The organism is Glycomyces sp. NPDC048151 (genome assembly GCF_043202775.1).
Taxonomy (GTDB): domain Bacteria; phylum Actinomycetota; class Actinomycetes; order Mycobacteriales; family Micromonosporaceae; genus Glycomyces.
On sequence record NZ_JBIDBB010000002.1, the window covers coordinates 525,847 to 581,570 of the forward strand.

A 55,724-nucleotide genomic window follows, 5' to 3' on the forward strand; every position below is an offset into this window, starting at 1 on the left:
GGTGGTCATTGGCGTTGCTCTTCTCCCCCGCTGGCCGTCTCAAGGGTCATGAGACGCATCAGCTCTTCCTGTGTGGCATTGGCCCGGTCGACCTGACCGGTGATGTGCCCGGCGCTCATCGCGTAGATGCGGTCGCACATGCCGAGCAGCTCGGGCAGTTCGGAGGAGATCATGAGAACTCCCTTGCCCTGGTCGACCAGCTTGTGGATCAGCTCGTAGATCTCGTACTTCGCGCCGACGTCGATGCCTCGCGTCGGCTCGTCGAGGATGAGCAGCTCGGGTTCGGTGAAGACCCACTTCCCGAGCACGACCTTCTGCTGGTTGCCGCCGGAGAGGTTTCCGGCGAGCGAGTAGACCGACGGCGCCTTGACGCCGAACTCGGTGCGCAGGCGCTCCGAGACCGCGTTGACCTTGTCCTGGTCGACGATGCCGCGCTTGGAGAGCCGGTCGAGCCCGGGGAGGGTGAAGTTCTCCCGCAGGTCGTATTCGAGGTGCAGGCCGTAGTGCTTGCGGTCCTCGGTGGCGTACGCCAGACCGGATTCGATGGCCTCGGGGACGTTGCGCAGGTGGAGCCGCTTGCCGTCCATGACGGCCTCGCCGGAGATGTTCGAGCCCCAGGAGCGGCCGAAGACGCTCATCGCGAACTCGGTGCGCCCGGCGCCCATGAGGCCGGCCAGGCCGACGATCTCGCCGCGGGCGACGTTGATGCTCGCGTTGTTGACGATAACCCTGTCGCGCTGCTCCGGGTGGTAGACCGTCCAGTCGTTGATCTCGAAGAAGACCTTGCCGATCTGCGGCTCGTGCGGCGGGTACAGGTGCTCGAGGTCGCGGCCGACCATGGACTTGATGAGCCGGTCCTCGGTGACGTTGTCCTGCTCGGTCCGCAGCGTCTCGATGGACTTGCCGTCGCGCAGCACGGTGATGTTGTCGGCGACCGACAGCACCTCGCCCAGCTTGTGGGAGATGATGATGCTGGTGACGCCTTCCTCGCGGAGCTGGCGGAGCAGCTCCAGGAGGTTCTCGGAGTCCGAGTCGTTGAGCGCGGCGGTCGGCTCGTCCAGGATCAGGAGCTTGACGTCCTTGGACAGGGCCTTGGCGATCTCGACGAGCTGCTGCTTGCCGACGCCGATCTTCTCGACCAGCGTCGCCGGATTGTCGTGGAGGCCGACCTTCTGCATGAGGCGGGCGGCCTCGGTGTTGGTGCGGTCCCACGAGATGATGCCGCCGGACTTGCGCTCGTTGCCGAGGAAGATGTTCTCGGCGATCGAGAGCTCACCGACGAGCGCGAGCTCCTGGTGGATGATCACGACGCCGGCGGATTCGGAGTCTCGGATGTTCTTGAACTGGGCGGGCGTGCCGTCGAACTCGATCTCGCCGTCGAAGTCGCCGTAGGCGTAGACGCCCGACAGGATCTTCATCAGCGTCGACTTGCCGGCGCCGTTCTCGCCGACGAGCGCGTGGATCGTGGCCCGCTTGACCCCCAACTCGACCCCGGACAGTGCGAGCACGCCCGGGAACCGCTTGGTGATCCCCCGCATTCGGAGGATGTCTTCAGACATTGCTTCGTCCTATTTGAAAAGAATGGACAGCTCTGGGGAGAGGTTCAGGGACGCCCATGGCGGGCAGGGCGTCCCTGAGAGAAGAGTCTTGCGGTGGCGGGCTAGGCCAGTTCTTCGGCTTCGATGTAGCCGGAGTCGACGACGACTTCCTGGTAGTTGTTCACGTCGACGCTGACCGGCTCGAGCAGGTAGGCCGGGACGACCTTGTTGCCGTTGTCGTAGGTCTCGGTGTCGTTGACCTCGGGCTCCTTGCCGTCCAGGACGGCGACGACCATGTCAACGGTGGTGGCGGCCAGCTCGCGGGTGTCCTTGTAGACGGTCATCGACTGCAGGCCCTCGATGATGTACTTGACCGACTCGACCTCGGCGTCCTGGCCGGTGATCACGGGCATCGTGGTGTAGCCGGCGCCCTGGAGCGAGGCGACGATGCCGCGGCTGATGCCGTCGTAGGGCGCGAGCACGACGTCGACCTTGGAGCCGTCGTTGTAGAAGTTGGACAGGATGTTGTCCATGCGCTCCTGGGCGACGGCGCCGTCCCAGTTCTCGGTCGCGATCTGCTCGAGCGTGGTCTGGCCGGACTTCACGACGAGCTTGCCCTCGGTGACGTAGGGCTCGAGGACCGCCCAGGCGCCGTCGAAGAAGTACTTGGTGTTGTTATCGGTCAACGCGCCGGCGAAGAGCTCGATGTTGAACGGGCCGGCCGCGTTGGCGAGGTCGAGGGCCTCGACGATGTAGGTGCCCTGCAGGGTACCGACCTTGGTGTTGTCGAACGAGGCGTAGTAGTCCACGTCCGGCGTGTCCAGGATGAGGCGGTCGTAGGCGATGACCGTGATGTCCTGGCCCTTGGCCTGGGCGAGGACGCCGCTGAGCGACTTGTTGTCGATCGCGGCGATGACCAGCACGTTCACGTTCTGGCCGACCATGGTCTCGATGGCGCTGACCTGGTCGGCGGCGACGTCGTTCGAGTACTGGAGGGTGACCTCGTAGCCCGCCTCCTCGAACGATTCCTTCAGGTTGTTGCCGTCCAGGATCCAGCGCTCGGAGGTCTTGGTGGGCATCGCGATGCCGACCTTCTTGCCCGAGCCGTCCCCGCCGCCGTCTTCAGAGGCGCAGGCGGAGGCGACCATGGCGACCGCAGCCGCGCCGATGGTGCCGGTCATCAGGTGTCGTCGATTGACGTTCATCTGCTTAGTACTCCTTCGTACCGGGCGCTTCGGTGCACGACCGACGTCGCCCTGGGGTCAAGACGGATTCGATAGTTCAACGTTTTTCCACAACCGTCAACAGCGGATGCGTCTCGTGTCCGAATCGTTGCTTTCCAACCTCGACGAATTCCGACACTCGACTCCCTCGCGGCACATCGAACCCGCGCCGTCTCAACGAAAATGACTGTACGTATCTATCTCCTCACCCGATCGTGCCACATCCCTACGGCCGACTACCACTCGACCGATCGGATGGGATAGCCTCACATTTAGTGCCAAATCACGACACCGAACAGCTGACCCCCCGGAGGAGGTGAGGATGTCGACCACCCAGACCATCGGACCCGCCGCCGTGCACCGTTTACTGCACCGGGACGCGGTGTGCAGCGTCTTCAGCGGCACCGTCGCTACAGGCCCCACCGATCTGCTGTGCATCACCGTCGCCCATGAGCGCGTCGACGGCTCCCGACGCGAGGTGTTCCTCGAATGGGCCGCGAAGCTCACCGGCCTCCCCGCCCACCCCCACCTGTCCCCCTGCACGGCCGTCGGCCTCACCGAGAACGGACGCCCCTACCTCGCGGTGGGCACCGCCCGCCGCAGCCTCGCCGACCTCCTCGCCGACCAGGGGCCCATGCCCTCCGGGCAGGTGCGCGCCCTCGGCGTGGCCCTGAGCGACGCCGTCGCCGTCTACCACCGCGCCGGGCTCATCCACGGCGCCATCCAGCCCTCCCACATCCTCGTCGGCTCGGGGCACCACCTCCAGCTCACCGCCTACGACGTCACCGCCCCCGTCCTTGCTGCCCCCCTCCCCCCCACCCCCTACACCGCCCCTGAGCACCTCGACGCCGCCGTCGCTGGAGAGGTGGCCGCGAGCCCCTCCGGAGACGTCTACGCCCTCGCCACGGCCCTCTACGCCGCCTTGGGCGGCAGGCTCCCCTGGGTACGGCACGCCCGCGAAGACGCCGCCGACCCGCTGCTGCGCGCCGCCCCCGTGCCGCACATCCCCGGCGTGGACTCAGAACTCACCGACACGATCGGCGCGGCCCTCAGCCCCGACCCCCGCCGCCGGCCCACGGCCGACGCCTTCCGCGAACAGCTCACCCGCCTCCAGCTCACGGGCCCGAAGGCCCAGAGCCCGCGGCCCGACAGCGTCGCCGCCGGGCTCCTCCCCCGGCGCGGTCTGCGCCCTGTCACCGTCGCGGTCTCCACCGAACTCGCGCCCTACCGGCCCGGCCGCGAGCGGGTCGGCCTGCGACCACGCCTGCGTTCGATCGCCACCGCCACCGCGGGAGTGGCCCTCACGGGCGCCCTCCTCGGCGGCGCCGCGCTCGCGACCTACGCGGCCACCAACCCCGAGAGCTCCGGCACCGTCTGCTCCGATCCGGCCGCGCTCGGCGGCCGCATCGACGAGCAGCTGGAAGACGGCCGGATCGTCGACAGCTGGTGTGCCGAGGAAGGCGACTACGTGGCCGCCACTGTGGACTACCCGGGCGGCTCCGGAGGCGACGGCGAAGGCGCGACCGAGCGCAGGGTCTGGCGCATCGAGGGCGAGAACCTCGTCGCCGTCACCGACTGCGCCGACACTGCGATGCCGGACGCCATCGCCGACTTCCTCGAATGCGCCTGAGCCGGGACACCGCCGGGGTCGCGCCTGCGGAACCCGCATGCGCTGCGCCCATTGCGAAAGCGGGCGCCGGAACGCGGTGCTGAGCGACCGATCGTGCCGGCCCCGGAACATGTTGCCGTGGAGCGCCTTGCGATCGCGCGGGTCGGGATACATGGTTCAGTCTGGGCCGCCATCTGCTTCGCCTCCTGGTCTTCGCCGGTCCTTCCGGCGTGGCTCCATGATGGGAGGGCGAAGCTGAAGCCACGCTTAAGCCGCCTGAAGTCCGCTTCAGCAAAGCGGGATCAGGCGGCTGCGGTCGTGGTGGGCGGCGGTTCGGCCGCGTTCGGACTCAGTCGGGTTCCGACCCAGTCGCGTTCGGACCCAGTCGCGTTCGGGCTCAGTCGCGTTCGGGCTTCGGCAGGAAGCCGCCGAAGGCGGCGACGGTCTTGTTCGCGTAGGCGGAGGTGTCGCCGCGCTCCATTGGTCCGTCCCAAGTGATCGGGAGCGGCGCGTGCTCGGGGAGGATGCGGCCCACGATGCGGTCGAGGGCCTCTTCGGCCTTGCCGACCCACAGGTGGCTGCCGTTTGGGATCTCGACGACCTCGGCCTGCGGCACCGCCGCGAAGCGCTGCTTCGCCTCCGGGTACTGGAGGTAGTCGTCCTGCTCGGGGATGAGCGCCAGCAGCGGGCGACCGTCCTCGGCCCAGCGAGCCAAATCGTCCTCTTTGGAGTACCGCAGGGGCGGCGAGAGGAGCACGGCCCCTTCGACTCCCGGCTCCAGGCCGTATTTGAGGGTGAGGTCGGTGCCGAAAGACCAGCCGAGCAGCCACACGCGCGGCAGTTCGGCGAACTCCGCGTACTCGACGGCGGCGGCCACGTCGTAGCGCTCGCCCACGCCGTGGTCGAACGCGCCCTGGCTCGTGCCCTGCTGGGACTCGGTGCCGCGCGTGTTGAACCGCAGCACCGCCATGTTCGCCAGCGCGGGGAGCCGCCAGGCGGCCTTGCGGAAGATGTGCGAGTCCATCATGCCGCCGTGGGTGGGCAGCGGGTGGACGCAGATGAGGGTCGCCTCGGGCTCGCGGTCGGCGGGCAGGGCGAGTTCGCCGACGAGTTCGAGCCCGTCGGCGGTTTCGAGCGTGAGCGCCTCGCGTCTGGCGGGGAGCATGCTCGCGGATCTGATGACAGCCACGCCGGAATTATCCCCGCCGGAGGCCGATCCGCACCACCGCGTGTGGCGCACCTGGCAGCAGCGGGACGGGGACGGCGGGGCCGGGACTCAGCGGGCGGGGGCGCGAGCGCTGTGCCGCGGGCAGCGGGCAGCGGGGAACGGAAGGTGGGCAAGCCGCGGCAGGCCGTTCGGTGGCGGGGTCGGCGGCGGACTCGGGCGTTGCGAGCGGAGTCGCCGAGTCCGCGGCGGGGAGCGACGCCGACGCGGCAGGCGCAAACCGGTGTCGTTGGGGTGTCGGCGCGTTGAGGGGCTGCGTCGCCGAGCGCCCGGCGGGCAGCGACGCCGACGCGGCGGGCGCAAGTCGGCGTCGTCCGCGCGTTGAGGGGCGGTGCCGTTCGGCTCCGCCCCTCAGCGTGTTCGGTTGTCGCTCAGCGCCAGCGGCCCGGCTGGCGGCGGCTCCTGGCGTTCCAGCAGCCGGTGTGCCAGTGGCGGCGGTCGTCGCCGTCGCCGTCGTCTGCCCACGCGACGACGTGCGGCGTGCCCGGCTGGATCTCCAGGTCGCAGCCGGGGCAGCGGTACACCTTCTCGGCGCTGGCGCCGGGGATGCGGCGCACCCGCACGGGTCCGTCCGGGCCGTCGATCAGGCTCGGGTCCTGGGCGCCGGTCGTCGGCCGCCGGGGCTCGTGCTGGCGGCGGTTCTTGCGCGGCACGGTCGGGCCTTAAGCGCGGGCGGGGTCGTCTCGCCCCGCGTCGTGCGCCGCGGCCTCGGCTTCGGCGGCTTCGCGCGCGACCCGCTCGTTGAGCCGCCGGACGTGCTTGTTCATCCCCCGGATGAGGAAGATCGTCACGACGACGAGGAACACGGTCACGAACAGCCCGAGCGGTCCGGCCATGGCCTGGTCGCGCTCCGGCCCGAACTCTTGCTGCGCGAGGATCTCGATCACGGTTCAACCGTATCCCGCGGGGCTCAGGCTTCCTGCAGCGCCGGAAGCCGCCAGTCGACCGGCTCACCGCCCTGCTCGGCGAGGAGGGCGTTGGCGCGGCTGAACGGCTTGGAGCCGAAGAAGCCGCGGCGGGCGCTCAGCGGGGACGGGTGGGCCGATTCGATGGACGGGATGGGCCCGAGGAGGTCTTTGAGCTTGCGCGCGTCGGCGCCCCAGAGGATCGCGACGGATGCGCCGCCGCGCTCGGCGAGGGCGCGGATGGCCTGCTCGGTGACCGATTCCCAGCCTTTGCCGCGGTGGGAGGCGGGCGTGCCGGGGGCGACGCTGAGGGAGCGGTTGAGGAGCAGGACGCCCTGTTCGGCCCAGGGGGTGAGGTCGCCGTTGGCGGGGAGCGGGAAGCCGAGGTCGTCGCGGTACTCGTTGAAGATGTTGACCAGGCTCTTGGGGAGGGGGCGCACGTCGGGGGCGACGGCGAAGGAGAGGCCGATGGCGTGGCCGGGGGTGGGGTAGGGGTCCTGGCCGACGATGATGACCTTGACGTCGTCGAACGGCTGCTGGAAGGCGCGCAGGATGTGCTCGGCGGCGGGCAGGTAGGTGCGTCCGGCGGCGACTTCGGCGCGGAGGAACTCGCCCATCTTGGCGACGTCGTCGGCGACGGGGGCGAGGGCCTTGGCCCAGCCGGGCTCCATCAGTTCATCAAGAGATTTCTGCATGACTCAGATGCTAGGTCCCTCCACCGACACGAAATACCCCGCGTCGCGCAGGGCCGCAACGATTTCGGTCGCGTGTTCGGATCCGCGCGTCTCGATCGAGAGGTCGACGGCGACTTCGCCGACGGACAGGCGCGGGTCGCTGCGCTGGTGGTAGACGTCGACGATGTTGCCGCCGTAGGCGCCGACGAGCTGGAGGATCGAGGCGAGGGCGCCGGGGCGGTCGGCGCAGCGGAGGTTGGCGCGCATGAAGCGGCCGGAGGCGCCGAGGCCGTGTTCGATGAGGCGCATGAGCAGGAGCGGGTCGATGTTGCCGCCGGAGATGACGGCGACCGTGGGGGGCTCGTAGTCGACGGAGTAGTTCAGGAGCGCGGCGTAGGCGGTGGCTCCGGCGGGTTCGACGACGAGCTTGTTGCGTTCGAGGAGGGACAGGAGCGCGCGGCTGATGTCCTCTTCGGTGACGGTGACGATCTCGTCGACGAGGCTGGCGACGTGCGCGAAGGGGACGTCGCCGGGGCGGCCGACCTTGATGCCGTCGGCGATGGTGTTCATCTTGTCGAGGCGCACGGGCCGCCCGGCGGCGAGGGAGTGCGGGTAGGCGGCGGCGCCTTCGGCTTGGACGCCGATGATGCGGATGCCGGGCTTGAGCTGCTTCGCGGCGGCCGCGATGCCGGCGATGAGCCCGCCGCCGCCGACGGAGGTGACGATGGTGCCGGTCTCGGGGAGCTGTTCGAGGATCTCGAGGGCGATGGTGCCCTGTCCGGCGACGATGTCGCGGTGGTCGAAGGGGTGGATGAGGGTGGCGCCGGTGTCGGCGGCGAACTTGTGGGCGCGTTCGAGGGCGTCGTCGACGGTGTGGCCGCCGAGGATGACTTCGGCGCCGTATCCCTTGGTGGCGGCCACTTTCGGAAGGGGCGCGGACTCGGGCATGAAGACGGTGGAGCGGATGCCGAGGGTGGAGGCGGCGAGGGCGACGCCCTGGGCGTGGTTGCCCGCGGAGGCGGCGACGACGCCGAGGGCGCGTTCGGCTTCGGTGAGGCGGGAGACGCGCATGTAGGCGCCGCGGATCTTGAAGGACCCGGCGCGCTGCAGGTTCTCGCATTTGAGGTGGACGCCGTCGAGGACGGGGTCGCGGGAGGGTTCGAGGGGGGTGCGTCGAGCGATCCCGGCGAGTTCTTTCGCCGCGGCGCGGACGTCGTCAAGTGTCACGAGTTGCGTCACGCCTCGATCGTAGTGCCCTGCCCGCCGCGTCCCCGGGAACCCGTTCGCGGGCGGGCGCGCGGGCCCCTATGAATTCCTGAAAGCGGTTACTCTCGACCGATATGCCGTCCTTGAACCGCCCTGGCCGATCGAGGATCGTATTGAAACCGCAGGTCGCACCTAGTGTGAACCGGTGTTCACCTCCCGCAACAGCGGGTGACCGGCGTTACCCCCCGAATAAGGAAGGCTTAAGCTACGAAGCGTCAATCCTTAACCAGGAAGAAGCCTGCGAGTCATGCTTCGCCGACGCCCGCCCGCACGAACGCCTCATCTCCCAGCAATCCATCCCCTTGAGAACCCCTGGAGTCAACGGTGACTGCTGTCACGCTGAAGAACGTCTCGAAGGTGTTCCCCGGCGAAACCCTCGCCGTGGACTCCTTGAGCATGGAGGTCAACCACGGCGAGTTCCTCGTCCTGCTCGGCCCGTCCGGCTGCGGCAAGTCCACAGTGCTCCGCATGGTCGCCGGACTCGAGACCCCCTCCGACGGCGAGATCCTCCTCGACGGCGAGTACGCGAACGACCTGCCGCCGCGCGACCGCAACGCGGCCATGATCTTCCAGACCTTCGCGCTCTACCCGCACATGTCCGTCGCCGACAACATCGGCTTCCCCCTCAAGCTCGGCAAGAACAACGGCGCCCAGTCCGTCCCCGAGGCCGTCGGCGACATGGCCAGCGCCTTGGGCATCTCGGACCTCAAGGACCGCAAGCCGAACCAGCTCTCCGGCGGCCAGCAGCAGCGCGTCGCCATGGGCCGCGCGCTCGTGCGCCGCCCCAAGCTGTTCCTCATGGACGAGCCGCTGTCGAACCTCGACGTCGGCCTGCGCGCCGAGCTGCGCACCGAGATCTCCTCGCTCGTGCGCCGCCACGACGCGACGACGCTGTACGTCACGCACGACCAGACCGAGGCGCTGACGATGGCCGACCGCGTCGCCGTGATGCGCAAGGGCGTCCTGCAGGACGTCGGCACCCCGGACGAGGTCTACGAGCGCCCGGCGACGATGTACGTGGCCGCGTTCCTCGGGACGCCGCGCATGAACCTCCTCGAGGCGCGCGTGAACGTCTACCTCGACCGCTATGTGGCCCTCGACTTCGGCGAGCAGGAGCTGCGGCTGCCGTGGCACGACCTGCGGGGCAGGGCCGTGGCCCGCTACCACGGGGAGACGATCGTGGTCGGGATGCGGGCCGAGGCGCTGGCGCCGGTCGCCGACGGGCACCCGGGCCAGTCGATCCAAGGCCGCGTGCGGTTCTACGAGCACCACGGCCACGAGACGCTCGTGTTCCTCGACATCGGCGCGACGGCGGTGGTGCCGGACGGCATCGGCGACAAGCCGGACCTGGCGCGCGGCGGCTCGAAGCCGCGCCGCCGCCTGGGCGGCCTGTTCTCCGGGTTCGGGCAGCAGCAGGTCGAGCAACGCGAGACCGACACGGGCCCGATCCGCAAGCCCGCGGACCTGGTGTTCCGGCTGCCTCCGCACATCCCGGTCTCGGCCGGGCAGCCGATCACGGTGGCCGTGCACATGGACGCGCTGCACTACTTCGACAAGTACGGCAAGCGGATCGACGTCGGCTGGTCGGCCCGCGCCTAGGACAGGCCCTCGACGAACGCGAACGCCGCGGGTCCCTCGATGAGGGGCCCGCAGCGTCGTCTGCCGTTATCCGGTCTCGGCGATGCTCGCGAGCCGCAAATCAGCCCAAGAACTTCTCGGCGTCGATGATCTTCACCGAGATCTCGGTGTCCTTGGGGGTCTTGTAGGCGACGGTGTCGCCGACCTTGTGCCCGAGGATGGCCGCGCCCAGCGCGGAGTCGGGGCTGTAGACGGTGAGGTCGGTGGTGGCCGCGATCTCGCGGGAGCCGAGGAGGAACTTCTCGGTGTCGTCGGGGTCGCCGTCGAAGGCGATGGTCACGACGGTCCCGATCTGGATCTCGTCGCTGTCCTTCGCCTCGCCGACCTTCGCGTTGCGCAGCAGGTCTTCGAGCTGGCGGATGCGGCCCTCCTGCTTGCCCTGCTCGTCGCGGGCCGCGTGGTAGCCGCCGTTCTCCTTGAGGTCGCCCTCTTCGCGGCGGGCGTTGATCTCGGCGGCCATGGCGGGACGGTTGGCGATGAGCTCGTCCAGCTCGGCCTTGAGGCGGTCGTAGGCCTCTTGCGTGAGCCAAGTGCCCTGGTTAGCGTCGGTAGCCATGTGATCCATATCCTCCGAATAGTGCGATCCGTACTGCGAGGTCCTGCCTCTGGGTGTCCGTGCCGTCCGGGGGAGCGCCCCCGGATAGCGAAAGGCCCGCCGACCGAAACGCGGTGCGACGGGCCGAAAGTCAATAGTCAGTCCGTCTGCCAACACCTCAGGACCTCGCCGGTGTTGGGCACGCCCTCCACCGCGAGCGGGTACGACATCTCGACATGGGTGGCATCGTCCGCCGGGATCTCGACTTCGGCGTACCCGATCTCGGCGCCCGCGAGGTCGCGGGAGCGGACGGCGCAGGTAGCGCCTTCCCCGGCGGGCTTGTAGACCTCGAACTCGACGGTGACCTGTCCGGGGACGGAGTCGTCGAAGCCGAGGAGGCGTTCGGAGACCTCGTTCTGGCCGTAGATCTCCGAGAGGCGCCAGGCGGCGAAGAGGCCCGCGAGGACGACCGCTGTCGTGAGGGCCGCGGTCACCGCGGGGCGGCGGCGCCGAGGTTCGCGGCGGCGACCGTAGCGGCCTTCGGGAAAGGTGACGTCGGCCAAGGTTGCAGCAGGCACGGCCGGCACACGCCCGTCCGTGGTCTGCATCTCAGTCATTGCGTCGCTTTCCTTCGCGATCAGCGGTTTCACCGCTCGAGCCGGGTTCTTCGCAGAACCGGGAAGTAATGATTATCGAGTATCGTTGCACAGAATGCCAGAGCCGACAACTACCGCAGTGCGCGAGTCGGTTCCAGTGCGCCGAGCCTTACCACTAGAAGCACCCGCCAGTGAGGTTGACCGACGTGACGAACCAGAGCAAGCTGCGCCTCATGTGCGTGCACGCCCACCCCGACGACGAGTCGAGCAAGGGCGCCGGCATGATGGCCCGCTACGTGCGCGAGGGCATCGAGGTCCTCGTCGTCACGTGCACGGGCGGCGAGCGCGGCGACGTGCTCAACCCGAAGATGGACCGCCCCGAGGTCCAGGAGAACCTGCCGCGCATCCGCAGCGAGGAGATGGCCCGCGCCCGCGAGATCCTGGGCGTGGAGCAGCACTGGCTGGGCTTCACCGACTCCGGGCTCCCGGACGGCTGGCTGCCCGACTCCGGGACCGAGCTGCCCGAGGACGCGTTCTACCTCGTGCCCACCGAGGAGGCCGCCGCGCCGCTCGTGGAGGTCATGCGCTCCTTCAAGCCGCACGTGGTCACCACGTACGACGAGGAGGGCGGCTACCCGCACCCCGACCACGTCAAGACCCACGAGGTCTCCGTGGCGGCCTTCGCCGCCGCCGGGGACCCCGAGCGGTACCCGGGCCTGGGCGAGCCGTGGCAGCCGCTCAAGCTGTACTACAGCCACTCGTTCGGCAAGGCGCGCATCGAGGCCCTGCACTACGCGATGCTCGACGCCGGGCTGGAGTCGCCGTACAAGGACTGGATGGACGCCGGCGACTGGACCCGCGACAAGAGCGAGCGCGTGACGACCCGCGTCCAGTGCGCCGAGTACTTCGACATCCGCGACGAGGCCCTGAAGGCCCACGCGACCCAGGTCGACCCTGACGGGTTCTGGTTCGCCGTGCCGCGCGAGCTCCAGCAGAAGGCTTGGCCCACCGAGGACTACGAGCTCGTCGAGTCGCGCATCGAGTCGCGCCTGCCCGAGGACGACCTCTTCGCCGGACTCCGCTAGCACCACCGGCACCGCTGAACGCCAACGGCCCCAGGGAACTCCTGGGGCCGTTCTCTCCACTTGCGATGAATCCCGACGCTGTCGTTACCGCCTCGGCGCCGCATCGTCGGGTCCCGTGCACCCTCAGTGAGGAAACAACTGTCGGGCTCCCGACACCACGGTGTATTTCCTCGGAAAGTGCGGGAACCTTGCTGCAAGCGCGCCCCCGCGGGTTACCGTGCCGGGAGGACCGGGCCGAACCCGAGCCCGGGACGGATTCGCGGAGGCGGGCGCAGAACGGAGGTGGACCCATGGTCAGTCGCGAAACAACACCGGCGCGCACCAAGTCGTTCGTCGGCAGTCTCCTCGTCGCCACGCCTACACTGCAGGACCCCAACTTCGACCGCACGGTCGTCATCGGCGTCGGGCACGAGTCCGACGGGGTGCTCGGGGTGGTCCTGAACCGGGCCACCGAGCGGAAGGTCGTCCACTACCTCGACCAGTGGGCCGACCTCGCGGGGCATCCCGCCGTCCTCTTCGAGGGCGGCCCGGTGCAGCCGGACGCGGCGATCGGACTGGGCTGGCGGAAGGCCGACGCGCCCTTCAACGACGCGTTCCGGCCCGTGCTCGGGCGCCTCGGCACGCTCGACCTCGCCCGCGACCCCGACGAGGTCGCGCCGCTCCTGGAGGGCATGCGGGTCTTCACCGGCTACGCCGGATGGGCGCCGGGGCAGCTGGAGGACGAGATCGACGCGGGCGCGTGGATGGTGTTCGACGCACTCCCGGCGGACCCGTTCTCGGCCAACCCCGAGGAGCTGTGGGGCATGGTGTGGAAGCGCCAGGGCGGCCTGCTCTCCGCGGTGGCGCACTTCCCCGCCGACCCCGTCATGAACTAGCCGGACCCCTGCGCGATGCACCGGCTCAGCCTCCGGGCCGCCAGGCCATGAGGATCACGACCACGCCGTAGAAGACGAGGTTGAGCCCCGAGAGCGCCAGCAGCCTGCCGCGGTGCTGTTCGAGCAGCTCGCCGTCCATGGTGCCGTGGGCGTCCTGGAGCTCCTTGCCGATGCGCGCGAGCACCCCGGGGACGACGGCCATGCCGTTGACCACCGCGACGGCGTAGAGCGTCGAGGCGATGATGACCCACGGGTCGGCGAACGAGTACCGCTCGCTCGTCATCATCGTCAGCACTCCGAACAGGGCCGCGACCAGCGTGAGCGCGTTGAACGCCATGCAGCGCCGCCCGGCGCGGTGCACGCGGTCGCCGTCTCGCTCGCGCAGCGCCCGCTCCCCCAGCCACGGCATGAGCATCGCCGGGCCCACGAACACGACCGCCAACAGTACGTGCATGACCGACAACAGAGTGTGCATATTGTGATCTTACGGACAAACCACCCAGGAGTGTCGCCGAACCGTGCCCGGCACGCGGCCGGGCACCCCGACAGTGCGCACGAAGAAGCCGGGCCCGGACGCTCTCGCGTCCGGGCCCGGCCTTATGGCTGTGGAGCTGCAGGGAATCGAACCCTGGTCCTCCGCTGCATCTGTGAGACTTCTCCGGGTGCAGTCCGCTGTGCCTTTTATCGAGCCCCACCGATCACGCGGACGAGACGGTGTGGCGGGCTCTAATCGCCGAAGATCTCGGCCTTCCGTCCCAGCGATCAAGACGTCGGCCCAGCATCCTTAAATGATGCCGCGATCCCAGAGCGGATGCGCCTCTGGAGCGGCAACTTCACGGTCGCTTAGGCAGCGAGAGCGAAGTCAGTGCGTTTTGCGTTGGCACTTATTGGTTTCCAACGTTGGTTTACGAGACAGCGTTGGCTTCCTCGACCCGCTTCCCTCACCTCAACATACGGAGTCGAAACCGATCAGCCCCGTGACTTTGGTGAGTGAGTGTTTCACCCTGTTCAGTTGTGCTGTGGAATTCTAACCCAGTCCAACGGCGGGCGTCGAACCGATATTCCCCGGCTCACTTGCCGCCGCGCTTGGCGGCGCGGCCCATGGCGCGCTCGATCTCGCGGTCGGACTCGCGCTTGGCGATGGCCTGGCGCTTGTCGTAGTTCTTGCGGCCCCGGGCCAGCCCGAGCTCCATCTTGGCGTAGCCGTTGAGGAAGTACACCGAGAGCGGCACCAGCGTCAGGCCGGGCTCGTCGAGCTTGTGCGCGAGCTTCGCGATCTCGCCGCGGTGGAGCAGGAGCTTGCGGATGCGCCGGGGCGGGTGGTTGGTCCACGTCCCGAAGTCGTACTCGGGGATGTGGAGGTTGTGGACGCGCGCCTCGCCGTTGTAGATCTCGGCGTACGCGTCGATGATGTTCGCCTTGCCCTGGCGCAGCGCCTTGACCTCGGTCCCCGACAGGACCATCCCGGCCTCGTAGGTGTCCAGGATCTCGTAGTCGTGCCGGGCCTTGCGGTTGGTGGTCACCACCGAGCGCTCGGGACCCGAGTGCTTGACCTTCTCCTGCTGCTTCTTGGACACGCAGCAAGCTTAACGATCGAACATGTGTCTGTCGAAAGCTATTTCACTGGAAGCGGAGCGCTACCGGCAGAGGCAGCTCGGCAGGTACCCGACCGGGTTGACGCGGTCGCCGTGGACGCGGACCTCGAAGTGCAGGTGCGGGCCCGTGCTGTCGCCCGTGCTGCCGACCGCGCCGATCCCCTCGTCGCGGTCGACGTACTCGCCGTCGTTCACCCAGATCTCCGACTGGTGCGCGTAGCAGGTGGACACGCCCCCGCCGTGACTGATGCACGTCAGCTGCCCGTAGCCGGAGCTCCAGCCCGCGTAGACGACCTTGCCGGAGTCGGCGGCGTGGATGGTCGCGCCGGTGCCCGCCGCGAAGTCGGTGCCGCCGTGGAGGCGGGTGGTGCCGTAGATCGGGTGGCGCCGCCAGCCGAAGTCGGAGGACTTCCAGCCGTCGACCGGGACGACGAACCCGCCGCCGCCACCGCCGCCGGAGGACGAGCCGCCGCCGGAGTCCCGGTCGTCGTCCTCGTCGTCGCGCGCGGCCTGGCGCAGCTGCTCGGCGAGCCGCTCGGACTCGGCCTCGAGGTCGTCGTACTCGGACTGCGCGTCGTCGCGGGCGTCCTCGGCGACCGCGAGCGCCGTCTCGTGCCGGCCGACGAGCTCCTCGACGGCGAGCTGCGCGGCCTGCGCCTCGGAGAAGCGGACCTCGGCGGCCGCGAGCGCCTCGGCGGCGGCCGCCTCGGCGGCCTCGGCCTCGGTCTCGGCCAGGGACGCGGCGTTCTCGGCGTTGGCGGCCTCGCGGCGGGCGAGGGTGACCTCCTCGACCGCGCGGTTCTTGCCGTCCATCATGAACTCGAGGTAGGTGAGGCCGTCGACGGCGGTCTGCGGGTCGCCGGAGGCGAGGATCGCGTCCACGGTGAGCAGTTCGGAGCCGCGCGCGGTGGCGGCGAACAGGGAGGCGCGGGCCTCGCGGGCGGACTCGACGGCGGCGCGCGCCGCCTCGTACTCGGCCGCGGCGGCCTCCAGGGCCTCGCGGGCGGCGTCGGCCTCGCGCTGCGCCTGGGCCGCTTCGGCCTCGGCGGCCGCGACCCGGCCCTGGGCGACGTCCACGGCGTGCTCGGCGACGGGCAGTTCGGCCTCGGTCTCGGCCAGGACCTGGCCCGCGGCGCGCACCTCGTCCGAGGCGTCCTCGAGCTGCGCGGCCATCTCGGCCTTCTCGCGCTCGACCCGGTCCAGGTCGGACTGGGAGACCCCGAAAGCGGGACTGCTCGCGGTCCCTGCCAGGAGCAGGGCCGCGAGCAGCCAACCGATTCGCCTCATAGGGCCCGAATTTAGTCCATCCGCGACGGACATTCAGGCTGTTCGGGGTATAACCCCCGAACCGGGTAGATCAGACCTTGATGTTGAAGCGCAAGGTGATCCATGCGGTGATCGCGCTGATCACCGCGGAGACGCCGATGAGGATCGGGAGCAGGATGAGGATCGCCTGCATCTCGATCGGCGGCATCAGCTTGAACAGGTCCGCGAACTGGCCGTCGATGACCAGGAACTTCGCGGCGATGAGCGTGCCGAAGGCGAAGACCGAGCCGATCACGCCGGCGAAGACCGCCTCGAGGACGAACGGCGCCTGGACGAACCAGTTCGGCGCGCCGACCAGCTTCATGATCGCGACCTCGCGGCGGCGGGAGTACGCGGCGACCTGGATCGTGTTGGCCACCAGCATGAGCGCGGCCACGCCCTGCACGAGGGCGACGATCAGGGTGAGGCGCTGGGCCCCGCCGAGGATGTCGAAGACCTGCTGCAGGATCTCGCGCTGGTTGGTCACCTGGTAGACGCCCTCGCGGCCCTCGAACTGGCCGATGAGCTCCTTGGCGTCGGCGATGTCGACCATCTTGACGCGGAACGCCGACGGCAGGACCTCGGCGTCCACGGACTTCACCAGGTCGGGGGTGTCCTCGAACGTCTCCTGGAAGCGCTTGTACGCGTCCTCCTTGGACTCGTACTGGACCTCGGCGACGAGGTCGCTGTCCTGGAGCTCGGCGCCGATCTGGTCGGTCATCGCCTGGTCGATGTCGCGTTCCAGGTAGACGACCACCTCGAGGTTGGTCTGGTAGTACTCCTCGATCACGTCGACCTGGTTGTACAGGAGCAGGCCCGCGCCGAGCATCGTCAGCGAGACGGCCATGGTGATGATCATGGCGACGGTCATGGAGATGTTGCGCCACAGTCCGAGGAAGACCTCGGACATCACGTACTTCGCGCGCATGTGCTCTGAATCTGCCTTCCGCTTAGCCGTAGACGCCGCGAGCCTGGTCGCGGACGATCTGGCCGTTCTCGATCTCGATGACGCGACGGCGCATCTGGTTCACGATGTTGGAGTCGTGGGTGACCATGAGGATGGTCGTGCCCGTCCGGCTGATCCGGTCGAGGAGCCGCATGATCTCGATCGAGGTGTCGGGGTCGAGGTTACCGGTGGGCTCGTCGGCCAGCAGCAGGAGCGGCCGGTTGACGAAGGCGCGGGCGACCGCGACGCGCTGCTGCTCGCCGCCGGAGAGCTCGTGCGGGTAGCGGTGCTCCTTGCCGCCGAGGCCGACCAGTTCGAGCACCTCGGGGACGACCCGGCGCGCGACCGAGCGCGGCTTGCCGATGACCTCGAGCGCGAACGCCACGTTCTCGGCGGCCGTGCGGTTCGGCAGCAGGCGGAAGTCCTGGAACACGCAGCCGATGCTGCGCCGGTAGGCGGGGACCTTCCACCGGCGGAGCCTCGTCACGTCGGTGTCCCCGACGGTGATCTTGCCCTTGTCCGGAACCTCTTCGCGCAGCAGGAGCTTGATCATCGTGGACTTCCCCGCACCGGTGGGACCGATGAAGAAGACGAACTCTCCCTTGTCGATGAAGACGTTCACGTCCTCGACCGAAGGGCGGTTCGACCGGGGGTAGTGCTTGGTTACACCCTCAAGCTGAATCACGAGGCGGAGTCTAACCGCCGAACCCCGGGGCCGGTCGGGCGGCTCCAGTACAAGCGTGGCATATTCCGCAGTTTCAGCCCCATATGTCACGGCCGTGCAAGGGTTACGACGCGATTTCAGCCGAACGGAGGAAGCCCATATGGTCAGGCGGCCCATGAACGGTCGGCGGAGCGTCACCGGACGGCCACGGACCGGTCCCCTTCGGACCCGGACCGCATTCCTATAGGATCTGCGATCCGGGTGCGGGGAGGCTACTCGGCGGCCTTCTCGCCGCTCTTGCGCCAGCGGATCCCGGCCTCCAGGAAGCCGTCGATGTTGCCGTCGTAGACGCCCTTGACGTCGGCGGTCTCGAAGCCCGTGCGCAGGTCCTTGACCATCTGGTACGGGTGCTCGACGTAGGAGCGCATCTGGTCGCCCCACGAGGCCGTGGCAGAGCCGCGCAGCTCGTCGACCTTCGCCCGCTCCTCGTCGCGCTTGCGCTGGAGGAGCTTGGCCTTGAGGACGCCCATCGCGGTGGCCTTGTTCTGCAGCTGCGAGCGCTCGTTCTGGCAGGACACGACGATGCCGGTCGGAAGGTGGGTCAGGCGCACCGCCGAGTCGGTGGTGTTGACGCCCTGGCCGCCGGGGCCGGAGGAGCGGTAGACGTCCACGCGGATCTCGTCCTCGGGGATGTCCTCGATCTCGTCGGTCTGCTCCAGGGCCGGCACGACCTCGACGGCCGCGAAGCCGGTCTGGCGGCGGCCCTGGTTGTCGTACTTGCTGATGCGCACGACGCGGTGCGTGCCCTGCTCGACCGAGAGGTGGCCGTACGAGTACGGGCCCTTCACTGCGAACGTGGCGGAGCGGATCCCGGCCTCTTCGGCGTAGGAGATGTCGTAGACCTCCGTGCCGAAGCCGTGCGCCTCGGACCACCGCAGGTACATGCGCATGAGCTGCTCGGCGAAGTCGCAGGCGTCGGCCCCGCCCGCGCCGGAGCGCACCGTGACGACCGAGTCGCGCTCGTCGTACTCGCCGGAGAGGAGGGTGCGCACCTCGAGCTCGTCCACGGCCTTGCGGATCGAGTCGAGCTCGGCGGCCGCCTCGGCGGCGGCGCCGGGGTCGGACTCGTCGTCGGCGAGCTCGAACAGGACCTCGACGTCGTCCATGCGCTCGTGGAGCGCGGCGAGCTTCTTGAGCTCGGCCTGGACGTACGACAGGCGGGAGGTGATCTTCTGGGCCTGCGCGGTGTCGTCCCACAGCCCGGGGTCGGCGGCCGCGGCCTCGAGCTCGGCCAGCTCGCGCCGCAGCGCGGGGAGGTCCAGGACGGCCTCGACGCTGGCGAGCGTCGCCTTCAGTTCACGGAGATCGGCGGAAACATCGACACTGGTCACAACAGCTCAGCGTACGCCTGTATTCGGGCTCATACGAAACGGGACGCGAGCCCTGCGATGGGCCGCGTCCCGTTCCGTGCTTGATCGTCGTTCCCCGGGTCAGGCCCGGGGCGTTCTGCTTAGCGCTTCTTCAGCCAGCTGAGGGCCGAGCGGTGGTAGCCGATCGCGAACTCCATCGCGATCGCCGCGTTCGGGTCCTCGTCCGCGTAGTCCTTCGCAGCGGCGCGGGCCTCTGCCAAGGCCTCCTGGTGCTGCTCGGTCGCGTCCGCGAACATCTCCTCGGCGGTGTCCTTGGAGAGGTAGTCGAGGAAGGCCGTGCGCAGCGCGACGGGGTCGCGCAGCTGGCCGATGCGGGCCGGCTCGTTGAGCCAGCGGGTGAACGCCCGCTTGCCGTTGGCGCTGATCGTGTAGGGCACCGAGGCCCTCGGTCCCGGCTTGCCGACGCGGACGAGTCCGCCTTCGGCGAGGGCCGGGAGTTCGCGGTAGACCTGGGAACGCGTCATGGTCCAGTACGGACCGAGGCGACGGGTCGCCTCGGCCATGAGTTGTCCGCCGGTCATCGGTCCTTCGTGCAGCAAGCCCAGCAATGCTGCTGAGGTTGCGTTGAGTTCTTTTCCTGCCATGCCCGACAGGATGCCATGTGGATGCCCTCATGACAAGTGGACAGCTCCAATGTGTCGATAGACCGTTACCGATACTTGATTGGATGGGTTCACGGATTACGCTGCAAGCCTTGCGAAACGGTCTGAGTCCTTCGCTGGATTGCAACGCCTGTTTCGAGAATTCCAATCATGTGATCCCGATCGCCCCCATGGGTTGCGATGACTCGGCGTTGCCCGGTGCTCACGCATCATTATCGACTGTCGTCGCCGCTTTCAGTTGCGGGGCATCGGGGAACCGATGAGATCCGATCCGGGCGAGTCGTCGTCGGAACCGCCCTCTGTGGAATCATCGCCCGCGCCTTCCGATTCGGACATTTCATCCGAATTCTGGTCAGGCGACTCGCTGTCGGCGTCCGGCCCTTGAGGAGTGGCCGACTCCTCACCCGGCGTCGCGCTCGGCTCCGCGCTCGATTCCGTTGGGTCCGCTGGGCTCTCGCTCTCCACGGGCGCGGACTCGCTCACGCTCGCGGACGGATCGGCCACATCGTCCTCATCGGGAAGATCGGGGCGGGTGACCACCAGAAAGGCCCAGACCGCCGCGATCACGACGAAGCATCCGGCGAGGGCGAGACCGACGATCCAGCCGCGTCCCATCTTCTCGTCGTCCTTGCCGTACACCGCGCCGCGCGGCCCGCCGTCCGCGCCGGGGTCGGGGGCCGTCATCATCGCCGCCAGCGCGGCCTGCTCGATCTGGGGCGCGTTCGGGGTCACCGGCTCGTACTTGAAGGTGGCCGTCGCGTCCCGCTCCTTCAGCTCCGGCTCGATCGGCGCGGTCGCCTGGTTCGACAGGCGCGGGGCGAGGCGGCGCAGCTCGGCGGCGACCGCGTCGAGGTCCCCGCGGGCGCGCGGGTCGAGCGCCAGGAGCATCTCGACGACGCGCCACAGGTCGGGGTCGACGGCGGCGGGCTTGACGGGGATGCGCGTGAGGTGGCGTTCGACGACTTCGGTGATGGAGCCGCCGCGGTAGGCGCTGTGCGCGGTCAGGGCCTCGTAGAGGACGAGGCCGAGCGCGTAGTTGTCGACGCCGGGGCTCGCCGAGTCGCCGGAGGCGACCTCGGGGGCGATGTACTCGGGGGTGCCGTGCGACGGCGCGGTCTTGGACGCGGCGGCGCGGGCGATCCCGAAGTCGATGAACTTCAGGCCGTCGGTCCCGGCGAGCATGAGGTTGCCGGGTTTGACGTCGCCGTGGCGGTACCCGGCGCGGTGGATCGCGGCGAGGGTCTCGGCGGCACTGGCGCAGCGGCGGGCGGCCTCGGCGGCCGGGAGGGGCCCGTGGAGGCGCAGGTGCTCGCGCAGGTCCAGTCCGGGCAGGAACTCGAGCACGACCGCGCAGACCTCGATGGTGACGATGAAGTCCTTGACGGCGACGACGCCGGGGTGGTCGATCGTGCGGAGGATGTCGGCCTCGGCGCGGAAGCTCTCGAAGATCTCGGCCTCGTCGCGCAGCTCGGGGCGGAGGACCTTCACCGCCACGTGATCTCCGGTGACCTGGTCCAGGGCCCGCCACACGACGCCGACCGCGCCGCGGGCGATCTCCTGCTCCAGGACGTACCGGTCGGCCAGAACGGTGTGCATGGGTGCTCCTAGGGGGCGGGCGTTGGCGCTCGTTCCACTGTAAATGGGGCGTCGTCGCAGCTCAGCGGCGGAGTCCCAGGGTGGCACGATCCGGGGATACACCGGGGCGGGGGCGGGGGCGCGCGCACCGGGATCAACGGTCGCGTGCTGTGAGTGGCGGGACACTACACTTGCGCCCATGTCCCTCGAACGGCCAAGCTTTGAACAGACAGCCGAATCCCGGTGCGGAAACAGTGGTGATCGCCTGTGACCGAATTGCGTTGGCGCTACGGCGCCGCGACCGACGTGGGCAAAGTCCGCGACCTGAACGAGGACTCCCACCTCGCGTCGCGGCGGCTCCTGGCCGTCGCCGACGGCGTGGGCGGCGCGGCCGCGGGTGAGGTGGCCAGCGGCGTCACCATCGCGGAGGTGACGCGGCTCGCCCGCCGCTCCCCCGTCGAGGCGAGCGCCGAGCTGGGCGCGGTCGTCGAGGCCGCCCGCGACCGGATCCGGGCGGCCGTGGCCGAGAACCCCGAGTCGGAGGGCATGGCGACGACGCTCACCGGGCTCTGGCTGGGCGACAACGCGGTCGACATCGTCCACATCGGAGACTCGCGGGCGTACCAGGTGCGAGGCGAGGACTTCGTCCAGGTCACCGTGGACGACTCGTACGTGCAGCACCTCGTCGACGAAGGCGCGATCACCCCCGCCGAGGCCCAGGACCACCCGTACAAGTCGGTGGTCACCCGCGTCCTCCAGGCGAACCCGGCACCCGCCCACTTCGAGACGCGCCCGGCCCTGATCGGCGACCGGTACATGCTGTGCTCCGACGGGCTGAGCGACGTCGTCGACGACGCCGTCATCGAGAACGTGCTGCGCGACTTCACCGATCCGCAGGCCGCGGCCGACGAGCTCGTGCGGCTCGCCCTCGAGGGCGGCGGGCCCGACAACGTCACCGTCGTGGTGGGCGACGTGGCCGAGCACCGGCAGCTGCGGCGCTGGCCGTGGGCGATCGCCGCGATCGGCGTGGTGCTGGTGATCGCGGCGATCGTCGTGGCGCTGGCCCTGCGGGGCTAGCCCTCCTCTGCGCGGGTGTGCGCGATGATGCCGCCGTCGCCCGGGTATTCGAGGGTGAGCGTGTCCGCTTCGGCGTCGTAGACGAGCTGGACGGTGATCTCCTCCTCGGTCTCGGGCTCGGTGCCGACGAAGACGTTCGGGTCGCCGTCGTTCATGTTGACGGTGCCTTCGTAGTCGCCGTGCTGGTTGGCGAAGGACGAGAGGACCGCGGTGCCGTCCTCTTCGATGGTGAGGGTCGAGCCGTGCGGGCCGACGTCGTCGTAGTCGGCCTCCCAGGTGCCGACGATCGCTTCGAGGCGCGGGTCGATCCCGGTGGGCTCCTCGGCGGGGGCCTCCTCCTCGGCGGTGGAGCCGGGGGCGGCTTCGGCGACCGTGGTGTTCTCCTCGGCCGGGTCGTCGCCACCCAGGTTCCCGGCGTCGCAGGCGGCGAGGCCCGCGAGGGCGAGGAGGGCGGTTGCGGTGAGCAGTGAGCGGCGCATGATGGCGTTCCTTTTCGTCGAGCGGATGTGCTTACCCACGTAGACGAGAAGCGGGGGACGGCCGCATATCCCCGGATCGTGCCACCCGTTCAGTCGCGGAAGAGCCCGAGTTGCGCGCCTTCGGTGCGGGCGGTGTGGTCGAAGAAGAGGGCGTCGTCTGCGGTGACGTTGGCGAGGTGGCCGTGGAGCTCGTAGCCGATGATGCCGACGAGGCGGTTCCAGGCGAGGATGAGCTTGGCGGTCTCGTCGGGGGTGAACTCGTGGCCTTCGAGGAGGACCAGCATCTCGGGGGTGATGGCCTCGGGCGGGCACACCGGTCCTGGTGCGGGCCTGAGCTTTCCGGTGCGCTTGGCGGCTGCGGCGATGCGGGCGAGGGTGAGCGGCATGCGCCCTGCGACCTCGACGGTGACGTGCGGGGCGATGTATCCGGGGACGGGCGTGCCGAAGATGAGCGCGTACTCGTGGCGGTTGGCGAGGGACCAGGCGCGGACCGCGCGCCAGACGGCGAGCCAGCGGTCCTCGGGGGCGTCGCCGGGCCGATCGGCTCCTTCGGCCGCCTCGCCGATCTCGGTGTAGGCCTGGACGATGAGTGCGGTGAGGAGTTCGTCGCGGCTGGCGAAGTAGCGGTAGACGGCCGAGGAGGCCATGCCGAGTTCGCGGGCGACCGACCGCAGGGAGAGGTCGGCGGCGCCGCTCTCGCGGAGCTGGCGGCGGGCGGCGGCGAGGATCTCGGCGGTGAGCTCGGCCCGGGCACGCTCGCGGGCGGTTTTCGGCGCGTTCATCAGGCCAGTGTACCGAAACGAGAGCACCGCTCTTGCATTGTCGGAACGAGTGTGCAATCATTGCTCTCAACAGAGAGCACTGCTCTCGAAATTGAGCAGTGAACCCCCAAGGAGCCAGCATGTCCCTCCCCCAGAACGACGCCCCCCGGGCCCGCATGGGCGCCCTCGCCTTCGCCCTCGCCGGCGTCCTCTTCGTCATCTACGAGGCCGCCGCCCCGCGCCTCGACCAGACCACGCTCGAAGGCGCCGAGTCCTGGACGAGCGCCGGATGGTCGATCGCGCACATCGCGGCGATCGTCGGCCTCATCCTCATCCCGCTCGGCTACGGCGCACTGCGCGGCCACCTCGAAGGCACCCGCAACGAGAAGACCGCGTTCATGGCCGCCACGATCGGGTACATCGGCTCGGCGCTGACGATCTCGTACTACGGCGCGGAGGTCTACGGCCTCAAGGCGATCGGCCAGCGGGCCGTCGAGGACGGCGACGCGACGCTGACCGAGGTCGGCGAGGCGTTCCGGATGGACCCCACCGCGCTGGGCGTCTTCGTGACCGGCCTGGCCCTCATCGCGATCGCCGCGGTGCTCGCCGCGGTGGCAGTGTGGCGCTCGGGGACCCTGAACAAGTGGAGCGCCGTGCCGCTCGCGGCCCTGCTCGTGACGATGCTCCCGCAGTACTTCTTCCCGCACGCCGGCCGGATCGCCTGGGGCGCACTGGTGACCGTGGCGGCCCTGTGGCTCGCCGCCGAGATGTGGCGCGCGGCGGCGAAGCGTCCCGCCCGGGAACTCCAGGACGCGTAAGCGTCGAGGCGAAGCGCGCGGGCCTGTGCCCGCGCGCTTCGCATTTCCGGCGCTAGCCTTCAAATCGGACACCCCGGGACCCCCCAATTCCATTCTCTCCCGAGGGTCCGACACTGCCCGAACGCGAAGCACAGTCACTTGAACGCGAAGGCGGCCCCGCAGATGCGGGGCCGCCTTCGCGTTGTGTCGCTTCGCTTCTCGCCTACGCCGACAGGGCGATGCCGTCGAGGATGTCGTGCTCGGAGATGAGGACCGAGTCGATGCCGCTCTGCTCCATGATGGTGCGCAGGACGAGCGCGCCGCCGACGATGACGTCGGCGCGGCCCGGGTGCATCACCGGGATCGCCAGGCGCGCTTCGTGGTCGGCCGCGGCGAGGTCGGCGGTCACCTGGGCGACCTGCGCGTAGGAGAGCCGCGTGCCGTCGATCGCGTCCGCGTCGTACTCCTTGAGCCCCAAGGAGATCGCGGCGATCGTGGTCGCCGTCCCGGCGACCGCGACGAGCTCGGTCGCCTCGCGGGCGGCGTCGGCCACGGCCAGCGCGCCGTCGGCGATGCCGGTGATGTCGGCGACCGCTTCGGCGATCTCGTCGGCGCGCGGCGGGTCGGAGCGCAGGTGCCGCTCGGTCATCCGGACGCAGCCGACGTTCACCGAGATCGCGGCGGCGACGTCGGATCCGGTGCCGCGCACGAACTCCGTGGAGCCGCCGCCGATGTCGATGAGCAGCCGCTGTCCTTCATGGACGGGCAGGGTGGCGACCGCGCCGGTGAAGGAGAGGCGGGCCTCCTCGTCGCCGGTGATCACCTCGGGGTCCTGGCCGAGCACGGCCTGGACCATGGCCTTGAAGTCGGCGGCGTTGGAGGCGTCGCGGCTCGCGGAGGTCGCGACCATGCGCACCGCCTCGACTCCGTGCTCGCGGATCTGGGCGGTGTAGTCGGCCAGGGCGACGCGGGTGCGTTCGAGCGCAGCGTCGGAGAGGCGGCCGGTGCGGTCGACGCCTTCGCCGAGGCGCACGACCTCCATGCGGCGCACCACGTCGTGGAGCCGCCCTGTGTCGTCGACGTCGGCGATGAGGAGGCGGATCGAGTTGGTGCCGCAGTCGATGCCGGCCACGCGGCGGGTCATTCGCCGTCCTCCTGGTTCGCGGTGGCGCAGCTGCTGCGCGTCCACCATTCGGGGAGCAGTTCGACGGCCTCGTCGCCCATGGGGCTGACGCCCGGTCCGGCGGCGAGCGAGTGGCCGACGAGGGCGTGCAGGCATTTGACGCGGTCGGGCAGGCCTCCGGCGGAGATGCCGTCGATCTCGGGGACCTCGCCGAGGCGGGCGCGGCGGGCGAGGTAGTCCTCGTGGGCGCGGCGGTGCTGCGCGGCGAGCTCGGGGTCGGCGCCGAGCCGCTCGTTCATGTCCTTCATGACCCCGCCGCCTTCGAGGCGGCCGATGGCCGAGGCGGCTTTCGGGCAGGTCAGGTAGTACGTGGTCGGGAACGGCGTGCCGTCGGGCAGGCGCGGCTCGGTCTCGATCACGGCGGGCTGGCCGCACGGGCAGCGCCACGCGACGGCGTGGGCGGCGCGCATCGGGCGTCCGAGCTGCTTGCGGACGGCGGCCGCGTCGGCCTCGGTCACCGGTTCGGGCTGCTGGGGCCACTCGGCGGGCTTCACAGCGCCCCGCCTCGCGGCGCTCGCGGTCGTACGGCCATCACTGCGCTGGTTCCTCTGTTTCGTCTGGGTCGAGCCGGTCGGCGTCTGCAAAGGTATCGGCCAGCTCCTCGTACCAGGTCTGGTCCTCGGCGGCTTCGTCGTCTGCGCCACCGGTGTGCTTCGGGTCGTCCTCGTCGATGACGATGACGAGGTCCTCGCCGGGGGGCACGAGGAGGAGGCTGGAGCGGATCTGGGCCTTGACGTACTCGGGGTCGTCCCACTTGACGCGTTCGGCCTCGAGCTCCTCGATGTGCTCGGACTGGGCCGACTGCTCGGCTTCGAGGCGGTTGATCTCGATGCGCTGCTCGACGTAGGTGCGCAGGGGGTAGGCGTAGGCGAGAGCCAGCGCGGAGAGGACGAGGGCGAGGATCGCGGCGCGGCGGGAGACCTTGCGGGCGGGGCGGTAGCGGACCCGTTTGACCTCGGCGCGGCCGGCCGTCCCGGGTGCGGGGCGGCGGGCGGCACGGGTGCGGCCGGGTCCGGTGGATCGTCCTCCCGGGTGGCTGGGTCGGCGGCTCGCGTTCACGGGCCCAGCCTAGTCGATCGGGGAACGCGGGGACGGCTTCGCCCGCTGCGGCCGGGCAGCGCGAAGGCGCCCGACTCGCTGAGTCGGGCGCCTTCGTCTGCGTTGCCGTGGACCGGCTTCAGGTTCCCTTCAGGCGACCTCAGCCTGCCTTCAGGTTCGCCTCGCTACGGTTGCGACCGGGAGCCCTTTCCCAGTCGCCGGAGGTACCTCCGGCGTGCACTGGATCGGCCGTTCGCTGCGTACGCCTACTTGCCGAACTTCGGGAATGCCGAGGCGCCGGCGTAGCGGGCGGCGTCGCCCAGGTCTTCCTCGATGCGGAGGAGCTGGTTGTACTTGGCGACGCGGTCCGAGCGGGCCGGGGCGCCGGTCTTGATCTGGCCGCAGGTCATCGCGACGGCCAGGTCGGCGATCGTGGTGTCCTCGGTCTCACCGGAGCGGTGGCTCATCATGCAGCCGAAGCCCGCGCGGTGGGCCATCTCGACGGCGTCGGTGGTCTCGGTGAGCGAGCCGATCTGGTTGACCTTGACGAGGAGGCCGTTGGCGGCCTTCTCGTCGATGCCGCGGCGGATGCGCTCGGGGTTGGTCACGAACAGGTCGTCGCCGACGATCTGCAGGCGGTCGCCGACGGCGGCGGTGAGCGCGGCCCAGCCGGCCCAGTCGTCCTCGGAGAGCGGGTCCTCGATGGACACGAACGGGTAGGCGGCGATGAGCTCCTCGTAGTAGGCGCTCATCTCCTCGCCGGTCTTCTTCTGGCCCTCGAAGAGGTAGGCGCCGTCGGTGTAGAACTCGGTGGCGGCGACGTCCATCGCGAAGGCGATGTCGGTGCCGAGCTTGTAGCCGGCCTTCTCGATCGCGACCGAGATGAGGTCGAGGGCGGCGCGGTTGGAGTCGAGGTTCGGGGCGAACCCGCCCTCGTCGCCGAGGCCGGTGGAGAGGCCGCGCTCCTTGAGGACGGACTTGAGCGCGTGGTAGACCTCCGCGCCCCAGCGCAGGGCCTCCTTGAAGGTGGGGGCGCCGATCGGGGCGATCATGAACTCCTGCACGTCGACGTTGGAGTCCGCGTGGGAGCCGCCGTTGAGGATGTTCATCATCGGCACCGGCAGGAGGTGCGCGTTCGGGCCGCCGATGTAGCGGTAGAGGGGCAGCTCGGCGGAGTCCGCGGCGGCCTTGGCGACGGCGAGGGAGGCGCCGAGGATGGCGTTCGCGCCGAGGTTGGACTTGTCGGGGGTGCCGTCGGCGTCCAGCAGGGCCTGGTCGACGAGGCGCTGCTCGGAGGCCTCGATGCCGATGAGGGCGTCGCGGATGGGGCCGTTGACGTTGTCGACGGCCTTCTCGACGCCCTTCCCGAGGTAGCGGTTCTTGTCGCCGTCGCGCAGCTCGATCGCCTCGAACGCGCCGGTGGAGGCGCCGGACGGGACCGCCGCACGCTGGAGCGTGTCGTCCTCCAGCAGCACCTCGACCTCTACGGTGGGGTTGCCGCGCGAGTCGAGGATCTCCCTGGCCCGGATGTCTTCAATTGCAGCCACTGTCACTCCTGAAATAGCCGAATCTGACGATCGGCCCGATTACGGGGCCGTGTCCGAAGGATTTCGGCCGACCCGACACTGCGTCGGCCACAGCTCCCGAGGATACGCCCTGCTCCTCCCGGCGATGGCTCCGAGCCGGTAAAAGACCGCGTGGAGGGGGCCATCCGCGGTGAATTGGTGTTGCCCGCAACGCGGACGCTCGTGTTACATGGGCCGTGGACGCACCGCTATAGGGTGGAGTCCTATCTCAGATCAGACACCTGTGCTAGGCGTGCCCCCCGGATGCCGATCGCGACGACGCTGCTAACCGCGAACCTGGACGCGCGCGACGGCGGTCCCCCTCGCCTGGCGCAATGGAAGTGGAGCCCCATGATCCTGCAGAACCCCCTGCGGCGCTGCGCTGTACTGGGCGCGGCGGCGCTCCTCGCCCTGGCCGGATGCTCGGACGGCGGCGAGGGCGGCGAGTCGGCCTCGGAGGAGCAGGCCGCGCTCACCGAGCTGAGCGGCCGCCTCGTCGAAGGCGACCGGCCGGCCTACACCGCCGAGTACCTCATCGAGGACTCGGAGGAGTCCGTGCTCGTGGCGGTGGACCCGGAGGCCGGGACCGCCGCCGTCGTCGTCGGCGACCGGCCGAGCCTGTGGGCGGGCGAGGACGCCGCCGGTATCGACCTGTGGCTGAGCCAGGAGCTCGAAGGCTTCCTGCCCCCTGACGAGACCGTGGCCGCGTGGCTCTCGGAGACCTCCGCGGACCCGTCGGCCTCGACCGTCTTTTCGAACACGACGCTCGCGGGCGAGCTGGCCGACTGCGTCGAGGTGCAGGGCGCGGAGGACGCGACCGTGGGCGCCTACGAGGTCTGCGTGACCACGGTCGGGGTCATCGCCAGCGTCAGCGCGAAGGTCGGCGACACCGCGTACACCGCGAAGCTCGTGAACTACCACGACGGCGTGGACGCCGCCTGGATCGACGAGATCACCGGTCAGGGCGGGACGGCCAACCAGTAGGATCCGCCGCCGCCAGGCCGCGGATCGCGTTACAGTCGCTCGGCGGGCTGGGACCCGGCGCCACGGGGGTTCACCTGAAAAGGTGTCGGCGCCGACCCGGCCCGCGCCGCTTCCGGAGCGGCCGCAAGGTAGGCCGCGTCACAAGCGGTATCCCGGTTGCGGACCCCCGCCCACTGCCATGTAGAGTTGTCGTCGTTGCCGCGGCAAGCCGCGGATGACAAAGGCCAAGCTCCCGTCGTCTAGGGGCCTAGGACGCCGCCCTCTCAAGGCGGAAACGGCGGTTCGAATCCGCTCGGGAGTACCAGTTAGATACGCAGTTCAGAGCCTCAGCGCAGCTGGGGCTCTTTTGCTGTACTGGGGCGTCTTGCCGGTGAGCGGGGGTCGGCCCTCGGGGTCGCGGATGGTTTCGGGATTTTCTGGCATAGTGGAATGTTTAGGCAGTATTGTGCCTGTTTTGTCTTAGGCTGCCTGCATGCATGGCTGGCGATTGTCTACAAGGGTATTGACGGTGGTGCTCGCCGCGCTGTTGGCGGTGGTGTCGGGCGGGGCGGTGTTCGACCGGGCCGCGCGGGCGCAGGCGGGCGGGGCGTGGAACACGTGGGAGGACTTCGGGGGCGGCCCCGGGGAATACCACACGTCGACCACGTTCACGACCAGCCCGGGCATCCTGGCGGGCATGAGCTCGAACTCGCGCGGCGGCGGCGTGGGGGTCATCTCGGGGCAGTCGACGTGGCTGTCGGAGGGCACACCGATCGGCGCGAAGTACGGGTCCTCGCGGAACGAGCCGTACGTGAACCTGCGGCCGCAGGCCGACCGGGCCGATTCGCCCTCCTACACGACGTACGCGTTCGACGAGCCCGTGCCGCCGGGCGGCTGGGCCTTCGCCTTGGGGGACGTGGACGCCGACGAGGTCAAGGTCATCGCGAAGGGCCCCGACGGGTCGACACTGACGGCGTCCCAGCTGGGGTTCCAAGGCGCGTTCAACTACTGCGGCTCCGTGTCGGCCGGGGGCCCGTCGTGCTCCGGCGACGGTTCCGACCAGCCGACCTGGGACGCCGGGACGCAGACGCTGACCGGGAACGACGCCGCGTCCGACACCGACGGCGCGAGCGGATGGTTCGAGCCGACCGCCGAGGTCGCGTCGCTGACGTTCGTGTTCACGAGGCGGGCCGGGTTCCCCGTCTACCAGACCTGGTTCGCGTCGCTGGGCTGCGACGTCACCGGCACGGTCACCGACTCCGGCACCGGGTTCGAGGGCGTCAAGGTCAACCTCGTCGACGCCGACGGGCACGTACTGGAGTCGACCACGACCGCCGCGGACGGGACCTACACGTTCGCCGACTACCTGGTCGGCGGCGAGTACACCGTGGAGGTCATCGCCCCGGACGGGAAGATCGTCGACGGCGCGAAGCGGCAGGCCGTGGACCTGGACTCGTGTCCGGCGGCCGCCGCGGACTTCGCGCTGCGCGACATCGTACCGACCTCGGTGAGCGGCAACGTCTCCACTTCGGACGGGCAGGGTCTCGGCGGCATCCCGGTGACGATCGCCCTCGAGGACGGGACCGAGCTCACCACCGTCACCGACTCCGACGGGAACTACCTGTTCGACGAGGTCCCCGCGGGCGACCACACCGTCACCGTCGACGAGCCCGAGGGGTACGACTACGACGGCGCGTCGCAGCGGGACGTCACGGTCGCGACCGGGCAGACCACGCCGATCGCGGGCCAGGACTTCGTGCTGACCCAGCAGCCGAGCCTGTTCGGCAGCGCGGTCGCCTGCGGCGAGCCCATGGCCGGTGTGACCGTGACGCTCACGAAGCCCGACGGATCGACCGAGTCCACCGTCACCAACGGCGACGGCATCTACGTGTTCCACGGTCTCGCCTCGGGCGACTACACCGTCGCCGCCGACGAGCCCGAAGGGCACGACGCGGAGGGACCGATGTCCCAGAGCGTCACCATGGCCGGGGACGACGTCGACAGCGTCGACTTCCTCTTCTCCAAGCCCGCCGCCGTGGTCGGGACGGTGACCGGGCCGGGCGGGGAGCCGATGGCCGACGTGGCGCTGACGGTCACGCCGGAGGACGACTCGGCCCGGCAGGCGACCACCGGGGACGACGGCGTCTTCAGCGTCGGCGACCTGCCCGCCGGGAGCCACTCGGTGGCGGTCACCGCGCCCGCCGGGTACGAGGTCGTCGGCGCGAGCGTGCGGACCGTGTCCAACAGCGACACCTGCGGCGACGCGGTCGCCGACTTCGAACTCGCCGAGATCCTCAGCGACGACCCGGGCGTCCCTCCGGGCGACCCCGGTGACGAGCCGGGCGACGAACCGGGTGACGATCCCGGCGAGGAGCCCTCCGGCGACGCCGACGAGGGTCCCGGCGGACCGGCGGGCAGTCCCGGCGGCTCCTCGCACGAGGGAGCCTACGGCGGTCTGCCGCTCACCGGCGCCGGCCTCTACCCGGGGCTCATGGCGGCCGTGTTCCTGCTCGGCGCCGGAGCGGTGATGGTCGCCGCAGCGCGGGCGCGGCGGGACGGGTCCTCCGATCCGCTGATCTGAGGCCGATCAGCAAGCGCAGTATGCAAGGGGGCGGGCCTGTGGGCCCGCCCCCTTCTCGCTGCTGCGTCAGGCGCTCCCCCACTCGCCGGAGGCCCTGCGGGAGCGGCGGACCATGAGCCAGCCGACCAGGGCGGCGGTGAGGGCGATCGCGCCGAGGGCGGCGTAGAGCATCCCGGAGCCGCCTGTCACCGGCAGCGCCCCGTCAGGCTCGGAGGGGGAGGATCCCGAGGGGCCGGGGTCGGACGGGTCGCCGGAGCCGCTCGGGTCGGGGCTCGGCGAGGGGCCCGGGGGCGTGCCGGTGTTGGTGACGGCGCATTCGATGTCGTCGCCGACCATGACCTGCACGATCTGCGAGGTGCCGTCGCCGGACGGCAGGGACGGGTCGGCCTCGCCGTTGTTGGTGCACGACCAGGACTGCGTGTACGTGGAGAGGTCGGTGCCGCCCTCGGCGGTCTCGGCGAACGTGTAGTCGCGTCCGCCGAGCGCGGCGAGGACCGTCTGCGGCTCGATGGAAGCGGAGTCGCCGCCTTCAGTGGAGGCCTCGCCGATCGCTTCGCCTGATTCGTCCTCGATGGACAGGGCGAAGGAGTCGGCGTCGTCGGTCTTGTCCTCGACGGTCTTGGTCATGCCCACTTTCGCGGTGAGGATGCCGAACGCGACGCCCTGCACCGCGTTCGCGGTGCGGTCGAGGAAGCCGATCGTGGCCGTGGTGGGGGCGACCGAGTAGAGGAGGATCTCGTCGACCGGGAGGCCCCCGGCGGTGTCGCCCTTGCACGTGACCGAGGTCGTGCCGAGGCCCGAGAGCTCCTGGCCGCACGCGGGCTGCGCGTCGGGCATCGTCGCGCGGGCCAGCTCCTCGATGGGCTGGTCGGACGAGAACGTCAGGCCCTCTTGGCGGTTGGTGGTCTCGGCGTCGGCCATGACGATGCCGTAGCCGTCGACGGCGGTCCCGGAGGGACCGGTGACGACCAGGTCCTCGATGGTCAGCGTGCCGAGGTCGCCCGAGGCGCCCGTGCCGCCGTCGACCTGCTGGTAGAGCGCGGGCTTGCCGGGCGTGCCGGTGTAGACGGTGTTGCCGATCGGGGCCTTGGCGTAGGTGGGGAACGCGGTCGCCTTGAGCGTGCGGTAGCCGTTGGCCCCCGGCTCGACCTTGAACGTGAACGACATCGTGTAGTCGGGCGTCAGCTCGATCTCCATCGGCTGCCCGGCGTCGGACATCGCGGTGGCCTGGTCGAAGCCGGTCATGTCGATCCAGCAGATCGTGTTGGCGTAGTCGCCGCCCGATCCGTACCCGCACCCTGTGGTCTGCGCCGCCGCCGGAGTCCCGAAGAGGGTCCCGGCCGCGACGACGGCGAACGCCGCCGCCAGTCTGGCAAGAGTCTGCACTGTGAATGTCCCTGCGTGATCGCTGGAGAAACTGGAGATACCGAGACGCGAAAAGTCGCTTTTGTCTGATCGGTCCAGTGAGCATAAGGGACAGGGCAGGCCACAGGGACGAACGACGGGCCGCCCGAAGGCGGCCCGTCTCAGCTCGCGGCGGTTCAGGCCGCGAGGTACTGCTCGAGGTCGTCGAGGATCATCCCGGCGGCGGTGACGCCGATGCCGGTCATCCACACCTCGTCGTCCACGTTGTGGGCCTTGCCCTCCTGGACCGCCGGGATCGACTGCCACAGCTCCCCGCCGGTGTACTCGGCGAGCATCGTCTCGCCGTCGGCGCCGTACGCGCAGTAGAAGACGACGTCGCCGCCGACGGAGTCGAGCTCCTCGGCCGAGACCTCACCGAAGCGCTTGTCCTCGGCGTCGGCCAGGAGCTGCAGCTCGGGCCGGGCCAGGCCCGTGTCGCCGACGACGATGCCGGAGAAGGAGTCCGGGCCGTAGACGCGGATCTGGTCGGGCATGAAGCGCACGATGCTCACCTCGGTGGCGACCGCGTCGCCGAGGGACGCGCCGAAGTCGGCCGCGCGGGTCTCGTAGTCGGCGAGGAGCTGCTTCGCCTCCTCGCCCTTGCCGAGCGCGTCGCCGTCGAGGAGGAAGTTCTCCTTCCAGGTGAGGCCGACCAGCTCGGTGAACACGGTCGGGGCGATCGCGTTCAGCTCGTCGTAGAACGCCTCCTGGCGGAACTTCGATCCGAGGATCAGGTCGGGCTCGAGGGCCTCGATCGCCTCGAGGTCGGGTTCGGCGGTGGTGCCGACCACGGTGACTCCGGAGAGGTCGCCGAGGTAGCCGGGCAGTTCGGTCTCGCTCGCGCGGGCCGCGCCGATCGGGGTGACGCCGAGCGAGAGCGCGGTGTCGATCTTGTCGGTGTCGAGGACGACGACACGCTGCGGGTCCGCGGGGATCTCGGTCGAGCCCATCGCGTGCTCGATGGTCCGGGTCTCGCCCTCGGCGTCGTTGCGTTCGGCGGCGGGGTCAGAGGTCCCGCACGCGGCCAGCGCGACCGCGCAGGCCGAGGCGAGGCCTGCGGCCAGGAGTGCTCTTCTCATTTCGGGTTCCTTTCGTGAGCAGGAGGTAGATGAGGTAGACGCCGCCGAGTGCGGCGGTGAGGACTCCTGCGGGCATCTGGTAGTCGCCGAACGCGGTGCGGCCCAGCCAGTCCGCGAGGACGAGGAGGACGGCGCCGGTGAGGGCCGAGGCGAGGAGGGGCGGGCGGGAGGTGCGGGCGAGGCGGCGGGCGATCTGGGGTGCGGCGAGGGCGACGAATTCGACGGCGCCGACCTGGGCGACGGCGGCGGAGGCGAGGACGACGCCGAGGACGGCGAGGCCGAGGCGCTGGCCGGTGACGCGGACGCCGATGCCGGTGGCGGTGGGGTCGTCGAGGTCGGTGGTGTCGAGGGCGCGCTGGGCCCAGACGAGGGCGGGGAGGGCGAGGAGGAGGAAGACGGCGAGGAAGGCGGCTTCGTTCCAGCCGCGTCCGGCGAGGGTGCCGATGAGCCAGATCTGGGCGCGCTGGGCGTCGATGGCGTCGGCGGCGAGCAGGAGGATCTGGGTGCCGGATTTGAGGAGGACGGCGACGGCGACGCCCGCGAGGACGAAGCGGGGCGCGGAGAGCGAGCCGCGGTTGGCGACGAGGAGGACGATCGCGGCGGCGGCGAGGCCGCCGGTGAGGGCGGCTGGGGCGAGGAGCGCGTAGGAGAGTCCGGCGGTGAGGGCGAAGGTGGCGGCGAGTCCGGCTCCGGCGGTGACGCCGATGATGTCGGGGCTGGCGAGGGGGTTGCGGGCGACGGACTGGATGAGGGCGCCGGCGATGCCGAGGGCGGCTCCGGCGGCGACGGCGAGGACGGTGCGGGGCAGGCGGAGGACCTCGATGGTGCGGTCGTATCCGGTTTGGCCGGTGAGGGTGGCGATGGTGTCGGCGAAGGTGATGTAGGTGTCGCCCAGGCAGAGTGCGGCGGTGACGGCGCCGAGGAGGGCGATGAGGAGGAGTGCCGAGACGGCGGCGCTGCGGCGGTGGAGGGTGACGGAGAGGCCGCCGGAGCGGAGGACGGTGCGGCCGGGGAGCGGCGGTGCGGCAGGCTCGCCCGGGTCGGCCGTGCGGCGCGGTTCCTGGCGGATGTCGTTGCGGCTCATGCGGTCACCGTCCAGCCGGGTCGAACGAGCGGGGCGTAGCAGCTGTGGCCGGGCCCCGCTGGCGACAGGCCGGTGCCGGTCGCGGTCCGCGCCTGGGCGGCTGTCTCAGTGCGGCTCATGCGGTGACCGTCCTTGCGCGCCGTACCAATGCGATGAGGAGCGGGGCGCCGATGACGGCGCAGATGATGCCCGCGGGGGCTTCGCCGGGGACGATGAGGCGGCCGATGACGTCGGCGGTGAGGAGCATGCAGGGGCCGAGCATGAGGCTCAGGGCGATCTGGCTGCGGTGGGCCGCGCCGACGGCCCAGCGGGCGAGGTGCGGGATGGCGAGGCCGATGAAGCCGATCGGTCCGGCGGCGGCCACGGCGGCGCCGGTGAGGAGGGCCACCGTGGAGGCGGCGGCGGCGCGGGTGAGGCCGACGCGGTGGCCGAGTCCGGCTGCGGCTTCGGCGCCGAGCTGGAGGCCGTCGAGGCCGCGGGCGGCGAGGAGCGCGAGTGCGATGCCGCCCAGGAGGAACGGGGCCATGCCCCAGGCGACGTCGGCGCCGCGTCCGGCGAGGGAGCCGACGGCCCAGAAGCGGTACTGGTCGAAGGAGTGCACGTCGGTGGCGAGGACGGCGTAGACCATCGCGGAGAGGCTGGCGTCGAGGGCGGCGCCGCAGAGGGCGTAGGTGACGGTGCCGCCGCCGGTGTTGCGGGCGGCGACCGTGGAGACGGCGTAGCCGACGAGTCCGGCCAGGAGCGCCCCGGCGATGCCGAGCCACACGTACTGGCCGATGCCGGTGAGGCCGAGGACGCTGAGGCCGATGACGACGCCGAGGCTGGCGCCCGCGGCGACACCGAAGATGCGTGGGTCGGCGAGGGGGTTGCGGGTGAGGGTCTGCATGAGGACCCCGGCGACGGCGAGTCCGGCCCCGGCGAGGAGGCCGACCGCGGTGCGGGGGACGCGCTGCTCCCAGACGACGGCGGCGGCGATCGGGTCGGCGCGGGTGAGGCCGCCCCAGAGCTCGGCGGGGGTGAGGTCGCGGGCGCCGAGGGCGAGCGAGGCGATCACGATGAGGCCCAAGGCGATCGCCGCTGCGGCGATGACGAGTGCGCGCCCGCGCGCGGTCCGGGCGGGGCGCGGTCGCGGGAGGTGCGGGCGGGCGGGGAAGGGCACGCCCTAGAGCATAGGCGAGCCTAACCTAATGGGGAAGCGTCGCGTGCGGAATGTGACTTGCGCGCGCGAGACCCCAGGTCATTCGGGGTACCGGATGCCTTCGGCGACGGCCTTGACCGCTTCGAACCCCTTGCGCTCGAAGGGGTCGCGCACCTCGACGGCGAGGCCGGGCTCGATGAGGCGGGCGATCTCGCGCTCGCTCGCGAAGCCGTCGTCGCCGAAGGCGCTCGGGCTCCAGTCGTCGCCGCGCTCGTGGTACTCGACGAGGAACTCCTTGAGCGCTTCGAGGTCTTTGAGGCGGGGCGCGCGCATGACCTGGACCTGGAGGTCGACGCGCCAGGAGCCGGGCTCGATCTCGGTCTCCCAGACCCGCTGCGTGCAGTCGACGCCCTCCCACTCGGTCACGAAGTCGGAGGGCGCGCCGAGGTCCTCGGGCAGGTAGGTGAGGGCGAGGCCGTCGAGGCGCGATTCGGTGCCGCTGATCGTCATGCCGCGATCGTACCCATTCGTCCGCCCGCGAAACCGGACTTCGGTGGCGAGTGCGCCGGTTCGCCAGATGTCCGCATAGGGATGATTTCGTAAGTTTGTAGTGTCCGGTAGGTAAAAGATGGTTTCACCCCTTGCGTGATCACGACATCCCATGATTCGATGATTCGCAGGAGATCGACGCATGTACGTGCGCCGCTCCGCCTGTCCCCCTTCGCAACGGCCACTCCCCCATCTGGAGCTCGCATGCCTGCAGTCAAACGCGCCCTGAAACGCGCCGTCGCCGTCGCGGCGGCCGCCGCCGTCACGGTCGCCGCCATGCTCGTCCTCGACACCGCCCCCGCCCAGGCCGTCCGGCCCCCAGGCATCCCCTCGCTCTCGACCGCGCAGTCCGAGCTCAACGCGCTCACCGTCCGCAACGAGGCGAACGGCGACACCTACGACCGCGACCTCTTCCCGCACTGGAAGTCCGTGAGCGGCACCGGAAGCTGCACCGCCCGCCAGTACATCCTCAAGCGCGACGGCCAGAACGTCGTCACCTCCGACGGCTGCCAGCCCACCTCCGGGCGCTGGCAGTCCGACTTCGACAACGTCTGGACCACCTCGGTCTCCAACGCCACCATCGACCACGTCGTGGCCCTCTCCGAGGCCTGGGCCTCCGGCGCCAGCTCGTGGACGACCGCCCGGCGCCAGGCCTTCGCCAACGACATCAACTCCCCGCAGCTGTGGATCGCCACCACGTCGATCAACTCCACCAAGGGCGACAAGGACCCCGCCGAGTGGCTGCCGCCGAACACCGCGGTGCGCTGCGACTACGTCAAGGCGTGGACCCACGTCAAGTACCTCTACGGCCTCTCCGTGAACTCCGCGGAGAAGACCGCGATCCAGTCGGCCCTGAACACCTACTGCTAGACGACGCGAACGGCGGCCCTCTCGCGATCGAGAGGGCCGCCGTTCCGTACGCCTAAGCGGTCGCCAGCGCGATCAATCCCGTCAGGACCGCGAGCCCGCAGGCCACCAGGCCCAGGATCAGCCCCGTGGTCGCCACGCCCTTGCCCGAGACGCCGCCGTGGGCGGCCCGGATCTGGCGCTTCGCGTACACCGCGAGCGAGACCGAGCCGATGCCGAACAGCGCCGCCGACATGAAGAACGTGAGACCGGCCCAAGGACTGAAGACCGCGCTGATCAGGCCCGGGATCGCGCCGCAGACGCCCGCGATCCCGGCCACCAGCGAACCGGCGGCCGGGCCCGAGGGGATCGGCTTGAGCCGCGGCAGCACGAGGTAGAAGCCGTCGACCATGGCAGGTGCGGGGACTGCCATCGGCTGCCAGACGGGCTGCTGCATCGGCTGCATCGGATAGGGGTGCTGGTACTGCGGCTGCGCGTAGCCGTGGACCGGCGGTGCGGGCGGCGCCTGGGGAGGCGGCGGCTGCATGTGGGGCTGGTACGGGTCCTGCGCGGTCACGCCACCAGACTAGCCGCCCCGAAGGGATCTCGCGACTTCGGAGAAGTACTCGTCGACCTCCTTGGTGTCGTACCCGCGCATCGCGAGCTGGAAGCCGAGATCCTTGAGGGATTCCGGGTGCGGAGGCGCGCCTGCCTCGGTGGCTTTCCTGATCCGGGCCACGGCGCGGTCGACTTGGGCTCGGTCGTATCCGCGGAAACGGACAGAGAAGAAGGGGTTCTCCATACGTCACAGTCTGCCAGGTCTACGCCACTGAGTGGGATCGCCCTGCCCTTCATCAAATTTCGACGGTCATAACAACTCGTAACGGCCACAAGTTAAGTGAGGAAACGTCTCACCCATTTCATTTGATGCCGAATTGTCCGTGCAAAAGGTGCGACCAATGCCGTGGCGGCGTCGGCGTCGGCCTCCGAGACCGCACCCGGGGCGAAAGCCGCCGCGTTCACCAGACGCGGCAGAGCGCCGATGTCCGCCTTCAGCGCCGCGAGCCGCACCGCCGCCTCCTCCGCGTTCGCATGACCGGGAACCTTCACGCCCGCCCGCGCGGCCTCGGCCAGCACCTCCGCCCAGGCCCCCGCGACCCGCTCGGCGGGCGTCCCCTTCCGGAGCCTGCGCCTGCGCCGCAGCGCCCGCCGCGCCTTGAACACGAGCGGGACGCATGCCAGCAGCAGCGCGCCCGCCGCGTACAAGACCCAGCGCGGGACCCCCGCGTCCTCCTGCCCGGCCTGGTCGTTGAAGTCGCCGTCCTGCTCCAGCGCCTCGTCGTTGAAGTCCTCGGCCTCGCCCCCGCCGCCCCCGGCCTCCTCGGGGCTCGGCGTCTCCTCCTCCATCTTCTCCAGGGTCTCCTCCGGCGGGACCGGGGCGACCCCGGCGGCCGGCATCGGATCGAACCGGACCCAGCCCGGCCCGTCGAACGCGACCTCCGGCCAGGCCTGGCCCTGCGCCGCCGTCACCGTGCTCGCACCCGAGGGCACGTCGAAGCCGACCACGACCCGCGTCGGCAGGCCGACGAGGCGGCCGATCACCGCGTACGCGGCCGCGAAATGCTCGCTGGTGCCGCGCTGGCCGCCCGCGTTCACCGGGCTGGCGAGGAAGAACCCGAGCGCGGGCAGGTCGTGCCCTGACGGCGCCTCGGCGTCGAACGCGTAGTGCTGCGAGAGGAAGTCCGCGAGCCCTTGGGCCCGTTCGTAAGGCGTGTCGTAGGTGGCGTTGATGTACTCGGCGATCGTCGCCATGATCTCGGGGGTGCCGGGCGGGACGGCGACCGTGGTGATGTCGGAGAGGTCGGGGCGGGCCGACTCGGCCCCGGCCGGGTCGTTCGCCACGAGCGCGGAGTCGACGTGGAAGCTCGTGCCGGTGGCGAGGCCGTCCGGGGTGAGCAGGCATTTCGTGTAGAGGTTCACGGCGATCGGCAGGTCGGTGACGGTCGCGGGGTCGGCGGGCGCGGGCACGAGCTTCCCGCCGAGCTCGATGATCTCGACGTCGGCCGAGTAGGTGGCCTCGCCCGCGCCGGGGACCACGGTGCCCGCGGTGCGGAAGTCGCCGGTGGCCTGCCAGGTCGTGCCGTCGTACTCGGTGAGCACGGCCAGGCGCATCCACGCGTCGGCGCTCGTGTCGGCCTTGAACAGCTCCTGCTCGGGGTACTTCGCCCACTCGGCGATGCGCACGAGCGGGTTGAGGTCGATGTCGGTGAGCTCCGGCGGCTCCACGTACTCGCGCGGGTCGCCGGGGCTGGAGGTGACGAGCCGGGCGGCGGCCGGGCCGAGGACCGCGACGGCCGCGAGCAGCACGGTGGTGGTGACGACCGCGCCCATGAGCGCGGGCGTGCGCGACGGCGCTTCCCCGTCCACCGTGGCGTCGCGGTCGGGCCTGCGTTCGGGCGGCGCGGCGGTCACCGCCAGCGCCGCGGCGGCGAGGACGCAGAATGCGATCGCGTACAGCGGGGCGGAGTCGGCGTTCGGGCCGACGAGGTACAGCCCGGCGGCGTAGAGCAGGGTCGGCGGGAGGCAGCCGAGGAGCGTGCGGCCGTATCGGATCGCGAACTCGCACGAGAGCGTGGCGGCGAGCCAGGTGAGGAAGACCGGCACGATGATCGTGTCGGGGACCGGCTCGACAGGGATGAGCGCGGTGAGGGTGCGCGGCACGGCGTTGACGAGCGCGTCGACGATCGTGACGCCGAGCGGGTCGGTGCCGTCGCTGGTGAACCAGATCGCGGCGAGGAGGTACGCGGCGAGGCCGGTTGCCGAGACGCCGGGCGCGAGGAACGACGGCTTGTTGCGCAGCGCGAAGCCGATCGCGAACGCGCCGAACGCGGCCCCGGCGACCAGCAGCAGGAGCAGCTGGCCGTGGTAGACGCGGGCGGCGACAGTGCCCGCGACCAGGCACATGAGGGTGAGGCAGGCGGCGACGGCGGCGACGCGGAGGCGGTACCGGGTGCGTCTGGCGTTCTGGGCGTTCACAGTCGGGTGCCGCCGTTGTTCCAGGCCGCGGCGAACTGCTCGCCGTCGGCGGCGCGGATCGTGGGCACGCCCCCGGCGAGCGACGCGGACGTGGGCAGGCCGGGTGCGAGGTGCACGGCGATCACCGTCGGGTAGGCGCGCTTGAGGGTCGCGAGGCGGTCGGTGGGCGGCTCGGTCCCGGTGATCCACACGAGCGTGTCGCCGTAGCGGGCGGCGGTGAGGCGGGAGACGTACGCGCCCAAGGAGTCCGAGGCGTTCGGGGCGAGCTCGGCGAGGAGGTCGCCGTAGGAGTCGCGCCCGGCCCCGGAGACGACCGCGCCCGAGGCGGGCACGAGCGCAGCGTGGTACTCGGCGCGGAAGCACGCGGTGAGGACGGAGTAGGCGGCCTCGCAGGCGGCCTCGAAGGGGTCCGGATGCGGCCAGCTTTCGGCGCGGTCGTCGATGGCGATGGCGACGGTGGGCAGCGAGGTGTCGAGGTGCTCCTTCACCATGAGCTTGCCGATGCGCGCGGAGGTGCGCCAGTGGACGTGGCGCAGCTCGTCGCCGATCACGTACTCGCGCAAGGCGTGGAAGGTGAGCGAGCCCTGCTCGACCTTGTCGGCGGTGCCTTCGAGGGAGCGGGCGAGGCCGTCGGGGGTGCGGCCGAGCTGGTGCAGGCGCGGGTGGATCCACAGGCGGGCGGTGCCGCCGAAGTTCCCGGCGGTCGCGGCCAGCCCGAGGAGGTCGCGTTTGCCGATGCTCAGGGGCCCGGCGTCGATCACGCCGCGCCGGTCCGTGCGGATCGGGTAGCTCGCCCCGGCGCTCTTGCCCGGGCGCAGGCGCGCGAGCGGCACGGCGACGCGGCGGGTCTCCAGGCCCGTCCCGCCGTAGGCGTCGACGGCGCGGGCGTTCACCGAGCGCCAGCGGGCGGCGTTGCGCACGTTCAGGTGGACATGGGCGTCGTCCCCCACCGAGACCCGGTCAGGCGTGACCCGGCGTTCGACTTCGAGGCGCGGCCTCGCGGCGATCACCGAACCCGCTGCGACGCAGGCGAGTGCGGCGGCCGCGCCGATCGTGGCGAACTCCGGGTAGCCCCAGACCCAACCGGCGGCGAGGAGCGCGGCGGCCGCAATGGCAAGGGCGACACCGCGACCGGTGACCGGGACGGCGAGCGCGAGGTTCGCGACGCGCTTCACACGGCTATGACCAGCCAAAATGGACTTTTCGGCCTCGCCCGGTCCGGCTCCGGCGGCCCGACCGGACTCGCTCATGCCGCCGAGGCCGGCAGCGGCACGGGGACCTGGTCGAAGGCGTCCGCGACGATCTGCGCGCCGGTCGTGCCGCGCATGGCGGCGTCGGGCGCGAGCTGGATGCGGTGCGCGAATACCGGCCCGGCGAGGGCCTTCACGTCCTCGGGGATGATGTACGTGCGGCCCTGCGAGAGCGCGAACACGCTTGCGGCCCTGGTCAACGCGATGAGACCGCGCGGGCTGACGCCGACGGCGACCTGCGGGTGGTTGCGGGTCGCGTTCGCGAGCTGCACGAGGTACGCGTACAGCGGCTCGGCGATGTAGACGTTCTTGGCCATCTCCGCCATCTGCGCGACCGTGTCGGTGTCGACCACGGGCGACAGGTGCTCGGGGCTGCGCTGGTGCGTGCCGCGCAGGACCTCGATCTCGGCGGCCTCCACGGGGTAGCCGACCGAGAGCTTCACGAGGAAGCGGTCGAGCTGGGCCTCCGGGAGGCGGTAGGTGCCGTCCATCTCGACGGGGTTCTGCGTGGCGACCACGAGGAACGGCTGCGGGACCTGGTGCGGGCTGCCGTCCACGGTGACCCGGCCTTCCTCCATGACCTCGAGGAGGGCGGACTGGGTTTTCGGGCTGGCCCGGTTGATCTCGTCGGCGATCACGATGTTCGCGAAGACCGGGCCGGGGTGGAACTCGAAGGCCCCGCTGGCCTGGTTGAAGATCGTCACGCCCGAGACGTCGGACGGCAGCAGGTCCGGCGTGAACTGGATCCGCCGCCACTGGCCGTTCACGGCCGCCGCGATGGTGCGGGCCATGGTGGTCTTGCCGGTGCCGGGCACGTCTTCGAGCAGGATGTGGCCCTGCGCGAACATCGCGGTCAGCGCCAGGCGCACGACCTCGGGCTTGCCGAGCACGACCGTGTCGACCGCCGAGGCGAGCGCCTCGAAGGTCGCGGCGAACTGCTCGGCCTGCGCGGCGCCCAGCTGGACCGGCTGCTGCAGGCGCCTAGGCACTTGCAGCGGGTGGGTCTGCGAGGTGTCGTGCATGGGTCTTCTTTCTCATCAGCAGGCGACCAGGTCGCCGGTCGAGTTCTTTCCCTCGCCGTCGAGGTTGTACCAGACGAACGGGATGAACGCTCTTTCGTTGTCGCCGTAATTGACTCGGATCCACTTGTTCGAGGCGTCCTTGCCCGGGTGGTAGTCGTGATAGCCGTCGGTCTCATCGCCGCGCGGCGGGATGGTGGTCCCGCCGGTGGTCCAGCACTTGGCGGTCAGGGCCTTGCCGGTGTTGACGTAGCCGAGGTGCGTGCCGCCGCCCGGTTCGCTGCGGATGGAGACGCCGTTGGCGCCACCGCCGTCGGCGTTCGGTGTGTCGCAGTAGTTGGTGCTCTGCTCAGAGCAGCCGAAGTACACAGAGCCGTTGATGTTCTTGGTGTTGGTCTGCTGGGTCGCGGTGTCCACTGCGCCAACGGGGTTCGTGATCTCGACGTGCCAGATGTACTCGGTCGACGAGTAGTACTTGGTCGAGGTGATCGACCCGTCGCACGGTTCCTTGGTGTCGGGGACTTCCTCGTTGTACGGGTGCCGGAAGAGCTGGCAGGTGGCGTCGCCGCCGCCGTCGTCGAAGGTGAAGTCGATCGTCATGTAGTGGGTGTCGCTCGACCAGCCGGTGATGGTCGCCTGCGGCGCGACCATGGTGTTCGACGTGGTCGTGGCCGGTTCGGACTCGCCCGCCTCGTTGACGGCGACCACCGAGACCGGGACCTCCTCGCCGTTGCTGAATCCGGAGACTCGGGCGGTGGTCGTGTTGCCGGCGACCTCGACGGTCTGCGTCCCGGCCCGCACGATGTAGCTGGTGATGTCGCGGCCGTTGTTGGACGGCTGCTGCCAGGTCACGTCGATCGCCCCGGCTGCGTCCGAAGCAGTCTCGGCCAGAAGCTCGCTGGGAGCGTCGGGGACGTTGAACGGCGTCACCGAGTTCGACTGCGGGGAGGGCGCTGAAGCTGCGGCTCCGGCGAGGGTGGTCACCTGGAAGACGTAGCCGGTCCCGTAGTCAAGGGCTCCTTCGGGAACGGTGAACGTGGTCGAGTCGGACTGGCCGACCACGGTCTGTCCTCCTGGTCCGATGGCCTCGACCTGGTAGCCGCTGACCTCGTTGCCCTGACCGTTGGCCTCGTCCCACTTGACCGTGACGGTGCCGTCGTTGTTGGCGGTGGCCTCGACGCTGCCGACAGGGTCGGGGACCTCGGCCGAAGGCGTGATCGACGGCGAGGTGGCGCTGTCGCCCTGGCCCTCGGCGTTGTGGGCGGTCACGGTGAAGGTGTACGGCGTGCCGTTCTCGAGGTCGCCGATCTCCAGGACGCGCTGGTCCGGGGCGATCTCCCAGGTGCCGCCCGCGCCTTCGATCGTGTACTTCGTGAGCGCGGAGCCGTTGTTGGGCGCGGCGTCCCACGAGAGGTTGATGAGGCCGTCGCCGACGGTGCCGCGCAGGTTGGTGACCGCGCCGGGCGGGCCGATCTGCGGGGCGGACTCCTCGCTGCCGTCCTCGTCGCCTTCGTCGCCGTTCGCTTCCTCGTCCTCGGGCGGGACGTTGCCGCCGAGGATGTCGTCGCGGTCCTTCTCGGCGCTGCGGGCATTGCCGTCGGAGGAGACGACGACGGCCGCGTTCGTGTTGACCGCGTTCGCGAAGAGCGTGTCGCCGGTGTGGTACATCTCGACCGGGCCGCCGCCCGCGTCGATCTCGATGCGGTCGAGCTCCTTGCCTTCGAGGTCGTAGACCCAGACGAGGCCCGAAGCGCCGTCCGGCACGTAGATGCGCTGGTGGAACTCGACGGAGGCGCCGAGGAGGTTCGACGAGGCGGCGGAGATCGCGAAGGAGGTCGCCTGCTCGTCGTTGACGGTGACGACCGACGGCGGGTCGGTCACGGTGACCGAGGCGATGGTGCCGGGGCTCGTGTCGGCCGTCTCGGCGGGACCGGCGAGCTCGACGTCGGTCACGGACTTGCGGCCGTCCGCGCGGAGGGTCGTCATCTGCTTCGCGGTCGAGTTGAGCACGGCCACGCCGTCACCGAGGACGGTGAGCGCCAGTTCCTGGCGGGGCTCGGCCACGACCTCGGTCTTGACGGTCTTCGCGCCTTCGTCCTTCGGCTCGATCTGGACGATCGTGCCTTCGCGGGGGACGCCGACCCAGAGCTTCCCGCCCGAGTCGAACGCGCCGCCGGTGAGCCCGGCGGGGAACTGGAGGGGGTCGCCGATCGCGGTGAGCGTGCTCGGGTCGACCTGGTTGACCAGGCCCTGGGTCTGGTCGATGATGAACGCGCCCTCGTCGGCGAGCGCGAGCCGCACGCCTTCGCCGGGGGCCGTCTCGGCGTTGCCGGTGAGTTCGAGGGTGGAGAGGTCGATCGCGGAGACCTTGCCGGAGGCGATCTCGCGAAGGAGGAGGTGCGAGTCGGTCTGGACGATCTGGACTTCGTTCCCGGCGGCGTCGGTGAGGGGGAACCGGACGTCGGTGGCGGCGGTGAGGCCGTTGACGCGGGCGATCTCGCCGGCCGGGGTGGTCCACAGCCAGAGACTCTCGTCCTGGAGGTCCGAGTCGCGGCTGAACGCGCCGGTGCCGAGGAGGGTGGCGACGAGCGCGCCGACGAGCACCACAGGCAGGCCTACCGCGATGAGCAGGCCCTTGACGTTGAGGCGTCGGGCGTCGACGTTGCGAGTGGTCATAAGGGGGAAATCCTCTGCGGGGTCAGCTATGCCGGTTGTGGGGCGCGAGCGCCAGAAGGGCCCCTGGTGCCTCGGGGAGCGGCACACGAACCCGAGCCTAATTCATCGGCGCAATGAGGACCAGGCTGCCATTGTCACAGGAAGGTATCGGTCCGGGGTGGGCCAAAGTGGCCTGAGTCGGTCAGGCTACCGACACGTACAGGCAGGACAAACAGCCCGTGAAAACGCAAAGGGGCGGTGCGCTGGGCGCACCGCCTTCGTCGTCTGCCAGTGTTCGCTTTCTCGGCGACCTCGTGCGGGCCGCCGACACCTGTCTATCCATGGCCGTCCGCTAGGCGGCCTCGCCGAGTTCGAGGATGCCTCCGCGGCGGGAGCGCGCGACGCCTGCCAGCGTCAGGATCTCCTGGGCCACATGCGCCTCGGCGAGCTCGCCGGGGGTGTAGACCGGGGCGTCCATGCCCGCCGTCGCCTCGCGGACCGCGAGCTGCGACTGGGTGAGCTTGCCGGACGCGGCGATCACCGGGAGGCCGAGGCCGCGCAGGTGCTGCGCGCCGTAGCGGGCTCCGGCGGCGTCGGCCGCGGCGAGGACCACGCCGTCGACGAGCTCGCGCACGAGCGGGTGCTCCAGGAGCGCGGAGGTCTCGGCCTGGAGGATGCCGTCGGCGATCTCCATGACCACGGCGTCGACGTCGTGCGCGGCGGCGTGGTGGTAGAGCGTCTGGGCGAGCTCGGCGAGCTCGGGCACCGGGATGCCCGCGGTGGTGGGGTAGCCGCCGTCGGTGAAGTCGGCGGCGACGACCGCGCCGGAGTCGCGGAACATCCAGGGGTCGCCCCCGGCGCCGGTCCCGGTGATCTTGATGCCCGCGACGCGGCGGCCGCCGCGCGAGAGGCCGCGGATCACGCTGGCGGCGGTGGTGGACTTCCCGGCGTTCATGGAGGTGCCGACGACGCAGACCACGGGCGGGTGGTCGCCGAGGCCGAACGGCGCGAGCACGCTGTAGCGGCGCAGGTCGATCGGCACGCCTTCGCGGTCGGCGAGGATGCCCAGGGGCTCCAGCCGGGTCGGCGGGCGCATGTCGCCGTGGCGGGAGAGGACCTCGCCCGCGACGCCGCCCGCGGCGACCAGGTCGACGGAGGTGCCGAGGACCTCGGGCACGCGCGACTCGTACTGGTCGGGCGCGTAGCGCTCGCCGAAGGCCAGGAGGATCTCGTCTCCGGGGTAGATGGCGGCCTTGCGGCCGGTGCCGAGCTCGAGCCAGTTGTGGTGGCCGATCGCGTCAACCCTCGCGGCCAGGATGTGGCCGGGTCGCGGCGCGCATCCGTCGACGAGGGTCAGCCCGGGGGTCGTCAGGTCGACGTTCCGGACCGCGTAGGCGACTTTCAGCCGCGAAGCGAGCTCAGCAGAGAACTCACGAATGCGCATGCACACTCCAAAAAGGACAATAAGGGTCAGCGGGGTACACCCGCCTGAATGGAAGTACACCAGTGGTGCAGAACGTGACCACGGTGGTTTAGCGCAACGATCGCTGCGCTGTTGATGGACGAATATTACGGCCTGTGGTCAGGCTTGTAAAGAGTGGATCAGGTAAAACTGCGGCGGCGCCGGAGTGAATCTCCGACGCCGCCGCAATTCAGGCCTCTACCTGCGAGAACTCACAGTTCGCGGGCCCTCCCGGCGACGTCTCCGATGACGATGACGGACGGGTGGTGCGCTTCGGTGACGCCGAGGTCGCCGAGGGCGCACTGGCGGACGGTCTGGTTCTTCGTGGTCGCGTTCTCGACGATGCGCACCGGGGTCTCGGGGGCGCGGCCGCCCTCGATGAGCGCGGCGGCGATGGCGGCGCGGTTCTTGACGGCCATGAGCAGCACGATCGTCCCGTTTCCGGCGCCGAGCGCGTGCCAGTTGACCTTGCTCTGCGGGCCGGGCGGCACGTGGCCGGTGGCGACGGTGAAGTCGTGGACTATGCCGCGCTCGGTCACGGGGACCCCGGCGGCGGCCGGACCGGCGATGGAGGAGGAGAGGCCCGGGACGACCTCGACGGGCACCCCGGCTTCGAGGCACGCGTCGAGCTCCTCGGCGCCGCGGCCGAAGACGAACCCGTCGCCGCCCTTGAGGCGCACGACGAACTTGCCTTCGAGGGCGCGTTCGACCATGACGGCGTTGATCTGCTCCTGCGTGGTGTGCCGTCCGTACGGGAGCTTCGCGGCGTCGACGATCTCGACGTCCTCGCCGAGCATGTCGAGCAGCTCCTGCGGGGCGAGGCGGTCGGAGACGACCACTTCGGCCTGGCGGAGCAGTTCGAGCCCGCGGAGGGTGATGAGGTCGGCGTCGCCTGGTCCGGCGCCGACGAGGGCGACCCCCGCGGGACGGACGTGGCGGTTGCGGGGCGCCTCGATCTCGCCGGTGCGCAGGCCCGCGGCGACGGCGTCGCGGACGGCGGCGGCGCGGCGCGGGTCGCCTGAGGCGGAGACGGCGACGGAGACGCCGTCGAACTCGGCGTGCGCGAGGGTCCAGGCGTCGGAGGCCTCGGCGTCGTCGGCGCGGACGCACCAGGTGCGGCGGGCCTCGGCCTCGGCGGCGACGGATGCGTTCACGTCGGGCGAGTCGGTGGCGGCGAGCACGAACCAGGCGTCGTCGCCGTCGCCCGAGCGCCACTCGCGCCGCTCCCACTGGATCTCCCCGGCGGCGGCGTAGTCCGAGAGCGTGGTGGTGGCCTCGGGGGCGACCAGCAAAACGCGGGCGCCCGCGGCCAGCAGGCGGGGGACCCGGCGCCCGGCGATGGAACCGCCGCCGACGACGAGCACCGACTTGCCCTGCAGCCGCAGACCGATCTCGTAGACCGACACGTGTGCCTCCTCCAGCACTCCCAGTTAAGACTCGACAAGCGTATGCGGATTTCATCGCAGGCATCTAACCGGCGGATTGCGAGCCTGTTACGCGAAACCCGCGATGCGGGACTGGCCAGAGTTATGCGAGCACCTAATACATTCGGCGCCTTCAGGAAAGCAATGCCAGGGGTCGTGAGTTTTTTCACCTTGCGGCCATCCGTGTGCCCTAGGCTGGATATATGCGCGATCGACCCCGCCAGCACCGTGTGCCCGGACTGTCCGCACACGGGAGCGACGAACCCGGACCATCCGCCGAAGGCGTCTACGCCCTGTTGCGCACGAGTCTGCTCGCCGGACTCGCCATCGCCGCACTGGTGTTCCCGCTCGCCGCCATGGCGGGCTTGAGCGCGAAAGCCGGGTTCGACTCGATCGACACGCTCTCGGTGGCCGTCACCGAGACCGACCCGCCGCTGACCTCGTACGTGTACGCGGCCGACGGCGAGACGCTCATCAGCCTCTTCTACGACGAGTTCCGCCGCCACGTCACGCTCGACGAGGTCTCGCCGCTCATGCAGCAGGCCATGGTCTCGGCCGAGGACTCCCGGTTCTACACGCACAACGGCGTCGACTACCGGGGCATCGTGCGCGCCATGGTCGCCAACAACTCGTCCGGCGGGGTCGAGCAGGGCGCCTCCACGATCACCATGCAGTACGTGCGCGGCGCGCTCCAGCTCAACGCCGAGACCATCGACGAGGTCATCGCCGCGACCGAGCAGACCGCCGTCCGCAAACTCCGCGAGGCCCGCCTCGCGATGGCCGTCGAAGAGCAGCTCACCAAGGACCAGATCCTCGAGCGCTACCTCAACCAGGCGTACTTCGGGCACAACGCGTACGGGATCTTCGCCGCCGCGCAGGTCTACTTCTCCAAGCACCCGTCCGAACTCAACCTGCAGGAGTCGGCCACGCTCGCCGGGCTCGTGCAGGCCCCGTCCGCGTACGACCCGATCACCTCCGACCAGACGCGGGCCCTGGAGCGCCGCAACTGGGTGCTCGACCGCATGGTCGACATCGACTACCTGTCGCGGGGCGACGCCACCGAGGTGCGCGGCCTGCCGATCGAACTCGACGTCTCCGACCCGCCGAACTCGTGCATCGGCGTCACCGGCACGCCCACCGAGTTCGGGTTCTTCTGCGACTACTTCCGCCGCTGGTGGCGCGAGCAGGACGCCTTCGGGGCGACCCCGGCCGAACGCGAGCGCGAACTGCGCCAAGGCGGGTACACCGTCATCACCACGCTCGACCCCGACCTGCAGAAGATGGCGAACAAGCACGTCCTCGACGGGAAGAGCGAGGAGTCGCGGCTCGCGCACGGGGCCGTGGTCATGGAGCCGGGCACCGGCAGGATCAAGGCCCTGGGCCTCAACCGCACCTTCTCCTACGACCAGAAGGAGAACGGACCGCACTCGAACCCGTCGTTCGACCGCAAGGGCAACTACCCGAACACGGTGAACCCGGTGCTCGGCGGCGGCGCCGAAGGCGGCTACCAGGCCGGTTCGACGTTCAAGATCTTCACGATGCTCGCCGCGCTCGACGCGGGCTACCCGCTGGACTACAACATCTACTCCCCCAACCGGGTCGCCACGAGCTTCGTCTCCGCGACCACGGCCTGCGGCGGCAGATGGTGCCCGAAGAACGGCTCGGCGTCGATGGCCGGCAACCGCGACATGTGGTCCGGGTTCGGGATGTCGGTGAACACGTACTTCGCGCAGCTCATCGACCGCGTCGGCGCCGACAAGGCGGTGGAGATGGCCGAGCGGATGGGCCTGCAGTGGAGGTCCGAGGGCGACGCGTACTACGCCTCGGAGGAGCGCCGCTCGGGCTGGGGGCCGTTCACGCTGGGCGTCTCCGACGTGCAGCCGATCGAGATGACGAACGTGTTCAACACGCTCGCCGCCGAAGGCCTGTACTGCGAGCCGATCCCGGCGATGCGCATCATCGACCCGGAGGGCCAGGAGCTCGACGCCGCGTCCCCGCGCTGCCACCAGGAACTGGACGCGGACGTGGCACGGGCCGCGACCGACGCGGCCCGGTGCGTCACCGAGACCGCCCGCAAGGGCGCGCAGTGCGGGTCCTGGGGGACCTCGAAAGTGGTGGGCGTCCTCGCCGGGCGGCCCGTGGCGGGCAAGTCCGGTACGACCGACGGCGACCGGGCCTCGTGGTTCCTGGGCTACACGCCGCAGCTGACCGTGGGGGCGTTCATGGCCGACCCGGACTACATCTTCAACCCGGTGGGCAAGTCGAACTCGACGGTCTCGAAGGAGACCGCGGGGAAGATCTTCAGGGACGCCTTGAAGGGCGTGGAGGAGGTCAAGTTCAAACCCCCGTCACGCGACATCATGTACGGGGACTAGCGTCCTCGGACTCGGCGGCCTCCGGTGCCTCATCGGGGGCCGCTTCGCTTTCCGCCTCGTCGAGGTCGCGGCGCTCGCGGCGGGCGAGCACGACCCAGCCGACCGGGACCATCGCGGCGAACAGCGCCCACTGGACGGCGTACGAGTAGTTCTGCCAGTCCTTGAACGAGGGCGTCTCCAGGGCGGTGAAGCCCTCGGCCGGTTCGACGTCGGCGATCCACGCCGAGCGCAGCTCGTAGTCGAGGTGCGGGCCGAGCAGGTCGACGCTCAGGCGGCGCGACTCCAGGTGCCCGTCGACCTCGCTGACACCGCCGCTGGCCTCCTCGTACTCGTAGACGCGGCCGGTCACGGTGACCTCGCCTTCGGGCGCGGCCGGGTAGTCGGGGACGCTGCCGGTGTTCTCCGAGGCGACGAACCCGCGGTCGACGAGGATCGCGGTGCCGTCCGCCAGGACCAGGGGCGTGACGATCTCGAAGCCGTTGAGGCTGCTGTTCGTCTGGGCGCGCAGCACGATCTCGTGCTCGGTGTCGTAGACCCCGGTGGCCTCCACGAGGGTCCAGCGCACGTCCGCGTCGAGCCCCTCCCCGGCGGGCAGGGTCGCGTCGAGCGGCGCCGACTCACGGCTGTGTTCGATGACCTCGTTCGCGGCCGCGCGCTCGACCGCCCGGCCCCACTGCCACTGGGAGAGCAGCACGCACACGACCATCACGACCAGGCCCGCCAGGCTCAGCAGGAGCCAGCGCGGAGCGAGGACGAATCGGTATCGCTGCATCACGCCGCCGAGTGTAGACCCGGCATAGGATTGCGCCTCATGAGCGATGTAGTGAATGCGGTGCGCGCCGCCATGCCTGCCGTGCGCGCCGATCTGGAGGCCCTCGTCAAGATCCCGGCGATCGCCTTCGAAGGACTCGACCACGAGCCGGTCCGACAGGGTGCGAACGCCGTCCAGCGGCTGCTCGAGGAGGCCGGCGCCGCCGAGGTCCGGCAGCTCTCCCACGGCGGCGGGCAGCCGAGCGTGTACGCGCACTTCCCCGCGCCCGCGGGGCAGCCGACGGTGCTGCTGTACGCCCACCAGGACGTCCAGCCGGTCGGCGACCTCGCGAAGTGGGAGCAGCCCGACCCGTTCACCGTGGTGGAGAAGGACGGGCGGCTCTACGGGCGGGGCGTCGCCGACGACAAGGCCGGGGTGATGGCGCACGTCGCCGCGCTGCGCGCCTTCGGCGGGAAGCCGCCGGTGGGCGTGAAGCTCCTCATCGAGGGCGAGGAGGAGTTCGGCTCGCCGACGCTCGAGGGGCTGCTGCGCGAGCACAAGGCGCTCCTGGCCGCCGACGTGGTGGTCATCGCGGACTCGACGAACTGGCGGACCGAGGTCCCGGCGCTGACGACGACGCTGCGCGGCGTGATCAACGTGTACGTGGAGGTCGCGGTCCTCAAGGGCGCGGTGCACTCCGGCATGTACGGCGGTCCGGTCCCGGACGCGCTGACCGCGCTGGCGCGGCTGGTGGCGACGCTCCATGACGACAGCGGCGATGTCGCGGTCGCGGGCCTGGTGACGGGCCGCGGGAGCGAGCTGGACTACGACGAGGCGGCGCTGCGCCGCGAGGCGGGGATGCTGCCGGGCACGGAGTTCATCGGCACGGGAAGGCTGACCGAGCGGCTGTGGTCGAAGCCGACGGCGACGGTGCTCGGCATCGACGCGCCGGGCGCGGCGGAGTCGGCGAACGCGCTGCAGCCGTCGGCGCGGGCGAAGGTCTCGTTCCGGCTCGCCGCGGGCGATTCGGCCGCGAACGCGCTCAAGGCCGTCGAGGAGCACTTCCTGGCGAACGCGCCGTGGGGCGCCGAGGTGACGGTGACTCCTGAAGGGGGCCTTGGGGACCCGTGCGCGATCGACGCGACCGGCCCTTCGTACGACGCCGCGCGGGCGGCGTTCGCGGAGGCCTGGGGCGGCACTGCGCCCGTCGAGATCGGCGTGGGCGGTTCGATCCCGATGATCGCGACGTTCCAGGAGCTGTTCCCGGAGGCCGCGATCCTGGTGACGGGTGTCGAGGACCAGCACTCGAACCCGCACGGCCCCAACGAGTCCCTCGACATCGCGATGTTCGAGCGGGTCTGCACGGCCGAGGCGCTGCTGCTGGAGAAGCTCAAGCGTTAGCGGCGGCGAAGCGGGCCGGTCCTCAGTGGACCGGTCCGCTTCCGTGTGTCTAGAACCCTTCGCGGACCTTCTTGAGGACCTTCGCGAGCGGGTCGCCGGAGGCCTGGAAGGCCGTGCGGTAGGAGTTCGCGGCGGCCTTGGCCTCGGCGGCGATCGAGGCGTCCTTGTCGTCCTCGCGCTTCGGGTACTCCCCGGCGAGGTACTCGCGGTACTCGCCGTCGTCGATCCAGGTCTTGATCGCGGCGGCGCGCGCGACGGCGAAGTCGTGGCTGCGCTGCTCCAGGAGCATGAGCTTGAGGAACGAGTCGCGCAGGTCCCCGCCGGTCTCGAACTCCTTGGCCTGCTCCAGGAACGCGGCGGTGTCCACGTCGTGCAGGTCGCCGCCGCCCGCGAGCTTGGCCATGACGCGGATCGCGGCGGCCGGGTCCTGCACGGCCAGCGCCCCGGCGCGGTCGGCCGACAGCTCGGACTTGCGGGCCCACTCGTAGAGCGCGGCGGTGATGACGCGCAGGCCGACGACGCCGACGGGGATCCACGCGACGGAGGTGGTCAGCCGCACCAGGACCATGAGGAGGGTGCGGTAGAGGCCGTGGCCGGAGAGGGCGTGGCCGAGCTCGTGCGCGAGCAGGAACCGCAGTTCGGCGTCGTCGAGGAGTTCGATCGAGCCGGAGTTGATGACGACGACGGGCTTGTCGATGCCGATGCACATGCCGCCGAGGTCGGGGTCGCGGGTGATGTACAGCTCCGGCAGGTCCGCGGCGTCGAGCACGGCGCCGACCTGCTGGTACGCCTCGTAGACGCGGGAGTACTGGTGGCGGTCGACGCGGATCGCCGAGCCCATGAGGCTCAGGCGCAGGGCCCGCTCGGAGATCATGCCGGAGACCTTGCGGAGGACGACGTCGAAGCCGCGCAGCTCGCGCAGGGCGACGAGCGCGCCCCGGTCGGCGGGGTGCTCCCAGGCCCGGGTCGATATGCCGCGCAGGAGGACCGGCCCGCGAGCCTGGTCCCTGGTCTCGACCGGACCGCCTTCGGCCGGTGACTGGTCGTCGCTCATGCCCGCTCCTCACGGTTGGCTCTGGTGCAAGTGTGGCACGCCGACGCCACATGTGACATCACCGCGCGAACCCCACGCCTCCAAGCCCATCCGCGCCGCGACCCTGCCGCGGTGTCGGATTTCACCCGGGAAGTCCGCAAGGGCCCCAAGCAGTCAGGACGCATAGCGGGCATTGCCGCCCACAAGGGGGCGAGATAACGAATCGGCGTCAACACGCCGCACGGCGCTTGACACCTTCGCCCGCAACGACTACTCATTGATACGGGTCAGCAATTCCGGGGCGTCGTGGAGAATCGTTTGGGGTGTTCTTGCGACGCCCCGTATCCATGCCCTCTTCTGGGCTCCCGGGTCCCTCGATCGGCCGGTCTCCAGGTATTCTTGCGCTGGCGCGGCGCCCTGTGCGGCCCGCCCGGCGCCCGTAGCTCAGCTGGATAGAGCACTGGACTTCTAATCCAATGGTCGCAGGTTCGAATCCTGCCGGGCGCGCCCAAGCCCTAGAAGCCGTCGTAGCCCTCTTCGCGGTATTTCACGCCTTCGACGCCTTCGATGGTCCTGAGATGCACCGTGAGTTCGTCGACCTGGCCGCGGCCGGTGAGGACGAAGTCGGTGGTCCGTTCGACGCCGTGGCCGTCCTCGCCCTGTATCTCGGCGACTTTGAACCCTTCCTCGGTGCATCTGGCGAGCGCGGCGGCGAGCGCGGCGGAGCTGGTGTAGCGGATCTGGAGGCGGCCCGCGTGCTTGGCGTGGCGGGCGATGACGTCTTCGACGGGCGCGAGTCCGGCGACGACGACGAGCTGGGCGACGGCGACCGCGACCGCGGCCCAGTAGAGCCCTGCGCCGCAGGCGAGCGCCATGGCGGTGGTGGACCAGATCGAGGCGGCGGTGGTCATGCCGTGGACGATGTTGCGGTTGAAGAAGATGACGCCCGCGCCGAGGAAGCCGATGCCGGTGACGACCTGGGCGGCGATGCGTGCGGGGTCGGTGCCGGGGGTGCCGGGGACGGACTCGGGGAAGCCGTAGCGGCCGGCGAGGACGAACAGGCAGGTGCCGATCGCGATGAGGCCGTGGGTGCGCATGCCGGCGGGTTTGCCCTGCCATTCGCGTTCGGCGCCGACGGCAAGGCCGAGCAGCAGCGCGAGCCCGAGCGGTCCGAGGTAGATCCATGCGTCCATAGGGACCAGGGGTACCCGGATATGCGCTTGCCGAACCCCGGATCAGGCGAGGAGGTCGGTCTCCCAGCCGTGTTCGCCCTGGCCGGGGCCTTTCTCGCCCTTGACGAGGCGGTAGTGCTCGGCGGCCATGGCGTCGTCGCCGAGCTTGTCGCCGAGGACGTCGAGCCAGTCGCCGGGGGCGATCTGGGTGGCGTAGGCGGCCATGGCCGCGCGCTTCTTCGCGGGGTCGCCGGTGACGCACGCGTCGATCTGGTCGTCGGGGACGCCGAAGGGCAGGTCCTCGACGCGGGCGACG

Annotated in this window: 53 protein-coding genes, 2 tRNA genes and 1 other RNA gene (2 of these 56 only partly in view); 13 read left to right on the forward strand and 43 right to left on the reverse strand. The window is 70.4% G+C overall.

The annotated features are described in order from the left end of the window. The 3 genes from mmsB to chvE all read right to left on the reverse strand — a co-directional run. On the reverse strand, positions 1–9 hold the start of the coding sequence (gene mmsB, locus ACGGCP_RS05880; RefSeq protein ID WP_392961623.1) for a multiple monosaccharide ABC transporter permease. 1,323 nt of this gene lie to the left of the window's left edge; the window shows 9 of its 1,332 coding nt (coding positions 1–9); the start codon lies at positions 7–9; its stop codon lies beyond the left edge, outside the window. Beyond that, the gene (gene mmsA / locus ACGGCP_RS05885; RefSeq protein ID WP_392961626.1) at positions 6–1,559 is read right to left on the reverse strand and encodes a multiple monosaccharide ABC transporter ATP-binding protein; all 1,554 of its coding nucleotides are present in this window, start codon (positions 1,557–1,559) and stop codon (positions 6–8) included. The genes mmsB and mmsA overlap by 4 nt, the downstream gene beginning before the upstream one ends. A 101-nt stretch (positions 1,560–1,660) precedes the next feature. After that, positions 1,661–2,743 (reverse strand): multiple monosaccharide ABC transporter substrate-binding protein, encoded by a 1,083-nt coding sequence (chvE, locus tag ACGGCP_RS05890; protein ID WP_392961629.1) that lies wholly within the window; start codon positions 2,741–2,743, stop codon positions 1,661–1,663. A 340-nt stretch (positions 2,744–3,083) separates the two neighbouring features. On the opposite strand from chvE, the gene ACGGCP_RS05895 reads away from it, so the two are divergent. After that, entirely contained in the window at positions 3,084–4,391 is a 1,308-nt protein-coding gene (locus ACGGCP_RS05895; RefSeq protein WP_392961632.1) for a protein kinase, read from the forward strand. A 376-nt stretch (positions 4,392–4,767) separates the two neighbouring features. On the opposite strand, the gene ACGGCP_RS05900 is transcribed toward ACGGCP_RS05895, so the two are convergent. From ACGGCP_RS05900 to ilvA, 5 genes are all read right to left on the reverse strand, one after another. Then, a complete protein-coding gene (locus ACGGCP_RS05900) occupies positions 4,768–5,535 on the reverse strand; it encodes an alpha/beta hydrolase (RefSeq protein ID WP_392962044.1) in 768 nt (255 codons plus the stop codon). 431 nt (positions 5,536–5,966) lie between these two features. Further along, the gene (locus tag ACGGCP_RS05905) at positions 5,967–6,248 is read right to left on the reverse strand and encodes a hypothetical protein (protein WP_392961635.1); all 282 of its coding nucleotides are present in this window, start codon (positions 6,246–6,248) and stop codon (positions 5,967–5,969) included. Between the two features lie 9 nt (positions 6,249–6,257). Next, positions 6,258–6,482 carry a hypothetical protein gene (locus tag ACGGCP_RS05910; RefSeq protein WP_392961638.1) on the reverse strand — a complete coding sequence of 75 codons (225 nt, stop codon included), beginning with the start codon at positions 6,480–6,482 and terminating at the stop codon, positions 6,258–6,260. A 23-nt stretch (positions 6,483–6,505) separates the two neighbouring features. Next, the gene (locus tag ACGGCP_RS05915) at positions 6,506–7,195 is read right to left on the reverse strand and encodes a uracil-DNA glycosylase (RefSeq protein ID WP_392961641.1); all 690 of its coding nucleotides are present in this window, start codon (positions 7,193–7,195) and stop codon (positions 6,506–6,508) included. 3 nt (positions 7,196–7,198) lie between these two features. Continuing rightward, positions 7,199–8,413, reverse strand: a complete 1,215-nt coding sequence (gene ilvA / locus ACGGCP_RS05920) for a threonine ammonia-lyase (RefSeq protein WP_392961643.1) — start codon at positions 8,411–8,413, stop codon at positions 7,199–7,201. Positions 8,414–8,764: 351 nt separating this feature from the next. Here ilvA and ACGGCP_RS05925 point away from each other — a divergent pair, with 351 nt between their 5' ends. Further along, the gene (locus ACGGCP_RS05925) at positions 8,765–10,039 is read left to right on the forward strand and encodes an ABC transporter ATP-binding protein (protein ID WP_392961646.1); all 1,275 of its coding nucleotides are present in this window, start codon (positions 8,765–8,767) and stop codon (positions 10,037–10,039) included. A 100-nt stretch (positions 10,040–10,139) separates the two neighbouring features. Here the strand turns inward: ACGGCP_RS05925 and greA are convergent, their stop codons facing one another. Then, positions 10,140–10,634, reverse strand: a complete 495-nt coding sequence (greA, locus tag ACGGCP_RS05930) for a transcription elongation factor GreA (RefSeq protein WP_392961649.1) — start codon at positions 10,632–10,634, stop codon at positions 10,140–10,142. 137 nt (positions 10,635–10,771) lie between these two features. Next, positions 10,772–11,230 (reverse strand): DUF4307 domain-containing protein, encoded by a 459-nt coding sequence (locus ACGGCP_RS05935; RefSeq protein ID WP_392961652.1) that lies wholly within the window; start codon positions 11,228–11,230, stop codon positions 10,772–10,774. A gap of 212 nt (positions 11,231–11,442) precedes the next feature. Here ACGGCP_RS05935 and mca point away from each other — a divergent pair, with 212 nt between their 5' ends. Next, entirely contained in the window at positions 11,443–12,294 is an 852-nt protein-coding gene (gene mca / locus ACGGCP_RS05940; RefSeq protein ID WP_392962046.1) for a mycothiol conjugate amidase Mca, read from the forward strand. Positions 12,295–12,584: 290 nt separating this feature from the next. Further along, a complete protein-coding gene (locus ACGGCP_RS05945) occupies positions 12,585–13,169 on the forward strand; it encodes a YqgE/AlgH family protein (RefSeq protein ID WP_392961655.1) in 585 nt (194 codons plus the stop codon). A gap of 25 nt (positions 13,170–13,194) precedes the next feature. Here the strand turns inward: ACGGCP_RS05945 and ACGGCP_RS05950 are convergent, their stop codons facing one another. The 9 genes from ACGGCP_RS05950 to ACGGCP_RS05990 all read right to left on the reverse strand — a co-directional run bounded on the left by ACGGCP_RS05950 (position 13,195) and on the right by ACGGCP_RS05990 (position 21,307). Next, positions 13,195–13,644 carry a DUF2269 family protein gene (locus ACGGCP_RS05950; protein ID WP_392961658.1) on the reverse strand — a complete coding sequence of 150 codons (450 nt, stop codon included), beginning with the start codon at positions 13,642–13,644 and terminating at the stop codon, positions 13,195–13,197. Between the two features lie 128 nt (positions 13,645–13,772). Then, positions 13,773–14,146, reverse strand: a transfer-messenger RNA (tmRNA) gene (gene ssrA / locus ACGGCP_RS05955). A gap of 93 nt (positions 14,147–14,239) precedes the next feature. Beyond that, a complete protein-coding gene (smpB, locus tag ACGGCP_RS05960) occupies positions 14,240–14,746 on the reverse strand; it encodes an SsrA-binding protein SmpB (RefSeq protein ID WP_392961661.1) in 507 nt (168 codons plus the stop codon). A 60-nt stretch (positions 14,747–14,806) separates the two neighbouring features. Beyond that, complete coding sequence (locus ACGGCP_RS05965) at positions 14,807–16,051, reverse strand: M23 family metallopeptidase (RefSeq protein WP_392961664.1); 1,245 nt, start codon at positions 16,049–16,051, stop codon at positions 14,807–14,809. A 70-nt stretch (positions 16,052–16,121) separates the two neighbouring features. Further along, complete coding sequence (gene ftsX / locus ACGGCP_RS05970; protein WP_392961667.1) at positions 16,122–16,997, reverse strand: permease-like cell division protein FtsX; 876 nt, start codon at positions 16,995–16,997, stop codon at positions 16,122–16,124. A gap of 22 nt (positions 16,998–17,019) precedes the next feature. Then, positions 17,020–17,700 (reverse strand): cell division ATP-binding protein FtsE, encoded by a 681-nt coding sequence (gene ftsE / locus ACGGCP_RS05975; RefSeq protein WP_205326604.1) that lies wholly within the window; start codon positions 17,698–17,700, stop codon positions 17,020–17,022. Between the two features lie 251 nt (positions 17,701–17,951). Next, entirely contained in the window at positions 17,952–19,070 is a 1,119-nt protein-coding gene (gene prfB / locus ACGGCP_RS05980) for a peptide chain release factor 2 (RefSeq protein ID WP_392961671.1), read from the reverse strand. A gap of 119 nt (positions 19,071–19,189) precedes the next feature. Then, positions 19,190–19,693, reverse strand: a complete 504-nt coding sequence (locus ACGGCP_RS05985; protein WP_030155315.1) for a PadR family transcriptional regulator — start codon at positions 19,691–19,693, stop codon at positions 19,190–19,192. A 252-nt stretch (positions 19,694–19,945) separates the two neighbouring features. Further along, positions 19,946–21,307, reverse strand: a complete 1,362-nt coding sequence (locus ACGGCP_RS05990; protein ID WP_392961674.1) for a protein kinase — start codon at positions 21,305–21,307, stop codon at positions 19,946–19,948. 246 nt (positions 21,308–21,553) lie between these two features. Between ACGGCP_RS05990 and ACGGCP_RS05995 the strand changes: the two genes are divergently transcribed. Continuing rightward, positions 21,554–22,363, forward strand: a complete 810-nt coding sequence (locus ACGGCP_RS05995; RefSeq protein ID WP_392961677.1) for a PP2C family protein-serine/threonine phosphatase — start codon at positions 21,554–21,556, stop codon at positions 22,361–22,363. On the opposite strand, the gene ACGGCP_RS06000 is transcribed toward ACGGCP_RS05995, so the two are convergent. Together ACGGCP_RS06000 and ACGGCP_RS06005 are read right to left on the reverse strand one after the other, a co-directional pair. Beyond that, on the reverse strand, positions 22,360–22,842 hold the full coding sequence (locus ACGGCP_RS06000) for a hypothetical protein (protein WP_392961679.1): 483 nt from the start codon (positions 22,840–22,842) through the stop codon (positions 22,360–22,362). The two genes, ACGGCP_RS05995 and ACGGCP_RS06000, sit on opposite strands and share 4 nt — an antisense overlap. 89 nt (positions 22,843–22,931) lie before the next feature. Then, positions 22,932–23,624: a TetR/AcrR family transcriptional regulator gene (locus ACGGCP_RS06005; protein WP_392961682.1), complete on the reverse strand. Its 693-nt coding sequence runs from the start codon at positions 23,622–23,624 to the stop codon at positions 22,932–22,934. 119 nt (positions 23,625–23,743) lie between these two features. Here ACGGCP_RS06005 and ACGGCP_RS06010 point away from each other — a divergent pair, with 119 nt between their 5' ends. Further along, positions 23,744–24,421 (forward strand): hypothetical protein, encoded by a 678-nt coding sequence (locus ACGGCP_RS06010; protein WP_392961685.1) that lies wholly within the window; start codon positions 23,744–23,746, stop codon positions 24,419–24,421. Positions 24,422–24,623: 202 nt separating this feature from the next. On the opposite strand, the gene ACGGCP_RS06015 is transcribed toward ACGGCP_RS06010, so the two are convergent. The 4 genes from ACGGCP_RS06015 to eno form a co-directional block, all read right to left on the reverse strand. Then, the gene (locus ACGGCP_RS06015; protein ID WP_392961687.1) at positions 24,624–25,544 is read right to left on the reverse strand and encodes an exopolyphosphatase; all 921 of its coding nucleotides are present in this window, start codon (positions 25,542–25,544) and stop codon (positions 24,624–24,626) included. After that, a complete protein-coding gene (locus ACGGCP_RS06020; protein ID WP_392961690.1) occupies positions 25,541–26,077 on the reverse strand; it encodes a DUF501 domain-containing protein in 537 nt (178 codons plus the stop codon). Before ACGGCP_RS06020 ends, ACGGCP_RS06015 begins: the two co-directional genes overlap by 4 nt. Before the next feature lie 37 nt (positions 26,078–26,114). After that, positions 26,115–26,642, reverse strand: coding sequence for a septum formation initiator family protein (locus ACGGCP_RS06025; protein WP_392961693.1), 528 nt, complete (start codon positions 26,640–26,642; stop codon positions 26,115–26,117). 245 nt (positions 26,643–26,887) lie between these two features. After that, entirely contained in the window at positions 26,888–28,168 is a 1,281-nt protein-coding gene (gene eno, locus ACGGCP_RS06030) for a phosphopyruvate hydratase (RefSeq protein WP_392961696.1), read from the reverse strand. 369 nt (positions 28,169–28,537) lie between these two features. Between eno and ACGGCP_RS06035 the strand changes: the two genes are divergently transcribed. The 3 genes from ACGGCP_RS06035 (at position 28,538) to ACGGCP_RS06045 (ending at position 31,730) form a co-directional block, all read left to right on the forward strand. After that, positions 28,538–29,170: a hypothetical protein gene (locus ACGGCP_RS06035; RefSeq protein WP_392961699.1), complete on the forward strand. Its 633-nt coding sequence runs from the start codon at positions 28,538–28,540 to the stop codon at positions 29,168–29,170. Between the two features lie 228 nt (positions 29,171–29,398). After that, a tRNA-Glu gene (locus ACGGCP_RS06040) sits at positions 29,399–29,474 on the forward strand. Between the two features lie 168 nt (positions 29,475–29,642). Then, entirely contained in the window at positions 29,643–31,730 is a 2,088-nt protein-coding gene (locus ACGGCP_RS06045; RefSeq protein ID WP_392961702.1) for a collagen binding domain-containing protein, read from the forward strand. A 66-nt stretch (positions 31,731–31,796) separates the two neighbouring features. On the opposite strand, the gene ACGGCP_RS06050 is transcribed toward ACGGCP_RS06045, so the two are convergent. The 6 genes from ACGGCP_RS06050 to ACGGCP_RS06075 all read right to left on the reverse strand — a co-directional run bounded on the left by ACGGCP_RS06050 (position 31,797) and on the right by ACGGCP_RS06075 (position 36,945). Continuing rightward, the gene (locus tag ACGGCP_RS06050; RefSeq protein WP_392961705.1) at positions 31,797–33,116 is read right to left on the reverse strand and encodes a CshA/CshB family fibrillar adhesin-related protein; all 1,320 of its coding nucleotides are present in this window, start codon (positions 33,114–33,116) and stop codon (positions 31,797–31,799) included. A gap of 155 nt (positions 33,117–33,271) precedes the next feature. Beyond that, entirely contained in the window at positions 33,272–34,213 is a 942-nt protein-coding gene (locus ACGGCP_RS06055; protein ID WP_392961708.1) for an ABC transporter substrate-binding protein, read from the reverse strand. Continuing rightward, entirely contained in the window at positions 34,140–35,297 is a 1,158-nt protein-coding gene (locus ACGGCP_RS06060) for a FecCD family ABC transporter permease (RefSeq protein ID WP_392961710.1), read from the reverse strand. Before ACGGCP_RS06060 ends, ACGGCP_RS06055 begins: the two co-directional genes overlap by 74 nt. Further along, positions 35,294–35,416 (reverse strand): hypothetical protein, encoded by a 123-nt coding sequence (locus tag ACGGCP_RS06065; RefSeq protein ID WP_392961712.1) that lies wholly within the window; start codon positions 35,414–35,416, stop codon positions 35,294–35,296. The genes ACGGCP_RS06060 and ACGGCP_RS06065 overlap by 4 nt, the downstream gene beginning before the upstream one ends. Continuing rightward, entirely contained in the window at positions 35,413–36,456 is a 1,044-nt protein-coding gene (locus tag ACGGCP_RS06070) for a FecCD family ABC transporter permease (protein WP_392961713.1), read from the reverse strand. The genes ACGGCP_RS06065 and ACGGCP_RS06070 overlap by 4 nt, the downstream gene beginning before the upstream one ends. Before the next feature lie 78 nt (positions 36,457–36,534). After that, positions 36,535–36,945: a hypothetical protein gene (locus ACGGCP_RS06075; RefSeq protein ID WP_392961716.1), complete on the reverse strand. Its 411-nt coding sequence runs from the start codon at positions 36,943–36,945 to the stop codon at positions 36,535–36,537. 243 nt (positions 36,946–37,188) lie between these two features. On the opposite strand from ACGGCP_RS06075, the gene ACGGCP_RS06080 reads away from it, so the two are divergent. Continuing rightward, the gene (locus ACGGCP_RS06080; RefSeq protein ID WP_392961718.1) at positions 37,189–37,854 is read left to right on the forward strand and encodes an HNH endonuclease family protein; all 666 of its coding nucleotides are present in this window, start codon (positions 37,189–37,191) and stop codon (positions 37,852–37,854) included. Between the two features lie 52 nt (positions 37,855–37,906). On the opposite strand, the gene ACGGCP_RS06085 is transcribed toward ACGGCP_RS06080, so the two are convergent. The 8 genes from ACGGCP_RS06085 to cobA all read right to left on the reverse strand — a co-directional run bounded on the left by ACGGCP_RS06085 (position 37,907) and on the right by cobA (position 48,658). Continuing rightward, positions 37,907–38,407, reverse strand: coding sequence for a hypothetical protein (locus tag ACGGCP_RS06085; protein WP_392961720.1), 501 nt, complete (start codon positions 38,405–38,407; stop codon positions 37,907–37,909). A 9-nt stretch (positions 38,408–38,416) separates the two neighbouring features. Continuing rightward, positions 38,417–38,632, reverse strand: coding sequence for a DivIVA domain-containing protein (locus ACGGCP_RS06090; RefSeq protein ID WP_392961722.1), 216 nt, complete (start codon positions 38,630–38,632; stop codon positions 38,417–38,419). A 92-nt stretch (positions 38,633–38,724) separates the two neighbouring features. Further along, complete coding sequence (locus ACGGCP_RS06095; protein WP_392961724.1) at positions 38,725–40,866, reverse strand: DUF3488 and transglutaminase-like domain-containing protein; 2,142 nt, start codon at positions 40,864–40,866, stop codon at positions 38,725–38,727. Then, positions 40,863–42,116, reverse strand: coding sequence for a DUF58 domain-containing protein (locus ACGGCP_RS06100; RefSeq protein WP_392961727.1), 1,254 nt, complete (start codon positions 42,114–42,116; stop codon positions 40,863–40,865). The genes ACGGCP_RS06095 and ACGGCP_RS06100 overlap by 4 nt, the downstream gene beginning before the upstream one ends. Further along, a complete protein-coding gene (locus tag ACGGCP_RS06105) occupies positions 42,113–43,138 on the reverse strand; it encodes an AAA family ATPase (RefSeq protein ID WP_392961730.1) in 1,026 nt (341 codons plus the stop codon). Before ACGGCP_RS06105 ends, ACGGCP_RS06100 begins: the two co-directional genes overlap by 4 nt. 15 nt (positions 43,139–43,153) lie before the next feature. Then, positions 43,154–45,811: a fibronectin type III domain-containing protein gene (locus tag ACGGCP_RS06110; protein WP_392961733.1), complete on the reverse strand. Its 2,658-nt coding sequence runs from the start codon at positions 45,809–45,811 to the stop codon at positions 43,154–43,156. 331 nt (positions 45,812–46,142) lie between these two features. After that, positions 46,143–47,234 (reverse strand): DUF1611 domain-containing protein, encoded by a 1,092-nt coding sequence (locus tag ACGGCP_RS06115; protein ID WP_392961736.1) that lies wholly within the window; start codon positions 47,232–47,234, stop codon positions 46,143–46,145. Between the two features lie 230 nt (positions 47,235–47,464). Then, positions 47,465–48,658 carry a uroporphyrinogen-III C-methyltransferase gene (gene cobA, locus ACGGCP_RS06120; RefSeq protein ID WP_392961739.1) on the reverse strand — a complete coding sequence of 398 codons (1,194 nt, stop codon included), beginning with the start codon at positions 48,656–48,658 and terminating at the stop codon, positions 47,465–47,467. 221 nt (positions 48,659–48,879) lie between these two features. Between cobA and ACGGCP_RS06125 the strand changes: the two genes are divergently transcribed. Then, entirely contained in the window at positions 48,880–51,051 is a 2,172-nt protein-coding gene (locus ACGGCP_RS06125) for a transglycosylase domain-containing protein (protein WP_392961742.1), read from the forward strand. On the opposite strand, the gene ACGGCP_RS06130 is transcribed toward ACGGCP_RS06125, so the two are convergent. Then, a complete protein-coding gene (locus ACGGCP_RS06130) occupies positions 51,035–51,823 on the reverse strand; it encodes an SURF1 family protein (protein ID WP_392962049.1) in 789 nt (262 codons plus the stop codon). The two genes, ACGGCP_RS06125 and ACGGCP_RS06130, sit on opposite strands and share 17 nt — an antisense overlap. Before the next feature lie 39 nt (positions 51,824–51,862). Here ACGGCP_RS06130 and ACGGCP_RS06135 point away from each other — a divergent pair, with 39 nt between their 5' ends. Beyond that, positions 51,863–53,203 carry a dipeptidase gene (locus tag ACGGCP_RS06135; protein WP_392961745.1) on the forward strand — a complete coding sequence of 447 codons (1,341 nt, stop codon included), beginning with the start codon at positions 51,863–51,865 and terminating at the stop codon, positions 53,201–53,203. Between the two features lie 49 nt (positions 53,204–53,252). Here ACGGCP_RS06135 and ACGGCP_RS06140 read toward each other — a convergent pair whose 3' ends face one another. Further along, positions 53,253–54,257: a M48 family metallopeptidase gene (locus tag ACGGCP_RS06140; protein WP_392961748.1), complete on the reverse strand. Its 1,005-nt coding sequence runs from the start codon at positions 54,255–54,257 to the stop codon at positions 53,253–53,255. 412 nt (positions 54,258–54,669) lie between these two features. On the opposite strand from ACGGCP_RS06140, the gene ACGGCP_RS06145 reads away from it, so the two are divergent. Next, positions 54,670–54,743: transfer RNA gene (locus tag ACGGCP_RS06145), tRNA-Arg, on the forward strand. Between the two features lie 8 nt (positions 54,744–54,751). Here the strand turns inward: ACGGCP_RS06145 and ACGGCP_RS06150 are convergent. Both ACGGCP_RS06150 and mshB read right to left on the reverse strand, forming a co-directional pair. After that, on the reverse strand, positions 54,752–55,429 hold the full coding sequence (locus ACGGCP_RS06150; RefSeq protein ID WP_392961751.1) for an MgtC/SapB family protein: 678 nt from the start codon (positions 55,427–55,429) through the stop codon (positions 54,752–54,754). Between the two features lie 42 nt (positions 55,430–55,471). Beyond that, on the reverse strand, positions 55,472–55,724 hold the 3' portion of the coding sequence (gene mshB, locus ACGGCP_RS06155; protein ID WP_392961754.1) for an N-acetyl-1-D-myo-inositol-2-amino-2-deoxy-alpha-D-glucopyranoside deacetylase. 620 nt of this gene lie beyond the right edge of the window; 253 of the gene's 873 nt are visible here — the last part of the coding sequence; its start codon lies beyond the right edge, outside the window; its stop codon occupies positions 55,472–55,474.

Excerpts from the sequence above, each read along its gene's own strand:
- ACGGCP_RS06010 (WP_392961685.1), top strand. The coding sequence starts at position 23,744 with ATGTCCCTCCCCCAGAACGACGCCCCCCGGGCCCGCATGGGCGCCCTC.
- ACGGCP_RS06075 (WP_392961716.1), bottom strand. The coding sequence starts at position 36,945 with ATGACGATCAGCGGCACCGAATCGCGCCTCGACGGCCTCGCCCTCACC.
- mmsA (WP_392961626.1), bottom strand. The coding sequence starts at position 1,559 with ATGTCTGAAGACATCCTCCGAATGCGGGGGATCACCAAGCGGTTCCCG.
- ACGGCP_RS06100 (WP_392961727.1), bottom strand. The coding sequence starts at position 42,116 with ATGAGCGAGTCCGGTCGGGCCGCCGGAGCCGGACCGGGCGAGGCCGAA.
- greA (WP_392961649.1), bottom strand. The coding sequence starts at position 10,634 with ATGGCTACCGACGCTAACCAGGGCACTTGGCTCACGCAAGAGGCCTAC.
- ACGGCP_RS06115 (WP_392961736.1), bottom strand. The coding sequence starts at position 47,234 with ATGCGCATTCGTGAGTTCTCTGCTGAGCTCGCTTCGCGGCTGAAAGTC.
- ACGGCP_RS06045 (WP_392961702.1), top strand. The coding sequence starts at position 29,643 with ATGCATGGCTGGCGATTGTCTACAAGGGTATTGACGGTGGTGCTCGCC.
- ACGGCP_RS06105 (WP_392961730.1), bottom strand. The coding sequence starts at position 43,138 with ATGCACGACACCTCGCAGACCCACCCGCTGCAAGTGCCTAGGCGCCTG.
- ACGGCP_RS06060 (WP_392961710.1), bottom strand. The coding sequence starts at position 35,297 with ATGAGCCGCAACGACATCCGCCAGGAACCGCGCCGCACGGCCGACCCG.
- ACGGCP_RS05990 (WP_392961674.1), bottom strand. The coding sequence starts at position 21,307 with ATGCACACCGTTCTGGCCGACCGGTACGTCCTGGAGCAGGAGATCGCC.
- ACGGCP_RS06125 (WP_392961742.1), top strand. The coding sequence starts at position 48,880 with ATGCGCGATCGACCCCGCCAGCACCGTGTGCCCGGACTGTCCGCACAC.
- ACGGCP_RS06090 (WP_392961722.1), bottom strand. The coding sequence starts at position 38,632 with ATGGAGAACCCCTTCTTCTCTGTCCGTTTCCGCGGATACGACCGAGCC.
- ACGGCP_RS05945 (WP_392961655.1), top strand. The coding sequence starts at position 12,585 with ATGGTCAGTCGCGAAACAACACCGGCGCGCACCAAGTCGTTCGTCGGC.
- ACGGCP_RS05935 (WP_392961652.1), bottom strand. The coding sequence starts at position 11,230 with ATGACTGAGATGCAGACCACGGACGGGCGTGTGCCGGCCGTGCCTGCT.
- ACGGCP_RS05895 (WP_392961632.1), top strand. The coding sequence starts at position 3,084 with ATGTCGACCACCCAGACCATCGGACCCGCCGCCGTGCACCGTTTACTG.
- ACGGCP_RS05985 (WP_030155315.1), bottom strand. The coding sequence starts at position 19,693 with ATGGCAGGAAAAGAACTCAACGCAACCTCAGCAGCATTGCTGGGCTTG.
- ACGGCP_RS06055 (WP_392961708.1), bottom strand. The coding sequence starts at position 34,213 with ATGAGAAGAGCACTCCTGGCCGCAGGCCTCGCCTCGGCCTGCGCGGTC.
- ACGGCP_RS06035 (WP_392961699.1), top strand. The coding sequence starts at position 28,538 with ATGATCCTGCAGAACCCCCTGCGGCGCTGCGCTGTACTGGGCGCGGCG.
- chvE (WP_392961629.1), bottom strand. The coding sequence starts at position 2,743 with ATGAACGTCAATCGACGACACCTGATGACCGGCACCATCGGCGCGGCT.
- ACGGCP_RS06140 (WP_392961748.1), bottom strand. The coding sequence starts at position 54,257 with ATGAGCGACGACCAGTCACCGGCCGAAGGCGGTCCGGTCGAGACCAGG.
- ACGGCP_RS05965 (WP_392961664.1), bottom strand. The coding sequence starts at position 16,051 with ATGAGGCGAATCGGTTGGCTGCTCGCGGCCCTGCTCCTGGCAGGGACC.
- ACGGCP_RS06130 (WP_392962049.1), bottom strand. The coding sequence starts at position 51,823 with ATGCAGCGATACCGATTCGTCCTCGCTCCGCGCTGGCTCCTGCTGAGC.
- ACGGCP_RS06150 (WP_392961751.1), bottom strand. The coding sequence starts at position 55,429 with ATGGACGCATGGATCTACCTCGGACCGCTCGGGCTCGCGCTGCTGCTC.
- ftsX (WP_392961667.1), bottom strand. The coding sequence starts at position 16,997 with ATGCGCGCGAAGTACGTGATGTCCGAGGTCTTCCTCGGACTGTGGCGC.
- ACGGCP_RS05950 (WP_392961658.1), bottom strand. The coding sequence starts at position 13,644 with ATGCACACTCTGTTGTCGGTCATGCACGTACTGTTGGCGGTCGTGTTC.
- ACGGCP_RS06135 (WP_392961745.1), top strand. The coding sequence starts at position 51,863 with ATGAGCGATGTAGTGAATGCGGTGCGCGCCGCCATGCCTGCCGTGCGC.
- ACGGCP_RS06065 (WP_392961712.1), bottom strand. The coding sequence starts at position 35,416 with ATGAGCCGCACTGAGACAGCCGCCCAGGCGCGGACCGCGACCGGCACC.
- ACGGCP_RS05900 (WP_392962044.1), bottom strand. The coding sequence starts at position 5,535 with ATGCTCCCCGCCAGACGCGAGGCGCTCACGCTCGAAACCGCCGACGGG.
- ACGGCP_RS05915 (WP_392961641.1), bottom strand. The coding sequence starts at position 7,195 with ATGCAGAAATCTCTTGATGAACTGATGGAGCCCGGCTGGGCCAAGGCC.
- mca (WP_392962046.1), top strand. The coding sequence starts at position 11,443 with ATGTGCGTGCACGCCCACCCCGACGACGAGTCGAGCAAGGGCGCCGGC.
- ACGGCP_RS06000 (WP_392961679.1), bottom strand. The coding sequence starts at position 22,842 with ATGCGCCGCTCACTGCTCACCGCAACCGCCCTCCTCGCCCTCGCGGGC.
- ACGGCP_RS06080 (WP_392961718.1), top strand. The coding sequence starts at position 37,189 with ATGCCTGCAGTCAAACGCGCCCTGAAACGCGCCGTCGCCGTCGCGGCG.
- ACGGCP_RS06015 (WP_392961687.1), bottom strand. The coding sequence starts at position 25,544 with ATGACCCGCCGCGTGGCCGGCATCGACTGCGGCACCAACTCGATCCGC.
- ACGGCP_RS06110 (WP_392961733.1), bottom strand. The coding sequence starts at position 45,811 with ATGACCACTCGCAACGTCGACGCCCGACGCCTCAACGTCAAGGGCCTG.
- ACGGCP_RS06005 (WP_392961682.1), bottom strand. The coding sequence starts at position 23,624 with ATGAACGCGCCGAAAACCGCCCGCGAGCGTGCCCGGGCCGAGCTCACC.